Here is a 49,579-nt window from a genome sequence, read left to right as displayed (position 1 = left end):
CTGGCATCACGATATCGGCACCAGGAAAAGCTACTGGGACGCGCGCACCCGCGAATTCGGCCTGGTTGCCGACACGGATGAGGTGATGGCAGATCTGTGGCACACCTATCTTCATCCCGACGACAAGGACGCCACCGAGCGAGCCCACCAGATCGAGCCCGGCTCGAACAGCGTCGTTGCCTCGCAATACCGCATCGTCCTGCGTGACGGCCAGATCCGCCATGTCGAGTCGCTGGTGCGTTTCGTTGCCGGCGTCGGCTCGGCCGGGCAGATCTTGGGCACCGTGCGCGACATCACCGAGGAGAAGATGCGCGCCGAGGGACTTGCCTTTGCCGCGCGCCACGACGCCCTGACCGGTCTGCTCAACCGTTCCGCCTTCGACCGGCTGCTCGCTGAGAACATCGCCATGGTCGAGCGCCTGCCGCTGGCGGTGTTTTACGTCGACCTCGACTACTTCAAGGCGCTCAACGACTATGCCGGTCATGCCGCCGGCGACCTGGCGCTGAAGAGCGTCGCGGCGGGCATCCTCGCCAGCCTGCCCGCGTCGGCGCGTGCGGCGCGCCTCGGCGGCGATGAATTCGCGCTGATGGTGCCGAACTGCAATGACGCTTGCGCCGAGCGCATCGCCCGCGGCGTGCTCGCCGCGGTGCGCGATGCCGATCTCGGCTCGGCGGTCACCTCGCGCAGGCTTGCCGCCAGCATCGGCATTGCCTTCGTGCGCGACCGCAACATGAGCGTGGCCGATGCGCTCGCCTGCGCCGACGATGCCTGCTACGCCGCCAAGGCCGGCGGCCGCGACCGTTTCGCCGTATTCTCGCCCGACACGACGTCCGGCGCCGGCGGGCTCAACGCCGCGCGGCTGGCCGCCGACCTTGTCGACGCGATGGAGGATGGCCGGTTGAAGCTGTTCGGCCAGGAGATCCATCGGCTCGGCCTGCCGTGGGAGGACAGCCCCCATGTCGAGGTGCTGGCCAGGCTCGAGGCCCGCACCGGCACGATGATCCCGCCCGGCGATTTCATGCCCGTCGCCGAACGTTTCGGCCTTGCCGCGCGGCTCGACCGCTGGATCATCCGCACCGCACTGACGCGCCACGGCGAGGCGATGCGCGCGGGCGCCATCGCGCTCGACTTCAACCTGTCGGCGCAGACGCTTTCCGACCCGCAGCTCTGGGCTTTCGTCGACGAGGCCATCGCCGAGAGCGGCGCGCCGCCGTCGGCCATCGGCTTCGAGATCACGGAGACCGCTGCCGTCACCAATTTCGACGCGGCGGCCGAGTTCGTGCGCAAGGCGAGGCTCCGCCATTGTCGCGTCAGCCTCGACGATTTCGGCGCCGGCATGAGCTCGTTCGAATATCTCAGGCGCTTCCCCATCGACGCCATCAAGATCGACGGTTCCTTCGTCGAGCACATCGCCGAAAGCCGCTTCGACCGCGAGATCGTTTCGGCGATCGCCGGCATCGCCCGATCGATGGGCGCCGCCGTGGTGGCCGAAAAAGTCGAGGAGAAAAACGCGCTGGAGATACTCATGGGCATGGGCGTCGCCTATGGCCAGGGTTATTTCCTGCACCGGCCCGAACCGCTGGAGGCGATCGTGGCGCGGGCGACGGGCAGATTGACTTTGCCTGCCAGGCGGCAGATGTAAATAAGCGATGGCTAAAATTCGAATCACCTGTTTAAGCGCGCCGTAATGCGGCCGGGCGGATGATCAGCCATGGACAATGGAGGCTCGCGGGCCGGAAGGAGATATTATGAAGGCTTTTCCCTTGCTGCTGACGGCTTCGGTCTCGCTGCTTGGCATTCTGGCGGCGCAACCGTCGCTCGCAGGCTCCGATCACGGCGCGGCGCCCGTGCAGGACGATCAGGTGACCGCACCGGTGCAGGACGATCAAGAGCAGAGTGCCACAGGCAGCCAGGAAGATGATCAGGCCACCGCTGAAAATGAACAGGGGGACGATGATGGCGTCGACGCCGGCTCGCACCAAGGCGACCAGGGTGACGACGCAGGCGATGATCAGGGCGATCATAACCAGGGCGGCGGCGAAAGTGGCGGCGACAGCGGCAGCCATGACGGGGGCGGGGACAGCGGCGGGCATGACGGCGGCGGCGAGGGTGGCGGTGGCGGTGGCGGCGACGACTGAGGTTCGGCATTGAGCCAAACCGGAGATAGCGCGGTTCATCGTTAAAAGGTGAACCATCGTTCTATCGAACTCTTAGGACAACCGGGTTATTTCCTGTGAAACGCTTCGCTCGGGACATGAGGTCTTGGCTTGACTGTCCGGCGTCCGGTCCATGACGGACGGGCGCGTGCGAGACCCGGCAATGTCCTCGACGCTCAGCACCGCGCTTGTGATCCTGCTGCCGCAGCGCCTGCCGCCAACGGTCAGACCCGCCGCGAGCATCGACGGAGTCTCCGGCCCGGCGGCTTCGCCGGTCATGCAGCCCGCGATCTCGGCATCCACGTTCAGCCTCGACGGCCTCAATATCACGGCAACCAAGGTCCGGCTGATGCAGCAAGCGGGCAAGGAATTCGGCGTCGACCAGACCGACTACGAGTCCGTGTCTTCCTACGGTTCGGCGATCAAGAGCGCCGTCGAGGCGTTGAAACGGCAATCTCCGGCGGCGGTCGCCAAGATCGAAAGGCAGCTTGGCCTGGATCAGCTTGGCGTTTCGCTGGATACGCTCGTCAACGCGATCGTCCGCCCGCAAGGCGGCGAAAGCGACAGGCTGGATGCCGCGTTGAAGCGGCACGCAAGCGGGGAAGGCGACCAGCCGGACGAGCTCGGGCTCTACAGCCTCTGAGGCCGGTTATCCGATCAGCCACCGCAACACGCCCGCCGAGGCCACCCCGATCACAACTGTCGGCAGCATCGACAGCCGCGTCGCGGCAAGCAGGGTGATGGCTAAAGCCGCGAGGTCGGCCGGATTCCCCGAGACGAAATCCGGCGCGATCACCGCGATCAGCACGCAGCCGGGCGCGGCTTCCATCACCGCCGTGGCGCGCGGGCTGAGCGCGCGGTTCCTGAGCACAACATAGCCGCCGATACGGGTGAGATATGTCACGCCGGCCATCGCCAGGATGGCAAGCAAGGTCATCGGGTCGATCATGTCTCGCCTGCCAGGAACCACGCGGCCACCAGGCCGGACAGCGCGCCGGCCGCCACATACCAGGCGCCGGGCACGAGGAGATAAATGAGCGCCGCCGCCCCGAGGCTGACCAGCCAGGGCCGCGCCGCGGCAAAGCCCTTCCACATGCCCCTCAGCAGCACCAGGAAGACGGCCGGGAAGGCCATCGCGAAACCATATGTCTCGACATCGCCGAGCACGGGCCCAAGCGCCGCGCCGCAGGTCGTGAAGGCTACCCAGGCGAGGTAGACGGCCAAGCTGGCGCCGAGATAGAAGGGCAGGCTGAAGGCCGGCCGCATGCCGGCGGCGGCACGGCGTTGCGCGTCCGCAAGCCCAACCGCCCAGCTCTCGTCGCACATCAAAAACAGCGCCGGAAAAACCTGGCGCTTCGGTAGGTGCCTGATGAAAGGCGCAAGCGCTGCGCCCATCAGGAAATGCCGGCTGTTGACCAAAAGCGTGATGGCGGCGATCAGCAGGACATGCGGCGGCGAGGTCCAGAGCTGGATCGCGGCGAATTCGGAGCCGCCGGCAAAATTGAGCCCGGTCATCAGCGGCACCTCGAGCACGCTGAGGCCCCTCTGCGCGGCCTGCGCGCCGAGCACCAGCGCATAGGGGACGACGCCGAGCAGCACAGGCGTCGCGGCAGCGAGCCCGCGCCGGAACTCGGCGCCGCGCCTGTTGGCGGCCTTGCCCTCGGCGAGGGCGATCTCGGAAACGCTCATGGCTTTGCTTTCGGCTGGCCTTGGGGCCATCCGTTCTCCCGTTCGGTGTGGGGTTGTTGTCGGTCCCGGAACCATAGCCGAAACGCGCGGCAATCGGGTTGCGAAAATGCGCTATTCCTGCCAAAATTCGGCATTGGATAGCGCGTTCACCTGAAGAGTTGGAATCTGTAACCATGAAGCTCGATGAGATCGACAGACGTATCCTGCGCGCCCTGCAGCGCGACGGGCGCATGGCAAACAACGATCTTGCCAGGCAAGTCGGTCTCTCGCCGTCGCCCTGCCTGCGGCGCGTGAAACTGCTCGAAGAGGCGGGCGTGATCGACCGCTATGTCGCTGTGCTCAACCCGGCCAAGATCGGCCGCGGCCAGACCTTCTTCACCCGCATCTGGCTCCAGCAGCAGGACGAGGACACGATCGAGCATTTCGCCGCCGAGGTGGCGAAGTTCCCCGAAGTGATGGAGTGCTATCTGATGATGGGCGACTGCGACGCGCTGGTGCGGATCGTGGCGGCCGGCATCGACGACTACCGCCGCTTCCAGTCGGAGCATCTGAGCCGCATCAAGGGCGTGCAGAACGTCAAGACGGACGTGCCCAGCCAGATCATCAAGCAGACTTCGGAGATGCCGCTGTAGGGCTTCTTCCTTCTCCCCTTGTGGGGTCCGAAGGACGGGGCGAGACCCGTGGCTCGCCCCCCGGGTGGTGGATCGGCGCGCAGCGCCGAGACGGATGAGGGGTGTTGGAAGGATCGCTGCGATGAAGAAATGGGCGCTTGAAGCATCCTATTCTTCAGCGCGTCGTTTCTTCCAGCACCCCTCATCCGTCGCCTTCGGCGACACCTTCTCCCACAAGGGGAGAAGGAGGAGGCCGCTCAATGATGCGCGTGGTGCTCCGCATTGCGCTTGCGCGTTGCGGCAGCCTTCTTCGCCGAAGCCGATCTGTCCGCCGCGGAGCGCTCGCCCGAGGCCTTGCCGCCCATCCTGCCGCCCTTATGCGCGGCCGGATGGCCGGTGTGCTTGCCGCGTCCCGATCCGCCTTCCTTCTTGCCGCCGCCATCGTCCTTGTTGACGGTCGCCCAGGCGCGCCGTTCGGCTTCCTTTTCGGAAACGCCGCGCTTCTCGTAGCCTTCGGCGATATGGTCGGCCTTGCGTTCCTGCTTGTCGGTGTATTTCGATTTGTCGCCACGTGGCATTTTTCTTCTCCTTGTTGCGCTGAGTGAATTCGGGAAGGGATTAATCGCCCTTCTTCTTGGCGACGTCGCCAAGGTCGGAGCGTTCCGGGTCCTTGTTGTTCTCGCCGGCGGCGTCGCGGTTCTCGTCGGGATCGTCCTCCGGCGGCAGGTAGCCGCGCGGCTTGTTGGCCTTCGGGCCCTCCCAGCGCGGCCATTGATCGGACGTTCCAGCTCGTCCCTTCTTCGGTGAATTGCTCATCCTTGCCTCGCTTTCCGGAGGGCGTTCAGCCTTCCGCCTTCATGGTTCGTGCGATCTCGAGCAGCTTGGCGCGGTCGTGTCCGTGCTCGCGGATCAACTCGCGCGCCTGCTTCGGCGAAAGGTCGGTGTTCTCGGCCAGGAACCGCACGTCGGGATCGTCGCCGCCCTTGACAGGCAGAGTGCCGCCATGTGGCGCGTTCGCGGCGCCCGGCCGGTGCGGTATGTTGTCGTTTGCCTGCGTCATTGCGCGTCTCCTTTGCTTCGGCGCCGTGTCAGTCCGCCGCCTCCGACTGCTTGCGGCGTGCTTCCTTCTTGCGGCGCAGCACTTCGTCGGTCCCGACGATGTCCTTGGAGCCGCCGGTGATCGCGGTGGAAACCACGGCCGGCGGATCGCTGGCCGGGAAACTGTCCTCGAGGCCAGACTGCAACTGCTCTTCCAGCGTGTCCGGATCCTCCGAGCGGCCTTCCGTGCGGCGCTCGTCGATTGGTTCAAGGTCCTGCTTGGCGTCGGGATGCTCACGCGCGTTGCGGAGCGTCGACACGATGAGCTCGACCGCGAACTCCTTCATGGCCTCGGCATCCAGAGCGGCCACGTCTGTCTCCTCGACCAGGCGCACCAGCGACTGTTCGATCTTGTCCAATTCACGCACGCCCTGGCAGCGCGCCAGTTTTTGCGCCAAGGCATGGATCAGCAGGGGACCGAAGGTCGAATAGGCCTTCATGCGGGTCTCATCGACGCGTTCGGGATGAAGGGAATGCAAGGACATTGGTGCCTCCGTTGAACATCCTGCGGCGACGGCAGCCTGCTACGGCGGCCGCTCCTAAGGTCAACTGGAGGACGGGGAAGATGTTCCATCCCGGGATCGATCGCGCCGGGCAAATGAGATGGCGCCTGCGACCGCGGACGCCATCTTGAATTCAGCGCTGGCCGCCCTTTTGGCCTGCTTCCGAGGCGCGCTGACGGTCTTCGGCGAAGTTGCCGCTGCCGCCTCTGTGCTGGCCCGCGCTCCGCTGACCCATATTGCGGTCCTCGGCCTGCTGCTGTCCACCGCCGCGGCGCTGATCGTCGCGGTTCTTGTGGCTCTGCTGGCCGGCCTTGACGTGCTGTTCGTGGGTTCCGCCTTGATTGGGCATATCCAATTCTCCGTTGGTTCGGATTGTTCTTCAGGGTTGAATCAAGGACGCGTTCGACATCCTTGAGTAGGGGGAACAAGCGCCGGCAACCGATGTTCCGCCCGAAATATTTCGTGACTCCGCCCGACTGAAGTCCGACCCGGCAAGCGCATTGGACTGGCTTGTGCAACCAATGGGCTTTCTGCGAATTGGTGAGCGGCCGACGAGAAAACCCCTTCATCGCCGACCGTACTGGTGCCCGCCGATCGCCCCCCGCGCAAGTCGGCGGGCACCAATGTCCACGAACAAGAAGGCCGCGAAGCCGGCCCCGGAGCGAGACGACGTTTTGACCTATATCTCTGCAAAGCCCAACCGGCAGGCTGTCGAAACCCCGCCTGCCAACGACAATCAACCTGCCGCGCCTTTCGATCTTTCATTCCTCGACGACATCAATGATGAGGCTGAGATAGCCGACATCGCCAGGCGCGCGGAGCGTCTGGGCCATGCCGCGCTTATCGCAATGGCGATCGGCCTTGCGGCGGCGCCGTTGCTTTACCTGATGCTTGCGTGAGCCGTCCCGTCGGGCGCTTGGCGGGCCGGTGCCAACGCCCGCAGGGCTATCTTCCGGAGAAGAATGCGTCGAGCGTGGCTGCCGTTTCGATCGGCGACTCCTCCGGAAAGAAATGACCGCCGGGCAAGGCGCCGCCGCTGACGTCGTCGGCCCAGTTCCGCCACAGCGCCTCCGGGCCGCCTTCCTCGACGTACCACTCGGCCAGCGCTCCATGTTCGCTCCATAGCGCCATCAGCGGGCAAGCGATGTGCCGGCCGGTCCTCCTGTCGGCATGGTCATGCTCGCGGTCGAGGGACGCCGCCGCGCGATATTCTTCGCAAATGGCATGGATGTGCGCCGGGTCGCGCAGCGCGTCGACATAGAGTTGCCGCACCCCGGGCGGAAACGCGTCGGGCGACGATCCCCAGCCGGAAAGCGCATTGTCGACGATGGCATCGGCGGCGGCCGCGAGCATCGTCTCCGGCAGCGGCTCGGGTTGCGCCAGCAACGACCACGGCCAGTAGCCGAGGGCCAGTCTGGCGTCGGCGCGGTCCCACGCATCGGCGGTGGGAATGATGTCGAGCACAGCGAGCTTCTCGACGCGATCCGGATGGTCGAGCGCCAGCCGGTAGGCGACACGCCCGCCGCGATCGTGACCGGCGACCATGAAGCGTCTGAAACCCAATTTCTCCATCAGCGCCACCATGTCGGCGGCCATGGCGCGCTTGGCATAGGGCGCATGGTCGGCGGCCGATGGCGGGCAGGAGCTTTGCCCATAGCCGCGCAAATCGGCGCAGACGACCGTGAAATCCCGCGCCAGGATTGGCGCGACCTCGCGCCACATCGCATGCGTCTGCGGAAAGCCGTGCAGCAGAAGCAGGCCGGGGCCGGCGCCGCCGCGGCGGGCGAAGATCCTGGCCTCACCCGCGTCGATCTCACGGCTGTCGAAATCGTCGAACATGCTTGCCTCCGGTGTCTGGACCGGCGCCGGCCGCCTCAAGTCCAGGCCGAATCCAGCGTCAGCGACGCTTCGAAGATCTGGTCGCGCTTTTCGTCGAGCACCTTGACCGTGATGGTCAGATGCCTGCCGCCCGGCATCTCGTCGCGGGCGACGTCATGCAGGATGCGCAGTGCCTCCATGCCGGCACGCTCGCGGTTGGCGAAGAGCTGTCCCTCGGTATCTTCCTGGCTGTGCTCGGTGTTGTAAAGGTCGAAATAGAAGCGTTGCATCGGTACGTCGGTCCCAATCCGACGGTCAATTCGCGGGCGCGATCATGGTTCCAAACATCTGATCCAGAGGGAGAATCGGCCACCTTAAGGCGCGGAATCCTCGCAACCAGCGTCGGCCTACGGCGTTAGCAGTGGCGAATGGAGGCAGCCGGATGCTGGAATCACTCTATCTCAATCTCGGCCAGCACGACGCGCTCTCGGACGAAGAGAAAGCGTTGCTCACATCGACCCTGTCGATCGAGAAATATTTCGGCGTGGGAGAGGATATCGTTGTCGAAGGAAGCAGGCCGACCTACAGCACCCTGATCATCGACGGGCTGGCTGCCCGCTACAAGGTTCTGGAGGACGGGGGTCGCCAGTTTACCTCGCTGCAGGTCGCGGGCGATTTCGTGGACCTGCATGCATTCCTGCTCAAGACGATGGATCACGGCATCATCGCGCTGTCGCCCTGTCATGTGGCGGCGGCCGAGCACAGCAAGCTCAAGACGATCACCGAGCAGGCGCCGCATCTCACCCGATTGCTCTGGCTGGACACGCTGGTCGATGGTGCCATCCACCGCGAATGGATCGTGGCCATGGGGCGCCGCTCAAAGCTGTCCCATCTCGCGCATCTGATATGCGAGCTGTTCGTCAGGCTTCAGGTGGTGAAGAAGACGCGCGACATGAGCTTCCACCTGCCGCTGTCGCAGGCCCAGCTCGCCGACGTGCTGGGCCTGTCCGTCGTCCATATGAACAGGGTGATCGGAACGCTGCGACGCATGAACGTCATCAGCTGGACCAACCATATGATCACGATCCTCGACTGGGAGCGGCTGGTCACGATCGCCGAATTCGATCCGACCTATCTCAGCATGTCGCGCGAGCCGAGATAGACCGGCCAAGGTAGCCGGCGAGGATGGAGCGGCCTCCTAGCTTGGCGGAACCTTGGAGCGTGACCACAACTCGTCCAGCATGGTGAGCGCGGCGCTCGGCGCGGCCTCCTTCAGCAGCCCCTGCTGCGCGGCGGCCTTCTTGAAGGCGGCAAAGGCGACGGCCGGCCGGCAGGTGCCCGCGATCGCATCGTCCACCAGCCGCGCCGCCTTGAGATAGTCCGGCGCTTCCTTGTTCTTCCATGTCCCGGCGAGCGCCTTCTTGGCCTCGGCCACCGTGGTGACCACCATCGTGCCGCCGCTGACGAAGCGGATGGTGAGGGGGAGGAAACGGCTCATCGGGTCCTCACCATCCGAGCCATTCGCGCGTCCGCCAGGCCAGGCCGGCAAAGGGTGCCACGGTGATCATGGCGGCAGCGAGGATGAGAAGGGGGCTGTTGATAGGCAAGGATTTCATGATGCACCACAAGATTGGGGGATGGGCCTAAACGAGGATGTCGCCGGTCGGTTGCATCCGGCCGGCCAGTCGGCACGACAAGCGCGATGTCACATATTGCTCGCGGGCCTGATCGGCGGCGCCGGCCGGTGCGGCGGCCGCGGACGCGGCCTCAGCGGCACATCGGCGAGCGAAGCGCGGATCACCCTCACGGGGGGGGGCGGCGTGGCGCCGCGCCGGCGCCGCAAAGCGGCCGACAGGCTGCCGATGAAAGTTCGAACGTCCATGGGACTCCTCCTCGAGAGTCCCCCCAATGGCCAAGGGTTAGCACCCTGGATCGGTCAGCCGCATTTAACTTTGATGTATCCGCGGGCTTCTCGACGGGCGACGAACCGGGGCCAACCTTTTGCGCCGACATGCGTTGTCTCCCGAAAGGAGACCATCATGCCAACCAGCAGCCGAACGAAATCAGACGCAGCCCAGAATCAGTCACCGGGCAGAAGCCGGACGCCGCAAAGGCCGCGCGCAGGCAGCGCAGCATCCAGCGTCAGGTCGATGCCACCGATCGCAGCAAGCCGAAGCCGAAAGCCTCGGGCGCGATGCAGGCCGGCGCGCGCCGCTACCCCGTGCCGCCTTTCCCGAAGCAGCATCACCCCAAGCCCGGGGAGGAATGGGCGATCGAGCCGGCGCCGCTCTATGACGCGCCGTTCTGGCAAGGATCCGGCAAGCTCAAGGACAAGGTCGCGCTGGTCACCGGCGGAGATTCCGGCATCGGCCGCGCGGTGGCCGTGCTGTTCGCGCGCGAAGGCGCCGATGTCGCGATCGTCTATCTCAGCGAGGACCGAGACGCCAAGGCGACGAAGCAGGCGGTCGAGGCCGAGGGCAGGCGTTGCATCACCCTGCGCGGCGACGTTGCCAAACGCGCCTTCTGCCGCAAGGCGGTGGCCGAGACCGTCAAGGCCTTCGGCAGGCTCGACGTGCTCGTCAACAACGCGGCCTTCCAGGTTCATTCGGCCGACTTCGCCGATCTCACCGAAAAGCATTTCGACACCACGCTGAAGACCAATCTCTACGGTTATTTCCACATGGCGCAGGAAGCCGTGCCGCAAATGAAGCCGGGCTCGGCGATCATCAACACCGGTTCCGTCACCGGTATCGAAGGCTCGAAGGAGTTGGTCGACTATTCGATGACCAAGGGCGGCATCCACGCCTTCACGCGCGCGCTCTCCGGCAACCTGATCGCCAAGGGCATCCGCGTCAACGCGGTGGCGCCCGGTCCGGTCTGGACGCCGCTCAACCCGTCGGAAAAGCAGGCGGAGGATGTTTCGCAGTTCGGCGCCAAGACGCCGATGAAGCGTCCCGCCCAGCCGGAGGAGATCGCGCCGGCCTATGTGTTCCTGGCCTCGCCGCAATCCTCCAGCTACATCACCGGCGAGATCCTGCCGATCATTGGGGGCTACTGACCATCAGGAGGATCCCATGAAGAAAGCCCTTCTCATCGCGGCCATCGCGCTGATGCCGGCGCTGCCGGCGGCGGCACAGACGGCCAAGCCGGATCAGCAGACGCAGAACTGCCAGGCCAAGCCGGACGCCAACGACCAGCAGCAGAAACAGAAGCAAGAGGCCGATACGGATGAGCTGTCGAAACAGCTCGGCAATTGCGGCGGCGTGCTGAAGCCGCCGCCGACTGGCGACAAGAACGCGACGACCCCGCCGCCGACCGGCAGCGAGATGCCGGTGATCAAACCGGGCGAGGTACCGCCGCAGACGGGGCAATGAGGCCCGGGCCTTCAGTGCTTGCGCTTCTCGCTCTCGGCCGGCTTGAGCACCGGCGCGGCGTGCGCCTCGCGGATCATCTGCAGGGCCTCGTCGCGGGTGAGGCCGCATTTGCGGGCAAAATAGGTGGCTTCGTGGATCTCGGCGCGCGAGGCCTCCACAACGCCGGAAGAGGTCGGTTTGTTTTTCTTCTTGGCCATCGGTTCACCGCGCCATGAATCACTTAGTCAGCTAAATATAGATGCAATGCCTGCTGTTGCAAATCGCCGATTGCGCCCGGGCCGGTTTGATTGGTTTCTGCGGAAAAAGCCCCTTGGAATATTCCGGCTATGTCGCTGTTCACTCTGGAGGAACGGCCATGACGGGCGAGAGGACCAAACGCGACTTTCGATACCGCGACCGCGTGTCGGCGGGCGAGGAGCATGAGGTGCGCTACTGCGCGAAGCACTATCGGGTCCACTCCTGAGCAGGTTCGCAGAGCTGATCAGCGAACACGGCAACGACCGCAAGACCCTCGGGCGTCAGCGAGGAAGCTGCGGGATTGACAGACATTCCCGGTCGGAACCGGCTTGGGCAGGACAGGTCCGGCAAACATTGCCGGCGACCAACCGTGATCGCTCGCCCAATCATATGTTAGGGCGTCACCCCGCCGAAGGTGTAAGTTCGAGCAGTCGCCGCACAGAGCAAAGGCAAGCGCGCGCCGGAAGAGCCCATCACGCTTTCGCCCAACCTATCAAGGGAAGTGCAGCTTCGATGAGCGACGGACGAGGCGGCCATTATGCCGCGAAGGGTGAGTATCTCGATCACCGTCTGGAATGCCCGCACTGCGGAACGATCCGGTTGAACATCCCCAGGAACGCCCAATCCTCAACGCCGATCCATTGCGCCGAGTGCGGGGCCTATCTTGGCACGTGGGACGAAATCCAGACCGACTTCGAGCGACAGGGAGGCACCGACGGCGTGTTTCGCCTGGCAAGCGGCCGCATCAGGCGGCTCGCATAAGCAGGGTCGGCTCCCGGTCAATGCCTGTCTTTCAAAAAGCGGGCTTCGCGGACGAGGGACGTCCAGTCAAAGCCGATCATATGGATTAGCTCCCTCGCTTGCGCCTCGGTTATACCCACTTCCTTGGCCAGCTTCCCGGCCAGCAGTCGGCTATCGACTTTTTCGTCGTGCCCGTCCTTCTGCATGCGCACTCTCCATCGCTCTACAAGTAAGGCGCAAAGCCAGGAGAGGTTTCGTTAGGCCGAGCTCGAAACGGTTTGGTATGAGCAAAAAGCCCGGAGAAGCGCGACGCAAAAAGCCCGCTGGCATGAGCCAGCGGGAGAAGGTGGCTTGAGCTCGGCCCCGCCAGGGGCGAACGCCGACATGGTGCTCATGTGGCACCGGCCGCGCATCCACATTTGTTAACCGTCGAGATCGTTTTCGCGCAATGGACCGCAACATGGCCGATCCATCGGTTGCTTCGAATACACGGCCGCAATGATCGACGCGCACCATCCATAGTTCGCCAACAAAGCAGCGGAGTGTTCATAGACTCAGAACGAAGGTGGTCCGCAGTCTGCGGGGCCGATCAAAAACGCTCGAAGCGTTGCTCCACCTTGCGGGCGAACTTTTCCCGTTCCTCGTTGGAGATGCCTTCCACCGAGTATTTCGCCAGATAGAGGTGCTTCTCCGTGCGTCCGCACATGGATTTCAAGCCGCGCAAAAGCACCTTCCTGCCGGGGTCATGCATGTAGAGCCTGGTGTACCACCAAGGCGAGCCGAAGGTGGTGACGATGCCCATCCGGCGGATGTTCACAAGCGCCGGCTTGATCGTGCCGCCATCCGTCGGCAGGTCGAAGGCGACGCCCGGCCGCCACACGCGGTCGAAATATCCCTTGAGCACAGCAGGCATGCCCGACCACCAGGTCGGGAAGCAGAACACGCAAGCCTCGGCCCATTGCAACGCGTCGATATAGACCCGCAGCTCCGCAGGTGCTGGCGATGGACCGGCGTGCCCCTTCAACTCCTCGACCTGCATCACGGGATCGAATTTCATGGGTAGAGATCGAAGTCGACGACCTCGTCGCCCCTGGCCCTGAGGACCCCCAAGACACGCGTATGAAGCGAGGCCACGTAGCTGTCCTGCGCCGGATGCGCGTAGACGACATTGACCTTCATCGCATGCCCCACGCGGCTCTGATCCGGCTTCGAGGCTAGTTGAATACCGTTGGTTTGCCTAGGCTTCGACGCGAGAAGTGGAGGGGCACGAGGTCAGGGTGGCGAGAGCTTCGCCAGAACCTCCAGGAGGACCCACTCCGATGTCGGCTTCCCGACATTGGTTACCGTCCCCAGGACGGCCCCGCCGAAGAGTTCCGGCCTGTCATAAGCACTCGCCACCGCGAAAGGCACGCCGCGGCTGCGCAAGGCCTCGGCTACGGGCGTGACGAGATGGTCGCCTAAATTCACGTCGAGCAAGGCCACCGTCGGCAGTTCGTCTTCCAGCAGGCGGAGCGCCTGTGCGACTTTGGGGACCGGTCCCAGGACCCGCCATCCCAGGCGCTCGAGCATGACCTTAAGATCCATCGCGATGATGAATTCATCTTCGACGATCAGGATGGTCTTTTGCACCGGCCATCAATCTGGGCGAGCGGCCCTTTCGAGGGGGACGACGATCTCTGCTTCGAAACCTTCGGTTCGATAATTCTGTTCCACCTTGCCACCGAGATTGTATGCGATGGCGAATTGAATGAGCTGGGTTCCGTACCCAGTCGAGGTGGGCTTGCGTACAGGCGGGCCGCCGCTCTCGCGCCAGGACAGGCGCAGCAATGGATGATCGCCTTGCTCGACCTCCCATCGAATTCGAACCGTCCCGGCCGGAGCTGACAAAGCGCCATATTTGAGGGCGTTGGTTGCCAGTTCGTGCAGCAGAAGGCTTAGCGACATTATCTCCTCGACGCCAGGGTCACTGACGGTCCGGGCTCGATGATGATCGTCTCGGGAGCGGTTTGGAAGGGTTTCGTCGCGCGCGCCGCCAGGGCTTCGAGACCATCTTCACCATGATCGCTGAATGCCAGGTCATTTGCATCCACAACGGCCTGCAGCCGGCCGAGGAACGCGGTGCGATATTCCTCTGCCGAAATGCCTTCCGTCCTCGTTTGGTTGGCCAGCGCCCGCACCAGCCCGAGCAGGTTCTTGAGCCGGTGGCGCAATTCTCCAAAGACCGCTTCGAACTCCGCTTCTTTCCGGCTTCTGTCCGTAATGTCGACGATCGACAGCAACATGAGGTGGCTGACATTGTCCGGATTGAACACGGTGCGTGCCGTCAGAAGCATGACTTTCTTCCCGATATGCGGGAAATCATGCTCCACTTTGTAATCGATCACCGCCGAGCTTTTAGGGATCACCTCTCCAAGGAGATGACGCAGCTCGGGAATATCCCATTGACCGTTGCCGAGGTCGTACAGATGCTGTCCGATCGTGTCGTAACGCTCGACCGCGAATGTTCTGAAGAAGGCGCGGTTGGCGCTCTGGACGGTCAGGGCTGAATCCAGCACCAGCATGGGATCGGAAACAGTGTCGACAATGCCTTGGGCCTGCACGTGACCTGTCCGCAGAATCCGGTAGAGGTCTTCCAAATCCATTGCCGAAATACCCGTTGGGCCGACAGGCTATAAGCTTGCCGCCGATCATACAACCGCGCTTGCCCAAAGCGAAGATCGCGCGACGCGGCTTTATGGCATCGGGGCGCTGGGCCGCATTCCTGGAGCCTCCGGTCTTCGGGTGTTCCCGGAACCAGAGCGCCCGCGCCGGGTTGTGATTGGCGGGCCGCGTCAGCCGGACCGGGTGGCAAAGAGAACAGGGCTGGTTTCTCCGGCTTCTCGCCCTGGCCAACGAAATGGCAGTCGAGCTCTTGTCCCACCCGGCCCGCCCAAGGGAGGTCTTGCCGGCAATGGCAGGAAATATGAAGTCCGACAAAGCCGGCGCCGAACCGCGCTCGATCCGTGTCCGAAACAGGTGAGGGGGCGATGCCGCGCTGGGTCGACGAAGGCTGGGTCATACTGAAGGAAAGCGTCAGCGGCTACATCGATGACAATGCGCTGAGCCATGGGGCGGCGATGGCCTTCTACGCCACCACGTCGCTGGCGCCGATCCTGTTGATCGTCGTCGCGGTCGCCGGTTTCGTCATCGGCAACGATGCCGCGCAGCTGGCGCTGTCGGCCGAGATATCGGGCGTGATGGGGCCACAGAGCGCAGACCTGCTGAAGGCCACGTTGGAGACCGCTTCGCATGGCTGGTCGAGCGCGCTTGCCACGCTGATCGGAGTGGTGACGCTTTTGGTCACGGCGTCGGGCGTCTTCGGCGAGATGCAGCAGTCGCTCAACGAAATCTGGAAGGTGAAGCCCAACGGGGCGTCGCTGTCGCGCCTTGTAAGGGCGAGGGCGGCGAGCCTCGGCCTCGTGGCCGCGCTCGGCTTCCTGCTCCTGGTCTCGCTCGCGGCCAGCACGGCGATCGCGGCGCTGGGCGAGATCATCAACCGGAGCCTGCCTTTCGGAGAACTGATCGTCAGCGCCATCAACACGATCGTCTCCTTCGCGCTGATCGCGTTCCTCTTCGCCGCGATCTACAAGGTCCTGCCCGACAGGGAGCTCACCTGGCGCGATGTCGGCGTCGGCGCGCTGGTCACCGCGCTGCTCTTCACCATCGGCAAGTCGCTCATCGGCTGGTACATCGGCACCAGCGCCATCGCCACCTCCTATGGCGCGGCCGGAGCCCTGATGGTGGTGCTGGTCTGGGTCTACTATTCGGCGCAGATCTTCCTCTTCGGCGCCGAGATCACCCGCGCCTATTCGCTGCGCCGCGGCAGCCGGCCGGACCTCGCGCCAGCGGTGGCCGCCGATCCGCCGGCGGCCGCCACCGCCCCGCCGCCGGCGCGCGGCGCCTCCGGCATCGAAGTCGCCGTCTGGATTGTCATCGTCTGCTTGATCACCGCGCTGATGTCGCAAACCGGCGCCAACAGGCCGAACCGCCCGCGATAAAACTGAGTGTCCAGCAATCCGGCCCCCACCCTCGAAAAGGGCGTATGCCTTACCGGTCGTTCAAGCGCTTCTCGATTTGGTAGGATAGCCAGCGGCAGAACATGCCGGCGATCGATGTCGCGGCGCCGCCGAGCAGGCAGGCAACCAGCAACGGACTTTGCGATGCGCTCGACCAGCTTACGATGGCTAGCAATATCACGCTGACCGTCGAGATCAGATAACCTGTGCCCTTCAGGAGGTGGAGCGACGCTTTTGTCATCGCCAGAGTTTCCGCCCTATGGCAACTCCCGGCCGGCGCTGAAGTTCCATGGTCGATGGCGGGGGTTCGGAAGGCAGGCCCCGCAGGCTTGCCTTCCCGTGCCGCGTCGCAGCTTGCTCGAACTCAGGCTGCCTCTGCCGCGACGTTGACCGCGGACTCGGCGAGCTTGGTGAGCGCGACGTCCGTTTCCTTCTCTTCGTTCAGCGTCTGGTCGAACAAGGTGACGGCCTCGGCCAGGCCGAGTTCCTGCGCCCAGGTCCTGAGCGTGCCGTAGCGCGAAATCTCATAATGCTCGACAGCCTGCGCCGCGGCCAGCAGGCCTGCGTCGAGCGAGGGCGAGCCCTTGTACTCTTCCATGATCTCGGCGCCTTCCTCGGTGATGCCCATGATCGCCTGGCAGGTCTTGCCGACCGGCTTCTTGTCGATCACCTCGAACACTTCCTCGAGACGCGCGACATGTTCTTGGGTCTGGCCGCGGTGCTTTTCGAAGGCGGCCTTTAGCGCCTCGTCCTGCGCTGCCTTGGCCATCTTGGGCAGCGTTGCCAGGATCTTCTTCTCTGCGAAATAGATGTCCTTCAGCGTGTCGTGGAAAAGTTCGTTGAGGCCCTTGTTCGAGGCCGCTTTCGTTGTCGGCATGTCTGCATCTCCTGAGTGGGTGGATAACCAACCCCAACACAGTTTTTTCGAACTTGTTCCCAACAGAATTTTCCTGTGAAAGCGCCCGGGAAACTCTCATTTGTTGTTGACCGCCGCCCGAACAAACGAGCCGACCGAAGCGGGCAGACCGACCGTCCTCGGGGCGGCAATTCGCGCGGCTGCATTCTTTGATTCCGCCTGGAACTTTTTGCCAGCACAAGCGCTGTTGAACAGCAGTTGTTTCCAATGAAGGCAGGGAGAAGAAAAATGAATACCAAGATTCTTTGCATGAGCGCACTCGCGCTTTCGCTCGCGACCAGCGCGGCGATGGCCAGTAGCGCCAAAGGCACATCGGCCTTGGACGACCCGCAAAAGATGGCGCCTTTCTTCACCGATGCGGGGATGAAGACGATGAGATCCGGCGATGAGTTCAAGAAGGCATGGCTGGCCATGACCGAGGAAGACCGCACCTCGATCAAGAAGGACTGCGGCGACGAGACCATCGCCAAGCAGCATGACAATTTCTGCAAGATGACCAAGGAACTCGGCGGCGCAAACTGAGGCCGGTCGACAGACAAGGAACGGCGGCTCTTTCGGCCGCCGTTTTTGTTATCGTGGCGCCGGGCCAACACAGGCTCAAGGCAGCGGGGACCGGTTGGCCGCAAAGGAAGATCTTGTTCGACCGGCTGCCGGCTATAGGCTGGACTTATCCATCATAATGACTACGCGTTGCCGGCTGGTGACAAAGAGCTCGTATAATTGCTCGAGGTTTTCGAGGTGTCGGTGAGCCAATGCCGCGCCGTCGCCATCAAGGCGCATGTCGTTGACCTTTGCCCGCTGTAGCACTGCGAGGTCGGCGATCCTGAGGATGTTCTGGTCCACCATATCCAGCCGTTCGGACAATTTCGCGAATTTGTCCTCTTCAGCAATCAGCAGCCTTTGAACCGTCGCTCTGGTGCAATCGTCCGTCTCCGTTTGAAGGCGGTCCACGAAGTGCTTGATGTTCTCCCTGGCGATAAAGCGGTCCATCAGGCTCGCCCTCCGAGCTTTGAAATCATATCCCCGTGGCAGAGAGGAGTCGAGGCGCGCCATGACGACCAGGCTCCTCGGGAATTTGATGGAAATCAAAGCCGGCGCACGATCACGGGCGCAAGTACTATGTTGCGATACCCCTCGCGTTGGGACCAGATGGTTAGCCCCGAAACCGAGCTTCAGATGCTCGATCGTCATATCCGCACGGGAGCGCGTCATATCTCTCGCCAGCGAGAGATCATCGATCGCCTCATCGAGCTGGGCGCGCCAGCCGAGCAGGCAATAGAATTGCTTGATCTATTCCAAGTCACGCAGGCGCTGCACATTGCCCACCGGGAGCGGCTTCTCAATTAAGTGACGCCCGCCGGCGTCACCGGATGCCGAGGAATCCGAGGATGGCAAGGACGATGACGATTGCTCCTACGAGCCAGATGATGTTGTTCATGTCTTCTCTTCTTCTCTCTCAATTCTTGATGACGCGCTGCCTGTGCAGCTTTCGCCTTCGACCAACGGGAGCAAGTGGCTTCCGTTCCCGGTGTGGGCCCACGGTCCCGCGCGGTCTGGACCGAAGTCTTAACCGCGCCTCTGCTGATTGCCCGAACTGCCCTCTCAGCGGTTGTCATCTCCTTTGTGATTGCGACCCTTTCTCCGCCCGAGCCTTTCAAGCAGGGCTCGAAGGCGCTCGGGAAGCTGACCGTCAACTCGGAAAAGTGGCCACGCGCGCAGGTGCCGTCTCAAAACCTCGCTGGAAAACTGCTGTCTCAGCAACCTGGCGAGAGCTTCGTTATGACGTCGATCCTGGGCCATTTTCACGCAGTCCTGATCACTGCGAAACCGGAAGCGCCTGGACTTGTTCCGCTGCGCAATCGTGATTTGTCACCGCTCGCTGGCGGTAGCCCATGAGCGGGTTGTAGCGCGATGGGCTCAGTTGAACTCAGAGAGCATCGCTTCCTGCCGGAACATAAGCGCCGCTCGCCGGTTTGGTCCGCGGCGGCATCCCCGAAGCCCGCCGCCATCGGGTTCCAATCCTCCCGATCGAAGCCCGCCCGCTCATCCTCCGGGCGGGCTTCTCCATTTGAGAGATTGGTTCCAGCACAGGAGAGACGTGATGGCAGGCAAGACAACGCACGACCAGCAGCAACGCATTATCGAGGAGCGCGTCAACACCAGGAACGCCGGAAAGGATTTCAACGCCAGGGAAGAGCTGAAGCGGCCGAGCCAGGAGCGGGCCGCCCGCGCGAAAGGCAGCGGGTTGAAAGCTGGCGAGCGCGATCTGATCGATCCCGACGACAGGCAGATGCTGCGCGGCGAGAATCAGGAGTCTCCGCACCGGAAACGACGCGGCGACTGATGGGCGTCGGCCGGAAAAGGGCAGCGGATTGGGGAAGGGCGCGTTGACGCGGCTTGCGGGTCATCGAGAGATAGGTCGGGTCGACCTTCCGCGATCTGCAATTGCTCTAGGGATTAGGGACTTCGTTGGAAGGTTGTTCCGAGACAATCGGCAGTCCCGAGCGGACCAAACGCTCGGTGCGGCGCAGCAATTCCCGGGAGCGTTTGATCGCGTCCTTGCTGCCTTGGATGAGTTGATCCTGGAAGGGTTCGCGTGCCCGGGGCAACGCAGTTCTGGTTTGGCGCATAGCGCTCTCCCGTATTCAGACGGGAGCGCGTTCGTCGTCTCTCAGCCGCTAATGGTGTCCAGTGGGGGTTACCAGCGATCTGGGCTATCTAGGGCTCATTCGATCTCAGTCAAGTCGCCCATCGTCGGCAATGCCCGGCTTGATTGGTTCCGAATCGCTGCCAACTGCTGGGCGAGGGCCCTGGATTGCTCCACATACGCCCAAGCCAGTTCCCGCATGCGGCTGTTTTCGGCGCGCAGGGCCTTAGCCCGTTCGATGACCAGAGAATTTGCGTCGAAAACATCCATGGCCACAACAAATGCGGACCGCGAATGAAGGTTCCAGCACTGACGGCGGCAAAGTCGAATTTCAGCCCCGGCCGCCGCATGGCGGGATGCGCCTGGCGCCTCGGCCAAGGTGGACGACGCGCAATCGGGCGCCGAAGGGGGGCATGGCGGTTTCAGCGGCGGCGGCGAGAAAGAGATACGCGGCCGCCTCGCGCAATCCTGAACGGCTCAGCAAAAAGGGCGCTGCCGAGCGGCAGCGCCCCGCTTGACGAAGTCGGATGTCACCAGCCTTGGCGGCTGTACCAGTCATCGATGTCGCGGCGCACGCGATCCTTCTCGATGCCGTAGCGTTCCTGGATCTTGCCTTCGAGCTGGTCGCGCTTTCCCGCGATGCGGTCGAGATCGTCGTCGGTGAGCTTGCCCCACTGTTCCTTGACCTTGCCCTTCACCTGCTTCCAATTGCCTTCGACGCGGTTCCAATCCATTTGCCGTACCTCCTGTTGGACACGCAGGGCTAACGGCATCGCGATCGCGAGGTTCCTGCGGACAAGTCTTTTTCTCCGGGCGGGAACATTCGCCCGGCGCCGCTGTTCTGGAAGGCAGGATGGCGCGCAGCCCCGCTCCCCCCGCGAAAGGCGCGCCACCGACCGGGTCCAGACCCGAGCAAGCCCGCCTCGGCCGTCCCTCGCCGAGGCGGGCTCTATTGTGACAAGATAGGAAGGATCATGCTTCACGAAGCAGCAAACATCGCCGAGCAGGCTCATCGCGGGCAGAAGGACAAGACCGGCCGGCCCTATATCGAACATCTGAGGCGCGTTGCCGAGGCCGTCGAGACGCTGGACGAAAAGACCGTCGCCTACCTGCACGACGTTGTCGAGAAAGGCGACGGCTGGACCTTGGAGAGGCTGCAGGGCGCCGGGTTCGGCCAGCCGGTGGTGGCCGCGGTCGATGCGCTGACGCGGCGCATGGACGAGAGCGAGGAAGGCTTCCTCTGCCGCGCCGCCTCGAACGAGCTGGCATTGCCGGTGAAGATAGCCGATCTGCGCGACAATCTCTGGCAGGCGCACCAGGCGGGCGCAGCGCCCGAGAAATACGAAACCGGCCTCGCCATCCTCGGCCAGCTGGAATCCAGGAACTGAATCCGGACTTAATCCCGGGGCGGGGAAGCGATCAACTTGGCCTCGCGGACAAGAGAACTCCAGTCCAGGCCGATAAGGCGGACGAGATCGCGCGCCTGTGCCTCGCTGATGCCCGTCTCCCGCACCAGGCGCTGCACCACGTCGTGAGAGGGTGGATTGTTGTCCCTTTTGGCCATTGCTGCCCCATTCAGGAAACCCGCTCGTTGAATCAGGAAACCAACGCTCTGTCGGATCGACCGTTCCGGCGGAACTGCTTTGGTTTGGTCGGACCGCGGTTTGAAGTATTCTGCCCGGAGCCCTTGTCGCTGAGGAAATTAAGAGCTATATAGGGCAAATCGATCTTGCTGAAAGAACGTTGTTTTCGCGCAAAATGCGCCCCTACGATCTTCCCTCTCAATTTCGAAGAATTCGTCGCTTGGCGGTTGCCGGGCGCGTATCATTTTGCGTCGATTTGTAAGGAGATCGCAATGACTACTGGAACGGTGAAGTTTTTCAATTCCACCAAGGGTTTTGGCTTTATCGAGCAGGGCGGCGGCCAGCCGGACGTGTTCGTGCACATCTCGGCCGTAGAGCGCGCAGGGCTGCGCTCCCTCGTCGAAGGCCAGAAGATCAGCTTCGACGTCGTGAAGAATGCCCGCAGCGGCAAAAGCTCGGCCGAGAATTTGCAAGCCGCCTGATCACGGCGCCTCGCGGTCCTTGACCACGGATGTACTGGCATTGGCCGCAGAGGCGCGTTGGAGAAGGTCGGGCTTTGCCCGGCCTTTTTTGATTAAGGAGATGACGATGAAGTCGCTACCGGATACCGGCCTGTTCAAGCCGGTCCCATCCCGCACGGAAGCCAAGACCGACACGACCTCTCGTGTCGCCCGGCAGATTCAGGACCTGGAAGCCAAGGAAAGGGCGGCCAAGACCGAGCGCTTGCGCGCGGCCAGGCTGGCGCAGGAAGCCGAAGCGCCAGTGGTGCTGCCAAGGAAAGCCGCTCCGAAGCGCGCGAAGAAGGGCTAGTTCCTCAACGCAGTGATGTTGAAACATTGCAGGCTTCAAGGGCAAGGCTATCAACGTCCGCCGGGTAGTCAGCGCAAACGTCGGCGATGAGCTGGAGGCTTCTGAATCTCGTCATTCTAGGGTCGAGCAAGGAGCGAAGCGAAAATCCATTCCGTTACCTGGACCGAAGTGTACAACGGTGCAGAATTCTGGACCATCGCGGCGCTTCCAAGTAACGGCATGGATCCTCGGGTCTGCGCGCGTCGCTTCGCTCCTTGCTCCGCCCGTGGATGACGACCGCGATTAGGCGGTCGATTGAGGTCGGTCAGACGCGACGCGCTTAGCAGCGTTTCATATGCAGCACGTCGATGCTGATCTCACCGCCGGACATGCGCCCATCCAGCACCTTTTCGAGGTCGGTGCGATTGTCGGGCTTAAGGACCTCCGGTAGGTCGAGCGCCGTCAGGGCCTCGTCGTCGAACTCGATCGGCGCCCCGTAGAGCTGTGATACCTCCATCACCAGGCTTTCGATGTCCTCGCGAGCGATGTTCTCGGCCAGATGATCCAGCCTGATTTCTTCGGAAAGCCGGATGATGTTGACGATACCCTTGGTCCGCAAGGCCTTTTGGACCCTGTGGTGGGCGTCATCGCGCAAGCGGATGGAAAATCGTCGGAACATGGACTGCCTCCTTTCCTGGAGGTTATCCCTCGATTTCCAGCATGCGCCCGACGGTCACGGATTGCAAGCAAAAAAGCTGGAAAGACGAAAGAAAATCAATAAGTTAGCATAGAACAACAAATGTGGTTTCGGCGCATCGTTGGTATCGTTAGCTTGTGCCGTCTTTCACAGCTTGGTCATTCTTGACGTCCTATGAGACAGACCCTACTTCTACTCACAATGAGCAAGTTACTCATTCGTAGCATTCTTGTCTGTCAGGGAGGCAGGCATGGCTGAGCTGGAACGGCCGCAAAGATTGCAGATCATGCTGACCGACGAGGAGTTGGCGGCGCTGGAGAACTGGCGTTTCGAAAAGCGCATGCCGAGCCGTTCGGCCGCGGTCCGGGAACTTTTGCGTCGAGGGCTGGCCTCGGATGGGTTCCTCACGGCGAATGCGGGCGTGAAGTCGCAGGAGTTCGGCGTGATATCTGCGGACAGGGCGGCCGGCGATAGTCCCGGCGACCCCAAGCCGTAAGCGGATGCGACCCAGCGGATATGTTGCCTTGATTGCGGGCGGCCCTATTTGATGCGCATGACCAGTCCAGGGGGGATCTTTCGTCCGAACGCCAATGCCGACGCGCGCCTCGCGGCGATCGTCGACTCTTCCTATGACGCCATCATCGGCAAGGACCTCAACAGCGTCATCACCGATTGGAACCACGCGGCCGAGCGGATGTTCGGCTACAGCGCGGAGGAGGTGATCGGCAAGTCGATTCTGATCTTGATCCCCGACCACATGCACAGCGAGGAAACCGAGATCATCGGCCGCATCCGCCGGGGCGAGGGCGTGGGCAGCCTTGAGACGACGCGCAAGCGCAAGGACGGCTCGTTGATCGCGGTGTCGATCACCGTCTCTCCCATCAGGAACAACGCCGGCGAGATCGTCGGCGCCTCGCAGATCGCCCGCGACATCACGTCCGCCAAGGAAAGCGAGCGCCGCATCCGGCTCCTGATGCGCGAGGTCAATCACCGCGTGAAGAACCAGTTCGCGGTGATCCTGTCGATGGTCAGGGAAACCAGCAAGCGCTCGACCGATCCGGCTGAGTTCGAGCAGATGATCCGCGCGCGCATCATGGCGCTGTCGCGCTCGCACGACCTTCTGGTGACCTCGGAATGGGCCGGCGCCAGCCTGTTCGACCTGGTCCAGGAGCATCTGAAGCCCTTCGGCCATGAGGAACGCATCTCGCTGTCCGGGCCGCTGCTGACGCTGCAGTCGAATGCGGTGCAGAATCTCGGCATGGCCTTCCATGAGCTCGGCACCAACTCCTCCAAATATGGCGCCCTTGCCGTCGACGGGGGCCATGTGGAAATCACCTGGAAGGTCGAGATGGGTCCGGACGCGCGGCGGCGGTTTCATCTTCTGTGGCAGGAGACGTCCAGCGCGGCAGGAATTGGGGTCGCTGAGAAGAACGGCAAGGAGAAGGGGGTTGCCGAACGAAAAGGGTTCGGCACGGTGGTGCTGCAGCGGGTGGCTCCGCAGTCGCTGAGCGGTTCTTCCAGCCTCGAACGCTCGGACGGCAGTTTGAAATGGGCGCTCGACGCGCCGCTCGAGGCAATCATCGTTCCGCAGCTCGGCGCCGAGACCGACGGCGACATCGCCGTTTGAGCGTCTATTCGCGGTGGCCGGCGCCGATGTGATTTGCACCTTGCCGTCTGGCGGATGAGATCGGCCCGGGCGAGCCGCGGCCGCTCAGGCCCTCCTTGCAGCGCTGCAAAAGCGTAATTACATCAATCCTGAGCGTGCAATGTCCACGCGGATACAGTTGCTTTGGTCAAGCTCCATGGAGGTTGTCATGGCAATGATGGAAACAAGAAAGAGCCTGGACTGGATCACTCTGGTCCTCGCGATCTGCCTCTTCATCTCACCCTGGGTCATCGGATTCACCGCGGCGATGGTGCCCGCGTGGAACGCCTGGATCGTCGGCGTTCTGCTCGGCGCGCTGGCGCTGGCGACGCTTTCGGTGTTCGCCGAGTGGGAAGAATGGGTCAGCGCCGTCCTCGGGCTCTGGCTGATCGTGTCGCCCTGGCTTCTGGGCTTTGCGGCTGACACGAATGTCATGACCACGCATGTCGTCCTCGGCGTGCTGGTGGTCGTGGCATCGGCCTGGGCCGTCTGGGACTTCCGTCATCCTCACGCGCATGCGTGACCGGTGATCGGTCGGGAGCCCGCCGCGCGAGCGGCGAGCTCCTTGAAGTTGCTCTCTCGGGATGGGCAGGGCGGCTGTTGCGGCGGCTTCACGCAATTGCTGCAACCGGAAACCTTTTCGTGCATTCTTGGGAATGGCCTCGATGCTCCACCCCGATCCCGCCAAATGCTGCTCCTATTGCGGCGGCCGCGACCATGATTTCGAGGAATGCCCGAAGCGCAAGGCCGACGCCGAGAAGGAAGAGGCGGCGCGGGCGGCCGGCTCCAAGCCTCCGGTCCCCAGCGCTCAGGGGATCAGCACTAGGGCTTTGGCCATGGGATTTCATCCGGCAACAACGGCGCTAGGTCGCCCAGGGGCTCTCCATGTCATCGGGTCATTGTCTATGCGGGGGCGTACGCTATGAAATTGCGGGTGAGCTTGCCCAGCCTATAGCTTGCCACTGCACCCAATGCGCGCGCACGAGCGGCAACTTCGCAGCCATGGCGGCCTGCCGTTCGGTGGATCTTCGACTGTTGTCCTCGTCCAGTCTCCGTTGGTACCGCTCGTCAGACAAAGCCCAACGCGGCTTCTGCTCGCGCTGCGGCAGCAACCTGTTCTGGAGGGCGGCTCCAGGCGGTGAAACCTTCGTCGCTGCCGGGACCCTTGACCCACCGACAGGTCTGCGCCTTGGCAAGCATATTTTCGTCGGCTCGAAATCCGATTTTTACGATCTAACCGACGGCCTACCGCAGGAGCAGGAGGGTTAGGATCATTCGCGGGGCGCGATGATGGCAGCCCGTCGCCAATGTAAGTGACCGGCGCCCGTTGCCTGTTGGGGTGGATTTCCCGGCGCCGGCCCGGGGAATCGAAGTTCGCCGCACCATCAAAGTGAGCTGTCTGGGCGGGCTCGGCGACCTCAAATTCTGACAGTGCACAGGCTAATTTTAGCGTTGCTGCATCTTTTTTAAATGACGCTCCGGGCTGCTGGCCAGATCGGCGGGCGGTCTTCAGTGAAGGGTTATCGGTCCCCTTCGACGATCGCCGAACCTTGTCAGCAAGCCGGCTCTCAAATTTTAATGCGGCTGCTATCCCTTCGTCTCACAATGGCACATGTCGAATTACAGGTTCGAGGTCATCCGAAACGGGCAGTGCCTGGGTGATGCCTGGGTCGATCTCGGCAGTTTGAGCGAGATGCGACGAGAAGCGCTCAAGGCTCTGCACGACATCGCCGTCGACGAAATGGCTTCAAGCGACCTGGATGAAACGGTGACCGTGTCCGTCCATGATGAAGTCGGCAGGCCCGTCTATTCCGCTACGCTCAGCGTCTCCCAGACGCTGCCAGCGATCCACCACGCCGGTCGCTAGCCTGCGCCGGGTTGCTTATTTTAGTTGGGACTAACAAAAGTTATCGCCAAGCCTCGCACAACCCGGTCATTGTTCGAGCTCTCCGCTGCCCTGAAGCGGAGGATGGGAGGAGCCAGCCTTTAGCTGGCGGGCAAAAGGCAGGCCACTTGGCCCGTTGCGCGGACCGCAGGCTGCTGCGACGGGCCAAGGTCGTCTGACCCAATAAAGGCGGTCCATGTCGCCTGCTTGTTGGCCTTTCTGACCTACGCATAGCCCTGACTTTTTCTGGGACGATCGAAGACCTGGCGTTGAACCGGTCTATGATCGCGACGGGGGGTGCGCGGGTGGCGGATATCATCTCAATCAGGATAGGTGCGCGGCCTGCCGGTCGGCTGTCGGCGGGACGCCTGCGGATTTGCGCTTTCATGGCGATCGCGGGTTTCATGATCGCCGGTCCGGCCGCGGAGCAGGTCTTCGGGGTGCAATCGCCGTGGCTGCGTTCCTGGACCATGTTCAGCGCGATCGGGTTGGGCGTCATCGACGCTTCCTTCGAAATCCGCGGGCCCGACGGCGCGCTTGTCCCGCTCGACCGGTTCGAGATGCTCGGCGCGCCCCGCAACGGCAGGCTGAAGTGGATCCCGAACCGCGAGGAACTGGCTTCCGTCATCAAGCGGCTCTGCACGGTCGCCGGGCAGGGCGTCGACATCCGTGTCCGCGCCCGGCTGGGCACGCGCGGCGGCTGGCAGACGATCCATACCGATGCCGAAAATGCCTGCGCCGACTGAAGCCATCGCCGACTGGCGTCCGGCGCCGGCCATGGCGGCGCGCTTCGCCGCCTGGGCGGCCGGCACGGAAGGCTCGTCGCGTTCGTCCGCCTTGATCCGCATCGGCCTGGCAATGCTGTTCTGGTCGCGCTGGGCGGGCGAGCTGCTGCTCTATAGGGACCAGTCGCCGGCCGGCCTGTTTCTCGCCGCCAACTTCTTCCTCGCCACGGCGCTGCTCTTCGTCGGCTATCACAGCCGCGCCGCCGCCGTCTGGACCGGCTCGGTCGGACTGGCGATGTATTATTACTTCGGCTTTGAGCTTGGCCGCGAGCCCTGGACCCACCACCATGCCTATCTGCTTGCCGTCGCGGCGCTCCTGATCGCGCTCACCCCTTGCGACCGCTCCTATTCGCTGGACCGCTATTTGGCGGTAGTACGCGCCGAGCGTGCGGGCGTTCTACTGCCGGTGGAGCGCGGCAACCTGTGGGGGCTGCGGCTGATCGTGGTGCAGCTCTCGGTGCTCTATTTCTTCGCCGCCTTCGACAAGTCGAACTATGCCTTTCTCAGCGGCGCGCGGCTCGAGCAGATATTCCTCTGGTTTTACGCCGGTTCGGACTATCCGTCCGGCCTTGCCTGGCTCGCCACCATCGTATCCTTCGGTGTGGTCGCGCTCGAATATTGCCTTGCCTTCGGCCTGCCGTTTCGCGCGACGAGGCGCTATCTGGTCCTGCCGGGCCTTGCCTTCCACGCCATCATCTATGTGACGCTGCCGGTCTACACGTTCAGCGCCACCATGGCGTTGCTCTATCTCGCTTATTTCGATGCCGATGCCGTGGACAAGGTCATCGCGCGTCTCCAGGGGATCGGATCGGCGGCGACCGCCGGAGGAGAAATTTCGTGAAGCGTGGTTCGTTGTTCCCGGGCGCGGTCGTCGTCGCCGCCGGCCTGGCCATGGTCTGCGGCGTGGCTCGTGCCGGCGATGCGAGTGACTATTATCCCAGGCGGACATGGAATTCCTTCGCAGGCGGCCAGATGAACACGTCGTTGCTGGTGTTCCGCGACCTCAACAGGAACGGCGTCTACGATCTGGGCGACCGGCCGATGTCGCGCGTGGCTGTCGAGCTCGACAGGCCGAACGCCGGCACCATCATGCGACTGACCAATGCCGGCGGCTTCGCCAACTTCCGCATGTCGGTCCTGCACCGCGATTTCGAAGTCGTCGATCCCGGGCACTATGCGTTCCGCGTCGTGCCGCCGCCAGCCTATTCGGTCACCACCGGCAACGCCGCGCAGGAAAGCGACTATGTCGTTTCGCCCGGATCGCCGGGCGACATGATCGCAAAGACGACGACCCACCCGGTCGGGCTTGCGGCGGATCTGACGATCAGTGGCACGGTCGCCGCCGGGGCACGCGTTTCGCTGACAGGGCCGGACGGCGTCGGCATCGCCGCCAAGGTCGGTCCGGAAGGGGGCTTCAGCGCAGCCGTGGCGCCCGGCGAATGGCTGGTCGATTTTTCGGCCGCCGGGGCGACCGAGCGGCGGCATGTCGTGGTCGGCGCCGCGCCGGTGGTGCTCTCCACGTTCTCCGACAAGGGCGGACCTGCCGTGGCGCCGCTGCCCATAGAACATGTCGTCGGCTTCGACGACCTGATGACGTCGCCCGGCGTGTTCGAGGTCCCGTCGGGCTATGGCGGGCTCGACTGGTACAACCTCGTTGCCATGCACCAGCGCTTCACCGAAGGCCCGGGCTACGTCAACACCACCATGTCGGGCGAATTCATCGCCTACAACAGCTCGGGCCACCCCGCGCAGGTGCTCAGCGACAAGCCGTTCGATTTCACGGGCGCCTATTTCGGCGCCGGCTGGGACGACGCGGAGGGCGAGACGCTCATCCTCAAGGCATGGCGGGGCGATGAGCCCGCCTATGAGGATCAGCTGACGCTGTCCGCCAACGGTCTGGTCTATTTCGCGGCCGACTATCGGCGCATCACGCGGCTCGAGATCCGCACACAGCATTACTGGCAGGCCGCGATCGACGACTTCGCCTACCGCACCGGCCCATAGGGCGGTTCATCGCGCCGCCGGAGCGGCGAGCCGGAACTGGAAACTGGAAGGACGTTGCTTTCTGCCGCTCCGGCGCGCGGCGCTTCGAGGTCAAGCGGCGTCAGCAAGACACTCGTGAGGAGGCTCCGCAGGAGCGGGGTCCGCCGTCCGAATGGCCGACATTGGAGTCGTGATGGCCGCCGCCATGGCCGCCATTGCTGCCGCCGCTTCCAGTGTTACCACCATTGCCGCCACCGTTTCCGGTGCCGCCGCCATTGCTCCCGCCGTTTCCGGCGCTACCGCCATTGCTCCCGCCGTTTCCGGTGCCGCCGCCATTGCCGCCACCATTTCCGGCGCCACCGCCATTGCTCCCGCCGTTTCCGGTGCCGCCGCCATTGCCGCCACCGTTTCCGCCGCCATTCCCTCCGTTGCCGCCGTCCCCTCCATTGCCACCGTTTCCGCCGTTGCCACCGTTACCGCCGTTCCCCCCATTGCCACCGTTCCCCCCATTGCCACCGTTTCCGACGTTGCCGCCATTCCCACCATTGGCCGCCAGAAGCGCGCGCTTGGCGTCCTGCAGCATGGCTTTCGCATCCGGCTGGTGGAGCCCGTCTCGAGGCTCTGGCAGGACCGACGCGGCACGGCTCGAAATGGCCGCCGGCAGCAGCAAGGTCGATGCCAGAAGCGCCGTGGCCAGCGTATTTCTCGGAAGGGAAAGGCGCGCGAAATCGGCCTTCGAGGCGAATTCGAGAATCCGTAAGCCTCGCGCCGGCCATCGCCGGGCAGCCTGCGCCCTGATCTTCATTGAGATGAAACCCGCCACCGCCGTACCCCCGTCACGACTATAGACAGGTTCGACGCCCGTTCTCGATCATCCCAGAAAAAGTCAGGGCTCGGCGCGCCTCCACGGCCGGCGCGCTCAGGCCATTCGGTGGGCTCGCCTTATCCCCTCAGCGCACGCGCCGCCGCCTCGGCAAAGGAGATGTCGCCCTTGATCTCGCGCATCGCCATCGAGGTCACCGTGCGGCGCACGCCGGGCAGGCGGCTGAGCTCCTCGCGCAGCATCCGGTCGAGCGCCATCATGTCGACGGTGACGATCTGCAGGAGATAGTCGGCTTCACCCGTGGTGGCATAGCAGCGGCGGATCAGCGGGTGCGTCTTCACCGCCGCCTCGAAGGCGTCCGACAGCTCGAAGTCGATCGACACCTGAATGAAGGCCTCGATGCCGAAGCCGATCCTGGCCGGGTCGATACGGGTCGAATATCCGCGGATGACGCCTGCCTCTTCCAGCGCCTTCACGCGCTTCCAGCACGGCGTCTTGCTCAAGCCGACCTCCTCGGCGAGCTCGCCGAAGGAGATCCGCGCATCGCGCTCGAGCGCGGCGACTATTCTGCGGTCCAAGGCATCCAGCACGGTTCGTTCTCCATTGGAACAGGTATGGCCAATGATCGTCCTTCATTTCATGCCATTTGGATAACAGAAAGGAACAATGTTCAAGCCGGAGGCGCTATCCTTGTGGCGCGGTCATGCCCCGAGGAGGATGAGCCATGGACAAGACGGACTATCACGCCCGCATCGAGGCGCCCGAGATGCGGGACTACGGCGTCTATCTGAAATGCGACCAGCTGCTCGCCTGCCAGAAGCCGCTTGCCGAGATGGTCAACGCCGACGAATTGCAGTTCCAGATCGTGCACCAGGTCGAGGAGCTGTGGATGAAGCTCATCGCCTACACGCTGGTCGACCTGCTGGATTATCTGGAGAAACAGGACACGCACCGCATCGTCACGCTGATGGGCCGCGTGCACCGGCTGATGCGTATGATGACGGCGCAGCTCGATCTGCTGGAGACCATGTCGCCCAAGGAATACCAGCAGATCCGCCTGCAGCTCGGCAATGGCAGCGGCCAGGAATCGCCCGGCTTCAAATTCCTGCTGCGCCTGCCGCCGGACCTTTGGCGGGCCTTCAAGCATGCCTACCTCGATGGCCGCGGGCTGACCGTGGCGGATATCTATGACGAGCATTACGACCATGGCGACGCCTATGTCGTGGCCGAGGCGCTGATCGAGTTCGACGAGCTGTTTCAGAAATTCCGCGCCAACCACCTCTATCTGATCCACCGCTCGATCGGCTTGGGCTCGAAGTCGCTGAAGGGCAGGCCGGTGGAGATGCTGGAAGGCGGCGCCCGCCACCGCTTCTTCCCCGAACTGTGGGACATCCGTTGCGACATGACCGACCGCTGGGGCGCCGAATACGGCACCGTGCGGGACTCGATCAGCCATCCGGCGCACCATTCTCCTTCTCCCCTTGTGGGAGAAGGTGGCCGCGAAGCGGCCGGATGAGGGGTGTTCCAGGGAACACCCACCCCTCACTCCGCTGGAACACCCCTCATCCGTCTCGGCGCTAGCGCGCCGATCCACCTTCTCCCACAAGGGGAGAAGGAGAGGCGCCGCGTCTCCGTCGCCAAAAATTCTCCCACCCCCTGTCGGAACCATCGCCCTTCGTCCGTCCTTGGAGCACATCAACCACTTCAACCGGAGGGACACTCGTGGAAACCCAATCGACCTGGCAGACCGTCGCCATTCTCATCGCCCGCCTGATCTTCGCCGCCATGTTCGCGATGGCCGTCGCCTTCAAGTTTATGGATATGGGCGCCACCGCCGGCTACATCGCCGCCGCCGGCTTCCCGTTTCCGCTGTTCCTGGCCTGGTGCGCGGCGATCCTGGAGACGCTGCTGGTGATCGCCTTCCTGACGGGCGCCTTCATGACGCCGCTGGCGCTGATCGGCGCGGTTTATGTCGTTTTCCTCGGCTTTGCCTTCCATGGCCCGTCGCAGTGGGTCGGAAACCAGGCCGAGTTCGGCGCCTTCATGTCGCATTTCCCCTTCGCCGCCGGCCTGCTCTACGCCGCGGCGCACGGCCCGGGCACTGTGCTGGCCCTGCGCCAGGGCTGGCCGGGGATGGCATGACCTTCCCCCTCACATCTGGTCGTTATATGGCTCCTTCATTTGGCCGACCATGCGCGCCAGCTTCGAAAAGGACGGCATGTCCGCCTCGGGCTGGCACTGGTTGGCAAGCTCGAGCAGGCGGATCGGGAAATTGATGGCGTCGCGGTTCGAGGCCGAGATCGCCTCCGAGCGCTCCTCGCCGGTCTCGCCGGCCTCGGCCTTGCGCAGCGCGATGTCGATTTCCTCGACGGTGAGCACACCTTTCTTGACCAGCACGTGGTTGATCGCTGCGACGGCCATCAGCAGGCCTTCGAGTTGGAGATTGGCGACGTTCATGGCGTTCCTCCCATTGACCTCGCCACAAGAACGCATGAGCGGCGTTTCCGATCCGGCGGGAAGGCTTGCGCGGCTCTACGCCTCCATCAGCCGCTCGCCATACTCACTCCAGAGCTGCTTGATCTCACGGTTGCCGAGCGGTGGCGTCTGGCGGTCGCCGTAGAAGATGGCGACGGCGCTGAGGTCGTACTGGCCGTCGGCCTGGGCGATGAAGCGGATCGCCTCGCCGAGTGGTCTCGAATGAAAGAACGGATCGGCCTGGCCTCTGCCAAGGCTGCGAACGCCCGAAATGCTTGCAGGCACATGCCGCATCCGAAAGACGGATGCCATGGCAGGTCTGTCCATGCTGCTCTCCGCGATTCCCCGGGGGATGATCCCATAAGCTCCGGCTAATGACCAGTCCGGGACAACCGGCCACAGCAAAAGGATGGGGACGACACAACCTTGAAATGAAAAGCCCGGCATCTAAAGAGAAAAAGGCCGGGCGCGCCGGCCCGGCCTTCTCTCCGCGCGGCCGCTGCAAGGCAGCCTTCGCTTACCACCGTTGATCGGCCCGGCAGCTCGAGCCGGGCCGGAAATGCCTATCTGCGCCAGCGATGCAGCCAGTCCGGCTCGGGGTCCGGGGTCCGGCTGATCGCCATGCCGGCCAGCAGCCCGACGAGGCCGCCGATCAGCATGGCCGTCGAGAAAGTGCCCGGATTCTGCTGCACGGTTTCCGAAACGCTCTGCGCCTGGCTGCGCAATTGGCTTGCCGCGCGTGACGCGCGGCCGGAGGCGCCGCTGTAGAGGTTCGACGCGCGGTCGGCCGCACCGCTATAGAGGTTCGATGCACGGTCGGCCGCGCTCTGGTACCAGCCTTGCGCAGTCTCGGACGCTTCCTCGGCCTGCTCGGAAAGAGCGCGGTTCAGGCGGTTCACCTCGCGCTTCAACTCCGCGATCTGCTTCTTCATGGCCGCCTCGGATGCCCTGGCGTTGCCGCGCGATGCGGCGCCACTGCGCGACGCGCCGCTGCTGCGCGAAGCGGCGTTACGGGGACGCGCTTCGCTGGCTGGGCTAGTGTTCGAGGTGCCGGCGCCGTTTGCTGCGCCACCGCTGCTGCTTTCATTGTCTGCCATGGGTTTCTCCTTTGTGCCCCTTGCAACGGTCGGAAGGCCGCATGGTTCCGACCGCCCTTGCCGAGCCGGTGAGGCCGGCTCCAACACAAAGGCCGTGGAGTTGCTCCACGGCCTTTGCGAGCGCGAGTTGCTGGCCTACTTGCCGCAATTGTTATCGTTGACGTTCGGCTGCACCGTGCTGGTAGCGGTGTTGTTGGCATCGCCCTGCGCGCCCTGCGGGCTGTTCGGGCAGTTCTTGTCGGCGTTGGAATTCATATCGCCGCCGGTGATGCTGCCGGTCGTGCCGGTGTCGGGCGCCATCTGGTCAGGCGGCGGGGTGGCCGGCGTCCTCGGCTCGACTGTGATGCTTTGGCCGCTGCCGGCCGAGTTATCGGGCGAGTTCGCGGTCTGGGCCATCGCCGCCGTGGCAAGGCCGATTGTCAGGGCCGAAGCCGCGAGAATCTTCCTGAGCATGATTCTTCTCCTCTGTTTCGAGACGGTTCGTCTGTTGCAGGGTCTGTCGCGTTTGCGACTGAGGGTGGAACCCGTCGGACCACGGTTGGTTCCGACAAAAACTCGCGCGGCTTTTGCCTGCGGTTCAATCCCTGGCTGTGGCGCATCGGGTTTTTTGCCAGCAGACCTGGGACAAAGGCTGGTTTCAGGAGGATAGGAAAATATGCCTGCAACCTCTTGCCCCGTGAAGGCAGCTATGCTATTATTTTGTTCATGGTGCTGATTTGCGCCAATGACCCGCCGCGAGGCGGGTTTGTTTTTCGGCCATCCATTTCTTTCGAGCGCTGGCGCGAAGGAGCGTGGCCTCATCATTCTGCCCGAGGCTGCATGCCACGCTACGCCACCATCATCACCGCCGATGACGGCGCCGAGATCGTCAGCGCCATCGGCGCGTTCGAGGGCGCGGACCCGCCGCGCCGCACCGGGCGCCTCGAGCAGGTCGCGCCGGGCGTGCGCATCGGTATGGTGCGCGGCGGACCGGTCGACGCGGTCGCCGGTTTCGGCTTCCCGCGCCCGTGCCTCGATGCCTCGGTGGTCCGTGCCGCGACAGCGAAGCTGAAGGCGATTGCCGCGCCGGCCGTCGATGGCGAGCCGCCGAGGCGCGCCAAGCCGCGCAAGAAGCCGGCGCGCAAGCCGCGCAAGGCAAGACCAGCGAAAGCGACACTGTCCGATGCCCAGGGCTGACACCGGCAAGGCCGCGAGCCGCAAGCCTGCCGGCGCGAAACCGGCGAGGTCCGCAGCTGTTCAAGCCGCCGCCTGCCGCAAGCGCTTGCCAAAGACGCTCGTCGATGACTTCGCCGCCGCCCTTCGCGCCGATTTCCGCGCTCATGGCGCCGGCGTCATCGCCGCGGTCAGGGCCGAAAAGCCCGACCAGTATCTGAAGGTCGTGCTGACGCTGCTGCCCAAGGATTTTGCAGCCAGCTCGGAAAGTTTCGATGCCGATAAAACCAGTCTCGAGCAGCTGAGCGATGAGGAGATCCGCCACCGTATCCGCGGTCTCGAGGCGAGCCTCCGGCCGCTCCTCGACAGCGATGCAGGCCTATCTGGCGCTGCTCGAGGAGTTGGACCGAAGGCGGCGCCGTAATCTTCTTGCTGCCTACACGCCATACGAGCGGCAGGCCGCCTTTCACGCCGCGGGCGCGACCCACCGCGAGCGCCTGTTCATGGCCGGCAACCAGCTCGGCAAGACCAGGGCAGGGGGCGCCGAATGGGCCATGCACCTCACCGGCCGCTATCCAGACTGGTGGGGGGCAAAGTGTTTGATCAGCCGGTGCGGCTCTGGGCAGCCGGCGTCACCGGCGAGGGCACGCGCGACAATCCGCAGCGCGTGCTGGTCGGCCCGCCGCAGCAGCAGGGCGAATGGGGCACGGGCATGATCCCGGCCAATGCCATCGCCGGCACCGTGATGGGCCGCGGCGCGCCCGGAGCGCTGGACAGCGTCGTCGTGCGCTGGGGCGGCGGCGGCGACGTCCAGGCCGGCGAAAGCGTGCTCTCCTTCAAGAGCTACGAAAAAGGCCGCGAGAAATGGCAGGGCGAGACGCTGCACGGCGTCTGGTTCGACGAGGAGCCGCCGCTGGACATCTATTCCGAGGGGCTGACCCGCACCAATGCCACGGATGGCATCACGATCGTGACCTTCACGCCGCTGCTCGGCATGAGCGATGTGGTGCTGAGGTTTTTGAGTGCTGAAGCGGTTCAGAACTTGCGTTCCTCGCCCCCGCAAGGCGGGGGAGAGGTGGCCGCGCAGCGGCCGGAGAGGGGGATTTCGTAGGGCGACAAGCTTGACGAGCAGCTTTCCGTTCTTTGTCAAACGCCGGCACCACCTCTCTCCGTCGCGGCTTCGCCGCGCCACCTCTCCCCACTTGCGTGGGCGATGAACGAGCGCTTCGCGAAACCGCGTCGAAACCATGATTGGCGATGCCGCTTTGGCCGCAACCGGAGGTCGAGTAGCTTCCGGCACGATCCGGAGCCGACATGCGACCCCTACCAGAACTGCTTTTTCTCTGCGCGCTGCTCTCGGCCTGCTCCGGCTCCAGCAGCGACTGGCGCGCCCATGCGATCGCTGCGGCGGAAGCCAGGATGCGCGGCCTGGTCAACAATCCGGAGGCGACCGTCTCGCATGTCGATCTCACCGGCGATAGCGCGACCGGACAGACCTGCGGCGTCGTCACAAGCAAGGTCGGCATCTTCACCAAGCAAGCGCGCTTCATCATCTATATCGACGGCGCCGGCCCCTATGTCGAACCGGGCCTCGGCTCGTCCATGTCGCAGGCCGATTTCGATTGGGCCTGGAAGAACGACTGCGTCAACGAGGGATATAAGGGTTGAGCTTTGTTCCTCGCCCCGCGCGAAGCGGGGGGAGAGGTGGCCGCGCAGCGGCCGGAGAGGGGCCTTCGTAGAGCGATACGTTCGACGAATAGCCTCCCTACTCTTCCATCAAACGTCGGCGCTGCCCCCTCTCCGTCGCGGCTTCGCCGCGCCACCTCTCCCCGCTCTGGCGGGGCGAGGAACTGGAGTTGCCATGTCCCGCCACGTTACCTTCATGACCATCGACGATGCCGGCCACTACAGCCCCGAGCAACGCGCTGAGATCATCGCGGCCTATCCCGAGCATGAGCGCCAGGCGCGCGCGAAGGGCATTCCGGTGCTGGGCTCCGGCCGCATCTTCCCGGTGGCGGAGGAGTTGATCGCCTGCGAGCCGTTCAAGCTGCCGCGCTGGTGGCCTAGGATTGGCGCGCTCGATTTCGGCTGGGACCATCCTTCCGCCGCGGTCGAGCTTGCCTGGGACACCGAGGCCGATGTCGTCTACGTGACCAGCGCGAACCCGTGCGCCTGGCGACGACCGCCAACATCACCCTTTACGGCCTGCAGACCATCGACGGCGTGCTGACGCAAGTCGGCGACCGCGTGCTGGTCAAGGACCAGGCCGACCAGGCCCAGAACGGCATCTACACGGCGAGCGAGGGCCAGTGGTTTCGCGCCGCAGACGCTCGCACCGCGCGCACGGTGCAGTGGGGGACGACTCTCATTGTGCAGGAAGGCTCGGTCAACGCTGGCAAGGTGTTCCGCTTCGAAACCATCGACCCACAAATTGGCGATGATCCGCTCACGATCGTCGACACCTATCAGGACATTGTCGACGAGCTGAACGCAACGCCCAAAGCGATCCCGGTGGATTCCGACCGCGTGTTCGGAGGCGACAGCGCGGCGAGATTCGGCCTGGTCTACGCTACATGGACGCAGATCAAGTCTTTCTTGTTCGCCTCATCTGCGCTCACTGGCATACCGACAGCGCCGACCGCGGCGCCGGGCACTAACACGACCCAGATCGCCACCACCGGGTTCGTAAAGGCCGCGATCGATGTCGTGCTCAGCGGCGTCTCGTCGGCATTCGATACGCTGTCGGAGATCGCGACCGATCTTGGCTTGAAGATGGTCAAGTCGGCCAACCTGTCTGATGTGGCAAGCGTTCCGACGGCTCGCGTCAACTTGGCCGTCTCGCCCTATGTCACCTCAGTTGCGGCTCTCCAAGCTCTTGATACCTCGAAGGATGTGGCCGCTATCTGACGCTGACGGGGCGCCCCTTCCGGTTCAACTGGACTGCAGGCAATTTCTCTTCGCAGATCACTGCGTCTGATCCTCGCTACATCGCAAGTTCCGCCAACCCAACTGGTTCGGCGGGAGCGTGCATCCAGTCGGGGAGCGTGGAAACTGGGCAATTCCTCCAGACACTCGGCGCTGCGGTGCATTACCTCGCCGACCGGGTGTTTGTCGGAAATGCGGTCAACAACAAAGCCAGCCCGGTGGCTTCACAGGCGGACTGGCTCACCACGTTTCTTCTGGCGCGCGGCCGCTCTGTCGGGTTCCTTGAATTCTCACAGATGGGAGTTCTAACGAGTTCAAACTCAAATTCGGCAAATGCTATCACCGCGGCCGCCGAGACTTCAAATCTTGGCGGCCTTGGCAATTCGATCGGCGTTCTGGGCGTCGGCGTCAACAACAACTCATCATTCACCAATGGTGCATTCGGGGCATACTACGAAGCCTACCGCATGTCGGGATCGCTCGGAGGATGCACGGGCATAGAGATAGACCCGATCAACTATGCATCCTTGGTTCCCATCAACCCCTTCGCACAGAATGCCGCTCAGACAATTGGCCTTCAAATTGCCGCAGGAGCCAGCCTCGGGACCGCCGGGCAGTTCGGGGCATCGGCTGGCTTAAACTTTTGGAACAATGATGCCGTCTTCGACAAGGGCATCAATTTCGGCTTCACGGCCATCAACGGGACCAATGGCACTGACGGCAATACCGGCGAAGCAATTGCCATGGCGACCGGCCACGCCATCACCTACTACTACGGCAACAACACGAAATCCTGGACACTTAAGGCCAACATCGGCGTCAACGGCAATTATGTGTTTTCGTCTGCAGGAACCGGCTCGGTCGTGGTCCCGGCGCTTACGACGGGCACGAAGATCTTCTTCCCGTCTGGCGGCATCTTGGACTTCAACGGCGGCGCCTACACGGTCACCCACTCGACCAACCTCCTATTATTCAGCCAGGGTATTTTTGCCACTGGCGGCATCACCAGCGGTGGCAACATCCGAACCCAGAACCCTGGTGCGGGTATCGGTTATAGCGCCGGGGCCGGCGGCACGGTCACCCAGGCGACAAGCAAGTCCACCGGCATGACGCTCAACACGTCTACCGGCCAGATCACCATGAATGCTGCCGCCTTGGCGGCTGGCACTATCGTCAGCTTTGTTTTGACCGATAGCGCCATCGCCGCGACTGATCTTCTTGTGCTGAACCATATCTCCGGCGGCACACCGGTTCCTACTCGCTAAACGCCCGCTGCGCCGCCGGCTCCGCGACGATCGATGTTCGCAACAATACCGCTGGCTCACTCTCGGAAGCGATCGTTATCGCCTATGCGCTCATCAAAGGCGTTACTTCCTGACAGCAGGCGCTTGTCGGAGTCTACCGGACCAGATAATTCCTGTCTGATGGGCATGAAGGGCAAAACAGCAGTCATTCACGCCGGTCTTCCGAAGACCGGCACTTCGACTATCCAGAAGGCTTTTTTCGAAACCGGGCGAGGCTTCTGAAAGAGTTCGGCATTCTTTATCCGGGCTCCGTCCCGAACCATTCCGAACCCGTGTCCGCCTTGTTTGGCCCGACACCAGCTACCATGATCGAACTCATGGGCATGCAAAAGCCGGGCCAGAGCATCGAAGATGTGCAGCGTGAAATTCGCACGCTTTTCGACCATCACTTGGCTCTGCCTGGCTGGCATACCCTTCTGCTCAGCGCCGAGAACCTGTCAAACTACACACGGCTCGAACTAAGCCCATTCAGGCGTTGGCTCTTCGAATATGTAGATCGGGTTCGGATACTGTTCTGGACCCGCAGTCCGGTCGCCTACACAATCAGCAATGTGCAGCAGATGGTGCGGCACGGCTATCTCATCGAGGACATGTCGGCGGAGGGTAGCGATATTGCCACGCCAAACCTTGCTATTAGACTGAGCGAGCATAGTGCAGCCTTTGGCGAGGATGCGATAGAGGTTCGATCGCTGGAAAGCGCGGCTACCGAAAGCGGCGGAATCGTCGCCGCGTTCTGCCGACAAATTGGGCTTCCCGGATACGCCCCTCTGGACTTGGCGGCGACGATACCGGCCAGCGAAAACCAGTCGATGTCGCTCAGGGCAGCGTATGCCATCGATGAGCTGAACTCGATCAGGCCGTTGTTTGTGGATGGCAGGATCAACCCTGAAAGGACGACCGACGACGCGACCAAGATCGTCGAGATGGTGCAGGGTCCGAAGTTTGATCTTCCTGGCCGCATAAAAGAGAGAATTCGAGAGACCGTCCCGCCGGACGTGCAAGCCGTCAACGACAGGTTTGGACTCGATCTCTACCCAGAAGTATTTTCTTCAGTGCCGCTGATCGGGCGCGCGCCGCCGAACGATCTGGTTGCCCTTCGAGACATCGCGCTCAAGGTCTCGGACGAGAACGTGCGGCTCCGTAGTAGCGATCAATAGCAACCTGCCGGCTAACGCTGCCTGACGCAGGCGCATCGACGCCGGCAACTTCCGCTCATCAACAAGCTCAGAGGTTCCCATGGACCGCAACTTCGCGCGTGCCCTTTCGCTCGTCCTGAAATCCGAGGGCTTTGGTCGGACAACCCCGCCGATCCGGGCGGCGCCACCATGAAAGGTGTCACGCTCGCCAATTTCCGCCGCTACGTGAAAGCAGATGCCACCAAGGCTGAACTGCGCAGGATCTCAGATGACCAGGTCGCTATGGTCTACCGCCGCTTCTACTGGGATGCCGTGGCGGGCGCTCTGCTCCCCGATGGCATCGACTACGCCGTCTTCGACTTTGCCGTGAACAGCGGCCCGGGCAGGGCGGCGAAATATCTTCAGGCCGTGCTCGGCGTTGTCCAGGACGGCCGCATCGGCCCGGCCACGTTGGCGGCCGCGGGGGCAAAGCCCGCCGGCGTCGTCATCGACGCGCTTTGCGATGCGCGGCTCGCCTTCCTCGAAAAGCTGTCGACCTGGCCGAGCTTCGGCCGGGGCTGGAGCGCGCGTGTCGCCTCGGTGCGCCGGCAGGCACTGCTGATATCGGCCGCGCCGCTGACGACGACGGTATCCGTGCCGTCGGCGCCAGCATCCGCCGATGCTGTGGCGCCGACCGCGCCGCCCGAATCTGCGTCGCCCGCCAAGGCAGCCGGCATCCTCGCTTTGATCGCGCTGGCGCTCGGCGCGCTCACCGCCTGGGCCGCGCATCTTCCCTGCAATCTCCTCGGAGTGTTCTGCCAATGATTGCCGTCATCATCCGCATCGCCCTGCGCTATGGCGCGGGCGTGCTTGTCGCCCGGGGCCTTCTGGGCGCCGACGATGCCTCGGCGTTTTCTGCCGATCCCGATATCCAGATGGCGCTGGAGACCGGTCTTGGACTTGCCATCGCCGGCGCGGCCGAGTGGTGGCATCTGCTCGCGCGCCGGTTCGGCTGGGAGCACTGACCCATGGAAAATCTGCAAGGTCTGCTCGCCGCCTGCATTGAGGCCACCAGGCCGTATGTGGTCGTGGGCGCCGCCTGCTTCGCCGCCGGCCTTGTCATCGGGGTGCTGCTATGAGCGCTCTGCTGGCATGGCTTCTCACCAATCCGACGATCCTGGCGATCGGCGCCGGCCTTGTCGGCGCGCTCGGCTGGGGCTTTCACCAGCGCCTTGCCGGTGCAAGGGCCGAACGAAACAAACAGGCAGAGGCGGAGGCCGTGGCCCGCAACATCGCCGACCAGGTCGACAAAGACATCGGCGCCTTGCCGGCTGAAGCGGTCAGGAAGGAGCTGAAGTCATGGGCAAGGGATTGATCCTCGCAGCCACCGTCGCCGCGCTTGCCGGCTGCACGACAGCCAGGGGCGGTTTCTGCGCCGCCGCCGCGCCGATGCGCCTCTCCGCCAGGGCCGTCGAAACGCTGTCGGATCAGGAGGCGAGGGCGCTGCTTGCGCACAACCGCAAGGGCGAGAAGCTCTGTGGCTGGAGGCCGTGATGCATAACATTTTCGATCTTCTGGGCATCAAGGGCCAGGTCGTGGCGGCGGGGCTCGCCGGCGGCGTGTTGCGGGCGCTGTCGCGCCATCGCTACAAGCTGCGCGAGATGATCGCCTCGCCCATCTGCGGCGCCTTGGCCGCCGCCTATCTGACCTTGCCTGCCGTCGCCTGGGTCCAGGCAAGCGGCCTGCCGATGCCCGACGCCGCCGACGACACCACCACGCTCGCCGCCGCCTTCCTGATTGGCGTCTCGGCCATGTGGATTTCGGACATCGTCTTCGAGCTGGCAATCCGACCGTTCAGACCGACTTCGAATAGCTGATCGTGCAGGATCGAAATCGCGCCCGGCATGTTCCCCGAGCCGCTGGAAGAATCCGGCCACAACGCCTATCTATGGAGCAATCCAAAGGAGGTTTGACATGGCTTCTTCCACCGAGCGCGCAGTCCTTGCCGGCGGCTGCTTCTGGGGCATGCAGGATCTGATCCGGCGCTTGCCCGGCGTGGTTTCAACCCGGGTCGGCTACAGCGGCGGCGATGTCGCCAACGCGACCTATCGCAATCACGGCACTCACGCCGAGGCAATCGAAATCATCTTCGATCCGGCCAGGACCAGTTTCCGCACGCTGCTCGAATTCTTCTTCCAGATCCACGATCCGACGACGAAGAACCGCCAGGGCAACGACATCGGCATGAGCTATCGCTCGGCGATCTACTACACGAGCGACGAGCAGAAGCGGATCGCCGAGGACACGATCGCCGACGTCGATGCGTCCGGCCTGTGGCCCGGCAAGGTCGTCACCGAGCTTGCTCCGGTGGGCCCCTTCTGGGAAGCCGAGCCCGAGCATCAGGACTATCTGGAACGCTATCCCAACGGCTACACCTGCCACTTCGCGCGGCCGGGGTGGAAGCTTCCGGTCCGCCAGAAGGCTGCCGCATCATAGATTGGCGGCGAGGCTATCGCATTTAGCCTTGCTCATCCAAGCAAAGCCCGCCATGCCGAAGAGGCATGGCGGGCTTTTTTGCGTTCAGGATGCTTCTCTGGGCTTGCGCGGATTCAGCCTTGCGCAAACGCTGAACCGCTCCAGCTAAATCGATCCCGGCAGGTTCCGCATGGAAAACCGCGGCGAGCATCAAATTGCCTTAGGCGGCTCAGCCCTTGGCGCGGCGGCTTTCATGTTCGTGGGTGCCGATCCAGTGGGCGCGGATGCGGTCGCTGGCCTCGAGATAAGCCATGTCGATGAGATAGGTCAGGAGTTTTTCGCCGTCGGCTTCGGCCTTCTGGCGAAGTTCTCGCAATATCCCCTGCGCAAACTGCAGGTTTTCCATTTTGCTAGGCTGGTCCATGGGTGCCCCCCGAATGTCTGCGCGGTAAGTCTGGATCACTATGCTTGTATGAAAGTTGTGACACCGTGCGCGGTGCGGCTGCCCGCGGTTGCACTGACGCCCGGCCAGCGAACCTGTTGGACATTGTGCGGAAATGTCGATATTTTACGCGCCCAATCGGATAGCGACCATGAACGAAGACGAGGGCAGCACTCCTGACAAGTTGCAAGCCATGCTTGACGTGATTGCCAGGAGCGAGCCCTCGTTCGAAAACGGGCAAGTCGATTTCGGCCGCTTGAAAGCCGATGCCGTCCGGGCAGCCGGGGTGCTGATCGAATTTTACGGCGATGCTGCGCTTGAGCGCGCCAAGCTCATCGAGCACCGATCGCCGCAATCGCATTTCGCGCGCATGGTCACGGCTGAGGTCGGCAGACGCGGCAAGCGAAGCTGACCCGCAAACGATCGGCGAAAGCTGCCTCAGGACGATCTTCGCCTCCTCAGCCTTCCGTCAAGCCGTTGCTCGACCTCTTCCTCGACGTTGTCCAGAAGATAGGACAACAGGTCGTGTCCGATCGATCGCGCGATGTCCTTGGCTTGTTCGACGTGATTGTGGATCTCGCGCAGCGACTGTTCCTCGCAGGTGGCATCCTTCGTCAGATCGACGAACCAACCAGGGTAGAGCGCTGCCTCGCCCACACCGTCTACGTAGCATTGGCCGACGGCCAGGATCTTGCGCAGCCCCATCTTTTCCGACCGGACCCTGTAAACTTCCCTGAAGCCAGATTTGCATTCTATCGCCTTGCGGATCGCCAATCGGACCCTGGGCCGGTCATCCACATCGATGCTTTGCATGCAGCGTTCCAGCGAGGCGCCATGCGAGAATTCGTCGAGTGTCAGGCCGAAATAATCTGAAAGGTTGGCGTCGCCATAGACACGGTCACGCTTGACGTCCCAGGTCCAGAACCCGTCAATCGGTGGATACCGCATATGCATGTTTCGGCCGTGTTCAGGCGCCGACGTCATGAAAACCGCCCCGTCCGGTTTCAAGATTCGGCAGCACTATGTAGCAAAAAATGAAAGAAACAAAGGTGGCCTTTTGTACAAGGTCTGAAATCATAAGCCTTACTACCTGTGGCAATTCCGAGCGTCATATTTTGATACAACCAGAAAGCAATGGTCTAAAAAATTTCTTAAGCTTAAAGAATTTTCACTTCGATATTGCAGCTGCAGCTTGGTATTTCACGCGCTGACACAAGCGGCCGGCAGGAAAAGCAAACCAAAAGGTTGTATTGCGAAAGAGGGTGGCTAAAAATTCTTGCGTTCCGCAAAGCGGATAAAACGCCATGAATGTCGCTGCCTGAAACGTGCAGGTGACGACTCACCGTGAATGCTGCCGGCGGCTGATTGACCGACAAACCTACCGGTGGTTGAAACAGACGGAGCTTGGAGAAAAGCTTGGCATCTCAATCGGCAGCCAGTCCTTTCCGTGCGGCGCCGGAGGGTTTCCTGGACGGCAGGTCATTGCCGTTCAGACCTAAGTCCGCTGGCAATCCGACCTAGGCTGACCTTTGCCGCGGCTCCGGGTCGAGCCGGCGGCCGAATCAACTGCGACCCGGTCATGCTCGAACTGATGCGCCTCGGGGAGGGCCTGCAGCCAGGATTCGCGCCGCCCGATCCAGAGCTCATAGTCCGGCACAAGCCCTTCGGTCGGCGCGACGTCAAGGCTGCCGATCGTGACCTCGACTTCCTCTTCGCCAACGAATGGAACTCGGCTTCCGCAGGTGGGGCAAAAACTTCGAGCGCCATAGGTGCTGGTGATCCCGCTGGCTTCGAACGCTTGAAGCGGCCATACGGCATAGGCATGGAAAGCCGATCCGCTTGTCTTGCGGCAATCCTTGCAGTGGCAGAGGCCGACCCGGCGTGGCTCGCCGGCCACGCGGAACTGCACGCCGCCGCACAAGCAACTGCCGGTGCGCGCGATTTCAGGCATTTGCCGTTCCTCCCGCTGTTACACGCAGAACCAAGTCGGGGCCGGCCAGTTCTGCCGCTGGCCCGTACAACCCATATGGGGTTGCTATGGTTCCGCGCGGGACCGCAAGAGGCGGCTATCGGTCGGGAAGGTCGACCGGCTCCTCGCACCGATAGACGCGGCACTCGCCGTCCTTGGCGGGAACGGTTGTTGATATTGGCACTTCCGGCCAGTCGCACTCATTGCCGAATTGCCGCACGAAGCGGCTATAAGCATCCAGACCGGTGGTCAAAACCACCGCATGGTCGCTTTTGATCAGCGCCTGCGTCTGCGCGGAGGTCATGGCGCGCGTGTCCGGCCGGGCGTGGCGCTCGCGGCGCACAGCAGCGTGGCGGCGCTCAACAAGTTGCCGGCGAGGCATGCGGTCGACAGGGTTCTCATGGACAGCGGGCTTCGGGGTTTCGGTGCTGAATATGGCTAAAAGACCGCAAGATATTTGAGCAATGATATGATTCCGATGATGATGACGATGATCTGCGCGATCTGTCGCGCGCGGGCATCGAGTGGCAAGCGCTGCACGAGATAGAGCACCAGGATCACCACCAGGAAGGTGATCAGGATGCCGATGAGTACCGATACGCCCATAAGCGAGCCTCCGTTATCGCCAGGATTGCCCCAACCGGGCTGTCCCCAACGTCGCGCCTCTGAAAAAGGTTCCGCTAGGCGAAGTGGAACGGGAAGTATTGAGCAGCGTTGTTCAGCACCTTTGAATATTCAGGATGCGAACATGAAGGACATCATCAGCACCGCGGCCATCATTGCGTCGATCGCGATTGCGATCGCGCTCATGTTTTTGGTCCCGATCAGACTTGAAGCCAACCCTGCGCCGCCGATCGTGTCGTCCCAATCGGCCAAGGCCGAATAGCATCGGCCCGGAGCCGGGTGGAACATGCGCGCCCCTTGCGAGTTGATTTCGTGATGAAAAGCGCCGGCTTGCGCTCAGAGAGGAAAAGAACATGGGTCTCGGCACAATTCTTATCATTATTCTGATTCTGGCCTTGCTTGGTGGTTTCAGCGGCCTGGGCGGCGGGCCGTTCTACGGCACGGGCTATTATGGCGGCGGCGGTCTCGGGTTGGTTCTTGTCATCGTCATTATTCTGGTCGTGCTCGGACGGATCTAAGAACGGCCGGACAAATCAAGCCAGCGCGTCCCGGAGCTTCGCCTCCAGTTGCTCCAGCGTGAACGGCTTGGCGATGAAGTGCACATCGTGGTCGAGCACGCCATTGTGCACGACGGCGTTGCGCGTGAAGCCGGTCATGAACACCACTTTCAGGGAGGGGGAGTGCTTGCGAGCCCGTTCGGCGAGTTGCCGGCCATTCATGCCCGGCATTACAATATCCGTCAGCATCAGCGCGATGGCGGCGTTCTGACCGAGTTTCTCCAAGGCTTCGTCACCACCCGCGGCTTCGATGACGGTATAGCCGAGCTCCAGCAAGGCGGCGACCGTCGAAGCACGCACGCGAGCATCGTCCTCGACGAGCAGCACGGTTTCGGTTGCCGGAACATCGCTCCTGCCGCCGGTCTTTACCGGCGGCGCCGCTTCCTCCGGACCGGTGAAGCGCGGAAGATAGATCCTGATTGTCGTGCCCTCGCCGGGCTCCGAATAGATCTTGACGTGTCCGCCGGATTGCTTGACGAAGCCGAACACCTGGCTGAGACCGAGCCCGGTTCCCTTGGTCGCGGGCTTCGTGGTGAAGAATGGCTCGAAAGCCTTGGCCATGATGTCCGCCGCCATACCCGCGCCGGTGTCCGTTACCGCGATCATGACATACTGACCGGCCTTCACTTCGGGATGCGCCGCCGCATAGGCCTCGTCGAGATGGCAGTTGGCGGTCTCGATGGTGAGCTTGCCCTCTTCATCCATGGCGTCGCGTGCGTTGACCGCCAGGTTGATGATGGCGTTCTCGACCTGGTTCGGGTCGGCATGAGTTTTCCAAAGTCCGCCCGCCAGCACCGTTTCGATCTCGATCGCATGGCCGAGCGTGCGCCGTAAAAGGTTCGACATGCCGGTGACGAGCCGATTGGCATCGACGATCTGCGGCGCCAGCGGCTGCTGCCTGGAAAAGGCAAGCAGCCTGGCGGTGAGGTTGGCGGCGCGTGCCGCGGCATCGGCCGCCGCCTCAACGAAGCTCTGCACGTCATGCTCGCCGCGAGCGAGCTTGCGCTGCGCGAGGTTCATGGCGCTGGTGATGACAGCCAGCATATTGTTGAAATCATGCGCGATGCCGCCCGTGAGCTGGCCCACCGCCTCCATCTTCTGCACCTGGCGAAGCTGCGACTCCGCCTTCTCACGCGTGTCGATCTCGTTCAGCAGCGCCGCGTTCTTGGCGCTCAATGCGTCCTGCGCGGCAGCCACTTCTCGGAAGCGGCGGCTGGACTGGCGGATCGTATAGATGCCGAGCAGAAAGATGCCCAGCAGCGCCGCGAATGAGCCGATGCGCAGCCAGCCTTCGATCTGTTCCATCCGCTCCGCACGGGCAGCGAGGTTCGCACCGTCGATGCGCCGGATCGCATCGATGTTGGCGCGGATCTGGTCCATGTCCAGCTTGCCCCTGCCGCCGCGCACGATGTCCAGCGCTTTCGCCGTGTTGCCCGTGTCGTAGAGCCTGATCGTCTCAGCGAGTTCCGCTTGCTTGCGGGCAAGCGCGTCCTTGATGCCGGCCACCTGCTGCGCCCGATCGCTGCCGACCGGAAACATCTCATCGACGCGCTTGAGCAGCGCCGGCAGCGCCTCGACCGCATGCTGGTATGGCAGCAGATAGTTTTTCTCGCCGGTCAACAGATAGCCGCGCTGGCCGGTCTCGGCGTCCTGGGCGAGCGAAAGCAGGCTCGAAAGCGTTTGCTGGGCTTCAATCGCTTCACGGCTGGCGTCGCGGTCGGCGATCTGCGCTTCGGCGAGAATGGCGCGCGCGGTTATGATCAGCGCGACAACGGCAAAGCCGGCAAGAAGCGGAAGCGCTTGCCATCGCAGGGCGCGTCGCAGTCGGACGATCATTGCTTTGCGGGGGCCTGAGGAAAATCGTGAAATTCGCCAAGTGGTAGGCGTCGGTGACGCGCAAGGCAATAGCCAAGTCCGGCGGGCTTTGATCACAACAGCCCCGGCGGACCTGCCTATGTCAAACTTTAATGACGGCGGCGTTCGGCCAATGCCAGAGTACAGGATTCCGCCGCGGCGGCGCTGTGGTCGATCGGCGGCTGTCGGGTACCGATAGAGCAATTCCAGGAAAAGTGTGAGAGGTTTTCCGTCCGGAATTGCGTAATAACAAGAGATAGAGCGGTTCGCCGTTTTTCCGTGAAACGGTGAAACGCTCTAGCCGCCGCGCCCGCTGCATTCGAGACAGGCGATGCTGTGTCCTGGGCAGTTAATCCGGTGGGTACCCTCCGGGCAGCAATGGCCGTTGGAGCTTAGCCAGCGCGCGCAAACGAAAACTTTTTTCGCCCCGTGACAGCGGGGGCATTCCTGCGGACGCATCAATTCCTCCCGCGATAGGACGCGATGTTCCGCTTCAACGACCGTGTTCATCCGTTTAGTCCCCCAACGCCTGGATTATCGGTCAGATATGTTAATTCACCGTTCTTTACATTAGGGTTTAGGAATGTGAAAGCCATGAAAGCGCCATCACGCTTTGCTGCGCTTGCACACTTTCCCTTTCCGCCACCCTTGTTAAATGTGAGGCCGAGCCGTCCTCCGGCCGATTCTGGCGGACAGGGCAGGCAACGGGAACCTTCTTGCAATGACATGGACCGGCGCGGGCGCGCTCTTCATCCTCGTGCTTACCTATGCCGGCGTCGCGGTTGGCCGCATTCCTGGGCTGCGGCTTGACCGCGCCGGGATCGCGCTGCTCGGCGGTGCCGCCATGATCACCATCGGTGCGATCAGCATCGAGGATGCCTACAAGGCCATCAATTTCGACACGATCACGCTGCTCCTCGGCATGATGATTGTGGTCGCGCATCTGAAGGTTTCGGGCGCGTTTCGGGCGCTTGGCGGCTTTGCCATCGAACACGCCCATGCGCCCTTCATGCTTCTGGTCATGGTGACGCTGTTGACCGGCGTGCTCTCGGCCTTCCTGGTCAATGACGCGATCTGCCTGGTGATGGCTCCGATCGTCGTTCATGTCACCCGCGTCATCAACCGCAACCCGGTGCCTTACCTCATCGCCACCTGCACCGCCTCGAACTGCGGCAGCGTCGCCACCATCACCGGCAATCCGCAGAACATGGTGATCGGCGCGCTGTCCGGCATTTCCTATCCGGCCTTCACGCTGGCGCTCGCGCCGGTGGCCCTGTTCGGCCTGCTCTGCGTCATCGTCATCATACGCATCGTCTACCGCGCCGAATTCTCCCGCCCCGCCGAACTCAGCCCGGAAGTGTATCGAGGGCGCATGCTGCCCGGACAGGTGCTGAAGGCCACCATCGTCTGCGTGCTGCTGGCGCTCGCCTTCTTCGCCGGCGTTCCCGTCGCCAAGGCGGCGCTGATTGCCGGCGCTTTCCTGCTGGTCACCCGGGCCATCAAGCCTCGGCGCATCTATCGCGAGATCGACGGGCCGCTGCTCTTCATGTTCGCC

Annotated in this window: 80 protein-coding genes and 1 pseudogene (2 of these 81 running past the window's edge); 46 read left to right on the top strand and 35 right to left on the bottom strand. The window is 63.1% G+C overall.

Annotated features, from left to right (window positions below):
* The 3 genes from EJ069_RS11810 to EJ069_RS11800 form a co-directional block, all read left to right on the top strand.
* On the top strand, positions 1-1,642 hold the 3' portion of the coding sequence (locus EJ069_RS11810) for an EAL domain-containing protein (protein WP_126061428.1). Its footprint begins 458 nt before the window's first position; only the last 1,642 of its 2,100 coding nucleotides appear in the window; its start codon lies off the left edge, out of view; the stop codon is at positions 1,640-1,642.
* A gap of 106 nt (positions 1,643-1,748) precedes the next feature.
* Positions 1,749-2,138: a hypothetical protein gene (locus EJ069_RS11805; RefSeq protein ID WP_126061427.1), complete on the top strand. Its 390-nt coding sequence runs from the start codon at positions 1,749-1,751 to the stop codon at positions 2,136-2,138.
* A gap of 151 nt (positions 2,139-2,289) precedes the next feature.
* The gene (locus EJ069_RS11800) at positions 2,290-2,799 is read left to right on the top strand and encodes a hypothetical protein (protein WP_126061426.1); all 510 of its coding nucleotides are present in this window, start codon (positions 2,290-2,292) and stop codon (positions 2,797-2,799) included.
* Between the two features lie 6 nt (positions 2,800-2,805).
* On the opposite strand, the gene EJ069_RS11795 is transcribed toward EJ069_RS11800, so the two are convergent.
* Together EJ069_RS11795 and EJ069_RS11790 are read right to left on the bottom strand one after the other, a co-directional pair.
* Positions 2,806-3,105, bottom strand: coding sequence for an AzlD family protein (locus tag EJ069_RS11795; protein ID WP_126061425.1), 300 nt, complete (start codon positions 3,103-3,105; stop codon positions 2,806-2,808).
* Positions 3,102-3,845, bottom strand: coding sequence for an AzlC family ABC transporter permease (locus EJ069_RS11790; RefSeq protein WP_126061424.1), 744 nt, complete (start codon positions 3,843-3,845; stop codon positions 3,102-3,104). The genes EJ069_RS11795 and EJ069_RS11790 overlap by 4 nt, the downstream gene beginning before the upstream one ends.
* A gap of 173 nt (positions 3,846-4,018) precedes the next feature.
* Between EJ069_RS11790 and EJ069_RS11785 the strand changes: the two genes are divergently transcribed.
* Positions 4,019-4,477, top strand: a complete 459-nt coding sequence (locus tag EJ069_RS11785) for an Lrp/AsnC family transcriptional regulator (RefSeq protein ID WP_126061423.1) — start codon at positions 4,019-4,021, stop codon at positions 4,475-4,477.
* A gap of 236 nt (positions 4,478-4,713) precedes the next feature.
* On the opposite strand, the gene EJ069_RS11780 is transcribed toward EJ069_RS11785, so the two are convergent.
* The 5 genes from EJ069_RS11780 to EJ069_RS32735 form a co-directional block, all read right to left on the bottom strand.
* The gene (locus EJ069_RS11780) at positions 4,714-5,034 is read right to left on the bottom strand and encodes a plasmid stabilization protein (RefSeq protein WP_126061422.1); all 321 of its coding nucleotides are present in this window, start codon (positions 5,032-5,034) and stop codon (positions 4,714-4,716) included.
* Between the two features lie 40 nt (positions 5,035-5,074).
* On the bottom strand, positions 5,075-5,272 hold the full coding sequence (locus EJ069_RS11775; protein ID WP_126061421.1) for a hypothetical protein: 198 nt from the start codon (positions 5,270-5,272) through the stop codon (positions 5,075-5,077).
* Between the two features lie 25 nt (positions 5,273-5,297).
* Complete coding sequence (locus EJ069_RS11770; protein WP_126061420.1) at positions 5,298-5,516, bottom strand: hypothetical protein; 219 nt, start codon at positions 5,514-5,516, stop codon at positions 5,298-5,300.
* 28 nt (positions 5,517-5,544) lie between these two features.
* Positions 5,545-6,039 carry a hypothetical protein gene (locus tag EJ069_RS11765; RefSeq protein ID WP_126061419.1) on the bottom strand — a complete coding sequence of 165 codons (495 nt, stop codon included), beginning with the start codon at positions 6,037-6,039 and terminating at the stop codon, positions 5,545-5,547.
* A gap of 151 nt (positions 6,040-6,190) precedes the next feature.
* On the bottom strand, positions 6,191-6,292 hold the full coding sequence (locus EJ069_RS32735; protein WP_189476466.1) for a KGG domain-containing protein: 102 nt from the start codon (positions 6,290-6,292) through the stop codon (positions 6,191-6,193).
* 388 nt (positions 6,293-6,680) lie between these two features.
* Here EJ069_RS32735 and EJ069_RS11755 point away from each other — a divergent pair, with 388 nt between their 5' ends.
* Entirely contained in the window at positions 6,681-6,956 is a 276-nt protein-coding gene (locus EJ069_RS11755) for a hypothetical protein (protein ID WP_126061417.1), read from the top strand.
* Positions 6,957-7,002: 46 nt separating this feature from the next.
* Here the strand turns inward: EJ069_RS11755 and EJ069_RS11750 are convergent, their stop codons facing one another.
* Positions 7,003-7,896: an alpha/beta hydrolase gene (locus EJ069_RS11750; RefSeq protein WP_126061416.1), complete on the bottom strand. Its 894-nt coding sequence runs from the start codon at positions 7,894-7,896 to the stop codon at positions 7,003-7,005.
* Between the two features lie 35 nt (positions 7,897-7,931).
* The gene (locus EJ069_RS11745) at positions 7,932-8,165 is read right to left on the bottom strand and encodes a hypothetical protein (RefSeq protein WP_042642798.1); all 234 of its coding nucleotides are present in this window, start codon (positions 8,163-8,165) and stop codon (positions 7,932-7,934) included.
* A gap of 152 nt (positions 8,166-8,317) precedes the next feature.
* Here EJ069_RS11745 and EJ069_RS11740 point away from each other — a divergent pair, with 152 nt between their 5' ends.
* Positions 8,318-9,037 (top strand): Crp/Fnr family transcriptional regulator, encoded by a 720-nt coding sequence (locus tag EJ069_RS11740; protein ID WP_126061415.1) that lies wholly within the window; start codon positions 8,318-8,320, stop codon positions 9,035-9,037.
* 36 nt (positions 9,038-9,073) lie between these two features.
* On the opposite strand, the gene EJ069_RS11735 is transcribed toward EJ069_RS11740, so the two are convergent.
* Complete coding sequence (locus EJ069_RS11735; protein WP_042642795.1) at positions 9,074-9,373, bottom strand: DUF982 domain-containing protein; 300 nt, start codon at positions 9,371-9,373, stop codon at positions 9,074-9,076.
* 207 nt (positions 9,374-9,580) lie between these two features.
* Positions 9,581-9,757 carry a hypothetical protein gene (locus tag EJ069_RS32730; RefSeq protein ID WP_189341476.1) on the bottom strand — a complete coding sequence of 59 codons (177 nt, stop codon included), beginning with the start codon at positions 9,755-9,757 and terminating at the stop codon, positions 9,581-9,583.
* A gap of 129 nt (positions 9,758-9,886) precedes the next feature.
* Here EJ069_RS32730 and EJ069_RS11730 point away from each other — a divergent pair, with 129 nt between their 5' ends.
* Both EJ069_RS11730 and EJ069_RS11725 read left to right on the top strand, forming a co-directional pair.
* Positions 9,887-10,933, top strand: coding sequence for an SDR family oxidoreductase (locus EJ069_RS11730; protein ID WP_126061414.1), 1,047 nt, complete (start codon positions 9,887-9,889; stop codon positions 10,931-10,933).
* Positions 10,934-10,949: 16 nt separating this feature from the next.
* Positions 10,950-11,249, top strand: a complete 300-nt coding sequence (locus EJ069_RS11725; protein ID WP_126061413.1) for a hypothetical protein — start codon at positions 10,950-10,952, stop codon at positions 11,247-11,249.
* 11 nt (positions 11,250-11,260) lie between these two features.
* Here the strand turns inward: EJ069_RS11725 and EJ069_RS11720 are convergent, their stop codons facing one another.
* Complete coding sequence (locus tag EJ069_RS11720) at positions 11,261-11,446, bottom strand: hypothetical protein (protein ID WP_126061412.1); 186 nt, start codon at positions 11,444-11,446, stop codon at positions 11,261-11,263.
* A 553-nt stretch (positions 11,447-11,999) separates the two neighbouring features.
* Here EJ069_RS11720 and EJ069_RS11715 point away from each other — a divergent pair.
* A complete protein-coding gene (locus tag EJ069_RS11715; protein WP_126061411.1) occupies positions 12,000-12,248 on the top strand; it encodes a hypothetical protein in 249 nt (82 codons plus the stop codon).
* Between the two features lie 17 nt (positions 12,249-12,265).
* Here the strand turns inward: EJ069_RS11715 and EJ069_RS32725 are convergent, their stop codons facing one another.
* The 6 genes from EJ069_RS32725 to EJ069_RS11700 form a co-directional block, all read right to left on the bottom strand.
* The gene (locus EJ069_RS32725) at positions 12,266-12,433 is read right to left on the bottom strand and encodes a hypothetical protein (protein WP_189342077.1); all 168 of its coding nucleotides are present in this window, start codon (positions 12,431-12,433) and stop codon (positions 12,266-12,268) included.
* A 383-nt stretch (positions 12,434-12,816) separates the two neighbouring features.
* A complete protein-coding gene (locus EJ069_RS11710) occupies positions 12,817-13,284 on the bottom strand; it encodes an NAD(P)H-dependent oxidoreductase (RefSeq protein ID WP_126061410.1) in 468 nt (155 codons plus the stop codon).
* On the bottom strand, positions 13,281-13,418 hold the full coding sequence (locus EJ069_RS32605) for an NAD(P)H-dependent oxidoreductase (RefSeq protein ID WP_145965056.1): 138 nt from the start codon (positions 13,416-13,418) through the stop codon (positions 13,281-13,283). Before EJ069_RS32605 ends, EJ069_RS11710 begins: the two co-directional genes overlap by 4 nt.
* An 81-nt stretch (positions 13,419-13,499) precedes the next feature.
* Entirely contained in the window at positions 13,500-13,856 is a 357-nt protein-coding gene (locus tag EJ069_RS11705) for a response regulator (RefSeq protein WP_126061409.1), read from the bottom strand.
* Positions 13,857-13,862: 6 nt separating this feature from the next.
* Positions 13,863-14,171, bottom strand: coding sequence for a sensor histidine kinase (locus tag EJ069_RS33260; protein ID WP_245456515.1), 309 nt, complete (start codon positions 14,169-14,171; stop codon positions 13,863-13,865).
* Positions 14,171-14,869, bottom strand: coding sequence for an HWE histidine kinase domain-containing protein (locus EJ069_RS11700; protein WP_245456514.1), 699 nt, complete (start codon positions 14,867-14,869; stop codon positions 14,171-14,173). Before EJ069_RS11700 ends, EJ069_RS33260 begins: the two co-directional genes overlap by 1 nt.
* Positions 14,870-15,253: 384 nt before the next feature.
* Here EJ069_RS11700 and EJ069_RS11695 point away from each other — a divergent pair, with 384 nt between their 5' ends.
* Entirely contained in the window at positions 15,254-16,264 is a 1,011-nt protein-coding gene (locus EJ069_RS11695; protein ID WP_126061408.1) for a YihY/virulence factor BrkB family protein, read from the top strand.
* 49 nt (positions 16,265-16,313) lie between these two features.
* Here EJ069_RS11695 and EJ069_RS11690 read toward each other — a convergent pair whose 3' ends face one another.
* Both EJ069_RS11690 and EJ069_RS11685 read right to left on the bottom strand, forming a co-directional pair.
* Positions 16,314-16,523: a hypothetical protein gene (locus EJ069_RS11690; RefSeq protein WP_126061407.1), complete on the bottom strand. Its 210-nt coding sequence runs from the start codon at positions 16,521-16,523 to the stop codon at positions 16,314-16,316.
* A 123-nt stretch (positions 16,524-16,646) separates the two neighbouring features.
* A complete protein-coding gene (locus EJ069_RS11685; RefSeq protein WP_126061406.1) occupies positions 16,647-17,159 on the bottom strand; it encodes a ferritin-like domain-containing protein in 513 nt (170 codons plus the stop codon).
* A 267-nt stretch (positions 17,160-17,426) separates the two neighbouring features.
* Here EJ069_RS11685 and EJ069_RS11680 point away from each other — a divergent pair, with 267 nt between their 5' ends.
* Positions 17,427-17,720, top strand: coding sequence for a hypothetical protein (locus EJ069_RS11680; protein ID WP_126061405.1), 294 nt, complete (start codon positions 17,427-17,429; stop codon positions 17,718-17,720).
* Between the two features lie 132 nt (positions 17,721-17,852).
* Here EJ069_RS11680 and EJ069_RS11675 read toward each other — a convergent pair whose 3' ends face one another.
* Positions 17,853-18,251, bottom strand: coding sequence for a hypothetical protein (locus EJ069_RS11675; protein WP_126061404.1), 399 nt, complete (start codon positions 18,249-18,251; stop codon positions 17,853-17,855).
* A gap of 123 nt (positions 18,252-18,374) precedes the next feature.
* Between EJ069_RS11675 and EJ069_RS32720 the strand changes: the two genes are divergently transcribed.
* Both EJ069_RS32720 and EJ069_RS11670 read left to right on the top strand, forming a co-directional pair.
* A complete protein-coding gene (locus tag EJ069_RS32720; protein ID WP_189476301.1) occupies positions 18,375-18,545 on the top strand; it encodes a hypothetical protein in 171 nt (56 codons plus the stop codon).
* Positions 18,546-19,299: 754 nt separating this feature from the next.
* The gene (locus EJ069_RS11670) at positions 19,300-19,542 is read left to right on the top strand and encodes a hypothetical protein (RefSeq protein WP_126061403.1); all 243 of its coding nucleotides are present in this window, start codon (positions 19,300-19,302) and stop codon (positions 19,540-19,542) included.
* A 381-nt stretch (positions 19,543-19,923) separates the two neighbouring features.
* On the opposite strand, the gene EJ069_RS11665 is transcribed toward EJ069_RS11670, so the two are convergent.
* Together EJ069_RS11665 and EJ069_RS11660 are read right to left on the bottom strand one after the other, a co-directional pair.
* Positions 19,924-20,115 (bottom strand): hypothetical protein, encoded by a 192-nt coding sequence (locus tag EJ069_RS11665; protein ID WP_126061402.1) that lies wholly within the window; start codon positions 20,113-20,115, stop codon positions 19,924-19,926.
* A gap of 260 nt (positions 20,116-20,375) precedes the next feature.
* Positions 20,376-20,579 carry a CsbD family protein gene (locus EJ069_RS11660; RefSeq protein WP_126061401.1) on the bottom strand — a complete coding sequence of 68 codons (204 nt, stop codon included), beginning with the start codon at positions 20,577-20,579 and terminating at the stop codon, positions 20,376-20,378.
* 240 nt (positions 20,580-20,819) lie between these two features.
* On the opposite strand from EJ069_RS11660, the gene EJ069_RS11655 reads away from it, so the two are divergent.
* From EJ069_RS11655 to EJ069_RS11645, 3 genes are all read left to right on the top strand, one after another.
* Positions 20,820-21,233: an HD domain-containing protein gene (locus EJ069_RS11655; RefSeq protein ID WP_126061400.1), complete on the top strand. Its 414-nt coding sequence runs from the start codon at positions 20,820-20,822 to the stop codon at positions 21,231-21,233.
* 467 nt (positions 21,234-21,700) lie between these two features.
* Positions 21,701-21,910 (top strand): cold-shock protein, encoded by a 210-nt coding sequence (locus EJ069_RS11650; RefSeq protein ID WP_126064700.1) that lies wholly within the window; start codon positions 21,701-21,703, stop codon positions 21,908-21,910.
* A gap of 106 nt (positions 21,911-22,016) precedes the next feature.
* Positions 22,017-22,238, top strand: coding sequence for a hypothetical protein (locus EJ069_RS11645; RefSeq protein ID WP_245456513.1), 222 nt, complete (start codon positions 22,017-22,019; stop codon positions 22,236-22,238).
* Positions 22,239-22,557: 319 nt separating this feature from the next.
* On the opposite strand, the gene EJ069_RS11640 is transcribed toward EJ069_RS11645, so the two are convergent.
* Positions 22,558-22,896, bottom strand: coding sequence for a hypothetical protein (locus tag EJ069_RS11640; protein WP_126061399.1), 339 nt, complete (start codon positions 22,894-22,896; stop codon positions 22,558-22,560).
* Positions 22,897-23,164: 268 nt separating this feature from the next.
* Between EJ069_RS11640 and EJ069_RS11635 the strand changes: the two genes are divergently transcribed.
* The 9 genes from EJ069_RS11635 (at position 23,165) to EJ069_RS32715 (ending at position 29,972) form a co-directional block, all read left to right on the top strand.
* Positions 23,165-23,410 carry a hypothetical protein gene (locus EJ069_RS11635; RefSeq protein ID WP_126061398.1) on the top strand — a complete coding sequence of 82 codons (246 nt, stop codon included), beginning with the start codon at positions 23,165-23,167 and terminating at the stop codon, positions 23,408-23,410.
* 51 nt (positions 23,411-23,461) lie between these two features.
* Positions 23,462-24,541: a PAS domain S-box protein gene (locus EJ069_RS11630; RefSeq protein ID WP_245456512.1), complete on the top strand. Its 1,080-nt coding sequence runs from the start codon at positions 23,462-23,464 to the stop codon at positions 24,539-24,541.
* Positions 24,542-24,728: 187 nt separating this feature from the next.
* On the top strand, positions 24,729-25,082 hold the full coding sequence (locus EJ069_RS11625) for an SPW repeat protein (protein ID WP_126061397.1): 354 nt from the start codon (positions 24,729-24,731) through the stop codon (positions 25,080-25,082).
* A 362-nt stretch (positions 25,083-25,444) separates the two neighbouring features.
* Positions 25,445-25,828 (top strand): GFA family protein, encoded by a 384-nt coding sequence (locus EJ069_RS11620; RefSeq protein WP_126061396.1) that lies wholly within the window; start codon positions 25,445-25,447, stop codon positions 25,826-25,828.
* Positions 25,829-26,171: 343 nt separating this feature from the next.
* Entirely contained in the window at positions 26,172-26,426 is a 255-nt protein-coding gene (locus EJ069_RS11615) for a hypothetical protein (protein WP_126061395.1), read from the top strand.
* A gap of 404 nt (positions 26,427-26,830) precedes the next feature.
* A complete protein-coding gene (locus EJ069_RS11610) occupies positions 26,831-27,190 on the top strand; it encodes a hypothetical protein (RefSeq protein ID WP_126061394.1) in 360 nt (119 codons plus the stop codon).
* Positions 27,174-28,070, top strand: a complete 897-nt coding sequence (locus EJ069_RS11605) for an HTTM domain-containing protein (protein ID WP_189476297.1) — start codon at positions 27,174-27,176, stop codon at positions 28,068-28,070. The genes EJ069_RS11610 and EJ069_RS11605 overlap by 17 nt, the downstream gene beginning before the upstream one ends.
* Entirely contained in the window at positions 28,067-29,233 is a 1,167-nt protein-coding gene (locus EJ069_RS11600) for a hypothetical protein (RefSeq protein WP_126061392.1), read from the top strand. Before EJ069_RS11605 ends, EJ069_RS11600 begins: the two co-directional genes overlap by 4 nt.
* 172 nt (positions 29,234-29,405) lie before the next feature.
* Positions 29,406-29,972 carry a hypothetical protein gene (locus EJ069_RS32715; RefSeq protein ID WP_189476294.1) on the top strand — a complete coding sequence of 189 codons (567 nt, stop codon included), beginning with the start codon at positions 29,406-29,408 and terminating at the stop codon, positions 29,970-29,972.
* A gap of 182 nt (positions 29,973-30,154) precedes the next feature.
* Here the strand turns inward: EJ069_RS32715 and EJ069_RS11590 are convergent, their stop codons facing one another.
* Complete coding sequence (locus EJ069_RS11590; protein ID WP_126061391.1) at positions 30,155-30,625, bottom strand: Lrp/AsnC family transcriptional regulator; 471 nt, start codon at positions 30,623-30,625, stop codon at positions 30,155-30,157.
* Between the two features lie 134 nt (positions 30,626-30,759).
* Here EJ069_RS11590 and EJ069_RS11585 point away from each other — a divergent pair, with 134 nt between their 5' ends.
* Together EJ069_RS11585 and EJ069_RS11580 are read left to right on the top strand one after the other, a co-directional pair.
* Positions 30,760-31,551 (top strand): tryptophan 2,3-dioxygenase family protein, encoded by a 792-nt coding sequence (locus EJ069_RS11585; RefSeq protein WP_126061390.1) that lies wholly within the window; start codon positions 30,760-30,762, stop codon positions 31,549-31,551.
* A gap of 206 nt (positions 31,552-31,757) precedes the next feature.
* Positions 31,758-32,177: a DoxX family protein gene (locus EJ069_RS11580; protein WP_126061389.1), complete on the top strand. Its 420-nt coding sequence runs from the start codon at positions 31,758-31,760 to the stop codon at positions 32,175-32,177.
* Positions 32,178-32,186: 9 nt separating this feature from the next.
* Here EJ069_RS11580 and EJ069_RS11575 read toward each other — a convergent pair whose 3' ends face one another.
* The 4 genes from EJ069_RS11575 to EJ069_RS11560 all read right to left on the bottom strand — a co-directional run bounded on the left by EJ069_RS11575 (position 32,187) and on the right by EJ069_RS11560 (position 34,060).
* Complete coding sequence (locus EJ069_RS11575; RefSeq protein ID WP_041001284.1) at positions 32,187-32,492, bottom strand: hypothetical protein; 306 nt, start codon at positions 32,490-32,492, stop codon at positions 32,187-32,189.
* Positions 32,493-32,567: 75 nt separating this feature from the next.
* Entirely contained in the window at positions 32,568-32,837 is a 270-nt protein-coding gene (locus EJ069_RS11570) for a hypothetical protein (RefSeq protein ID WP_042639987.1), read from the bottom strand.
* Positions 32,838-33,073: 236 nt separating this feature from the next.
* Positions 33,074-33,607, bottom strand: a complete 534-nt coding sequence (locus EJ069_RS11565) for a hypothetical protein (RefSeq protein ID WP_245456510.1) — start codon at positions 33,605-33,607, stop codon at positions 33,074-33,076.
* Between the two features lie 135 nt (positions 33,608-33,742).
* A complete protein-coding gene (locus EJ069_RS11560) occupies positions 33,743-34,060 on the bottom strand; it encodes a hypothetical protein (protein ID WP_126061388.1) in 318 nt (105 codons plus the stop codon).
* Between the two features lie 366 nt (positions 34,061-34,426).
* Between EJ069_RS11560 and EJ069_RS11555 the strand changes: the two genes are divergently transcribed.
* The 15 genes and pseudogenes from EJ069_RS11555 (at position 34,427) to msrA (ending at position 42,599) form a co-directional block, all read left to right on the top strand.
* The gene (locus tag EJ069_RS11555) at positions 34,427-34,783 is read left to right on the top strand and encodes a hypothetical protein (protein WP_126061387.1); all 357 of its coding nucleotides are present in this window, start codon (positions 34,427-34,429) and stop codon (positions 34,781-34,783) included.
* On the top strand, positions 34,770-35,183 hold the full coding sequence (locus tag EJ069_RS11550; RefSeq protein ID WP_126061386.1) for a hypothetical protein: 414 nt from the start codon (positions 34,770-34,772) through the stop codon (positions 35,181-35,183). Before EJ069_RS11555 ends, EJ069_RS11550 begins: the two co-directional genes overlap by 14 nt.
* Positions 35,131-35,300, top strand: a pseudogene (locus EJ069_RS33900) (terminase); the annotation flags it as partial. The gene EJ069_RS11550 and the pseudogene EJ069_RS33900, both read left to right, overlap by 53 nt.
* A 54-nt stretch (positions 35,301-35,354) precedes the next feature.
* Positions 35,355-35,870 carry a terminase family protein gene (locus EJ069_RS33255; protein WP_245456509.1) on the top strand — a complete coding sequence of 172 codons (516 nt, stop codon included), beginning with the start codon at positions 35,355-35,357 and terminating at the stop codon, positions 35,868-35,870.
* Positions 35,871-36,073: 203 nt separating this feature from the next.
* Positions 36,074-36,427, top strand: coding sequence for a hypothetical protein (locus EJ069_RS11540; protein WP_126061385.1), 354 nt, complete (start codon positions 36,074-36,076; stop codon positions 36,425-36,427).
* Positions 36,428-36,620: 193 nt separating this feature from the next.
* Entirely contained in the window at positions 36,621-36,989 is a 369-nt protein-coding gene (locus tag EJ069_RS11535) for a terminase family protein (RefSeq protein WP_348639366.1), read from the top strand.
* Positions 36,926-37,666, top strand: a complete 741-nt coding sequence (locus EJ069_RS11530) for a hypothetical protein (RefSeq protein WP_126061384.1) — start codon at positions 36,926-36,928, stop codon at positions 37,664-37,666. The genes EJ069_RS11535 and EJ069_RS11530 overlap by 64 nt, the downstream gene beginning before the upstream one ends.
* A gap of 176 nt (positions 37,667-37,842) precedes the next feature.
* On the top strand, positions 37,843-38,949 hold the full coding sequence (locus EJ069_RS32990) for a hypothetical protein (protein ID WP_210211327.1): 1,107 nt from the start codon (positions 37,843-37,845) through the stop codon (positions 38,947-38,949).
* Positions 38,950-39,293: 344 nt separating this feature from the next.
* Positions 39,294-40,145 carry a hypothetical protein gene (locus EJ069_RS11520; protein ID WP_126061383.1) on the top strand — a complete coding sequence of 284 codons (852 nt, stop codon included), beginning with the start codon at positions 39,294-39,296 and terminating at the stop codon, positions 40,143-40,145.
* A gap of 168 nt (positions 40,146-40,313) precedes the next feature.
* A complete protein-coding gene (locus EJ069_RS11515; RefSeq protein WP_348639365.1) occupies positions 40,314-40,928 on the top strand; it encodes a glycosyl hydrolase 108 family protein in 615 nt (204 codons plus the stop codon).
* Positions 40,925-41,128: a hypothetical protein gene (locus EJ069_RS11510; protein ID WP_126061382.1), complete on the top strand. Its 204-nt coding sequence runs from the start codon at positions 40,925-40,927 to the stop codon at positions 41,126-41,128. The genes EJ069_RS11515 and EJ069_RS11510 overlap by 4 nt, the downstream gene beginning before the upstream one ends.
* 110 nt (positions 41,129-41,238) lie before the next feature.
* Complete coding sequence (locus EJ069_RS11505) at positions 41,239-41,478, top strand: ABC transporter permease (RefSeq protein WP_126061381.1); 240 nt, start codon at positions 41,239-41,241, stop codon at positions 41,476-41,478.
* The gene (locus EJ069_RS11500) at positions 41,463-41,657 is read left to right on the top strand and encodes a hypothetical protein (RefSeq protein ID WP_126061380.1); all 195 of its coding nucleotides are present in this window, start codon (positions 41,463-41,465) and stop codon (positions 41,655-41,657) included. The genes EJ069_RS11505 and EJ069_RS11500 overlap by 16 nt, the downstream gene beginning before the upstream one ends.
* On the top strand, positions 41,657-41,980 hold the full coding sequence (locus tag EJ069_RS11495; RefSeq protein WP_126061379.1) for a hypothetical protein: 324 nt from the start codon (positions 41,657-41,659) through the stop codon (positions 41,978-41,980). The genes EJ069_RS11500 and EJ069_RS11495 overlap by 1 nt, the downstream gene beginning before the upstream one ends.
* A 97-nt stretch (positions 41,981-42,077) precedes the next feature.
* Positions 42,078-42,599, top strand: a complete 522-nt coding sequence (gene msrA / locus EJ069_RS11490; protein ID WP_042646552.1) for a peptide-methionine (S)-S-oxide reductase MsrA — start codon at positions 42,078-42,080, stop codon at positions 42,597-42,599.
* Positions 42,600-42,807: 208 nt separating this feature from the next.
* Here the strand turns inward: msrA and EJ069_RS11485 are convergent, their stop codons facing one another.
* Entirely contained in the window at positions 42,808-43,002 is a 195-nt protein-coding gene (locus EJ069_RS11485) for a hypothetical protein (protein WP_126061378.1), read from the bottom strand.
* Positions 43,003-43,171: 169 nt separating this feature from the next.
* On the opposite strand from EJ069_RS11485, the gene EJ069_RS11480 reads away from it, so the two are divergent.
* On the top strand, positions 43,172-43,432 hold the full coding sequence (locus EJ069_RS11480) for a hypothetical protein (protein ID WP_126061377.1): 261 nt from the start codon (positions 43,172-43,174) through the stop codon (positions 43,430-43,432).
* A gap of 26 nt (positions 43,433-43,458) precedes the next feature.
* Here the strand turns inward: EJ069_RS11480 and EJ069_RS11475 are convergent, their stop codons facing one another.
* The 4 genes from EJ069_RS11475 to EJ069_RS11460 form a co-directional block, all read right to left on the bottom strand.
* Positions 43,459-43,968, bottom strand: a complete 510-nt coding sequence (locus tag EJ069_RS11475; RefSeq protein ID WP_126061376.1) for a hypothetical protein — start codon at positions 43,966-43,968, stop codon at positions 43,459-43,461.
* A gap of 547 nt (positions 43,969-44,515) precedes the next feature.
* The gene (locus tag EJ069_RS11470) at positions 44,516-44,971 is read right to left on the bottom strand and encodes a GFA family protein (RefSeq protein ID WP_126061375.1); all 456 of its coding nucleotides are present in this window, start codon (positions 44,969-44,971) and stop codon (positions 44,516-44,518) included.
* A 115-nt stretch (positions 44,972-45,086) separates the two neighbouring features.
* Positions 45,087-45,293 (bottom strand): hypothetical protein, encoded by a 207-nt coding sequence (locus EJ069_RS11465; RefSeq protein WP_245456508.1) that lies wholly within the window; start codon positions 45,291-45,293, stop codon positions 45,087-45,089.
* A gap of 134 nt (positions 45,294-45,427) precedes the next feature.
* A complete protein-coding gene (locus EJ069_RS11460) occupies positions 45,428-45,595 on the bottom strand; it encodes a Thivi_2564 family membrane protein (RefSeq protein WP_116390104.1) in 168 nt (55 codons plus the stop codon).
* 142 nt (positions 45,596-45,737) lie between these two features.
* Between EJ069_RS11460 and EJ069_RS32710 the strand changes: the two genes are divergently transcribed.
* Together EJ069_RS32710 and EJ069_RS11455 are read left to right on the top strand one after the other, a co-directional pair.
* Entirely contained in the window at positions 45,738-45,875 is a 138-nt protein-coding gene (locus tag EJ069_RS32710) for a hypothetical protein (RefSeq protein WP_189476291.1), read from the top strand.
* Between the two features lie 91 nt (positions 45,876-45,966).
* Entirely contained in the window at positions 45,967-46,131 is a 165-nt protein-coding gene (locus tag EJ069_RS11455) for a DUF3309 family protein (RefSeq protein WP_082048942.1), read from the top strand.
* Positions 46,132-46,146: 15 nt separating this feature from the next.
* On the opposite strand, the gene EJ069_RS11450 is transcribed toward EJ069_RS11455, so the two are convergent.
* The gene (locus EJ069_RS11450; protein WP_245456507.1) at positions 46,147-48,006 is read right to left on the bottom strand and encodes a CHASE3 domain-containing protein; all 1,860 of its coding nucleotides are present in this window, start codon (positions 48,004-48,006) and stop codon (positions 46,147-46,149) included.
* Positions 48,007-48,745: 739 nt separating this feature from the next.
* Here EJ069_RS11450 and EJ069_RS11445 point away from each other — a divergent pair.
* Positions 48,746-49,579, top strand: the 5' portion of a protein-coding gene (locus EJ069_RS11445) for an anion transporter (protein ID WP_126061373.1). 390 nt of this gene lie beyond the right edge of the window; only the first 834 of its 1,224 coding nucleotides appear in the window; it begins with the start codon at positions 48,746-48,748; the stop codon falls past the right edge of the window.

The organism is Mesorhizobium sp. M2A.F.Ca.ET.043.05.1.1 (genome assembly GCF_003952445.1).
Classification (GTDB): Bacteria; Pseudomonadota; Alphaproteobacteria; order Rhizobiales; family Rhizobiaceae; genus Mesorhizobium.
Note: the sequence above shows the minus strand (reverse complement) of the source record. Positions and strands in the feature narration are given on the sequence as shown.

Coding starts and splice junctions, on each gene's coding strand:
- EJ069_RS11805 (WP_126061427.1), top strand. CDS start 1,749: ATGAAGGCTTTTCCCTTGCTGCTGACGGCTTCGGTCTCGCTGCTTGGC.
- EJ069_RS11800 (WP_126061426.1), top strand. CDS start 2,290: ATGACGGACGGGCGCGTGCGAGACCCGGCAATGTCCTCGACGCTCAGC.
- EJ069_RS11795 (WP_126061425.1), bottom strand. CDS start 3,105: ATGATCGACCCGATGACCTTGCTTGCCATCCTGGCGATGGCCGGCGTG.
- EJ069_RS11790 (WP_126061424.1), bottom strand. CDS start 3,845: ATGAGCGTTTCCGAGATCGCCCTCGCCGAGGGCAAGGCCGCCAACAGG.
- EJ069_RS11785 (WP_126061423.1), top strand. CDS start 4,019: ATGAAGCTCGATGAGATCGACAGACGTATCCTGCGCGCCCTGCAGCGC.
- EJ069_RS11780 (WP_126061422.1), bottom strand. CDS start 5,034: ATGCCACGTGGCGACAAATCGAAATACACCGACAAGCAGGAACGCAAG.
- EJ069_RS11775 (WP_126061421.1), bottom strand. CDS start 5,272: ATGAGCAATTCACCGAAGAAGGGACGAGCTGGAACGTCCGATCAATGG.
- EJ069_RS11770 (WP_126061420.1), bottom strand. CDS start 5,516: ATGACGCAGGCAAACGACAACATACCGCACCGGCCGGGCGCCGCGAAC.
- EJ069_RS11765 (WP_126061419.1), bottom strand. CDS start 6,039: ATGTCCTTGCATTCCCTTCATCCCGAACGCGTCGATGAGACCCGCATG.
- EJ069_RS32735 (WP_189476466.1), bottom strand. CDS start 6,292: ATGGGTCAGCGGAGCGCGGGCCAGCACAGAGGCGGCAGCGGCAACTTC.
- EJ069_RS11755 (WP_126061417.1), top strand. CDS start 6,681: ATGTCCACGAACAAGAAGGCCGCGAAGCCGGCCCCGGAGCGAGACGAC.
- EJ069_RS11750 (WP_126061416.1), bottom strand. CDS start 7,896: ATGTTCGACGATTTCGACAGCCGTGAGATCGACGCGGGTGAGGCCAGG.
- EJ069_RS11745 (WP_042642798.1), bottom strand. CDS start 8,165: ATGCAACGCTTCTATTTCGACCTTTACAACACCGAGCACAGCCAGGAA.
- EJ069_RS11740 (WP_126061415.1), top strand. CDS start 8,318: ATGCTGGAATCACTCTATCTCAATCTCGGCCAGCACGACGCGCTCTCG.
- EJ069_RS11735 (WP_042642795.1), bottom strand. CDS start 9,373: ATGAGCCGTTTCCTCCCCCTCACCATCCGCTTCGTCAGCGGCGGCACG.
- EJ069_RS32730 (WP_189341476.1), bottom strand. CDS start 9,757: ATGGACGTTCGAACTTTCATCGGCAGCCTGTCGGCCGCTTTGCGGCGC.
- EJ069_RS11730 (WP_126061414.1), top strand. CDS start 9,887: ATGCGTTGTCTCCCGAAAGGAGACCATCATGCCAACCAGCAGCCGAAC.
- EJ069_RS11725 (WP_126061413.1), top strand. CDS start 10,950: ATGAAGAAAGCCCTTCTCATCGCGGCCATCGCGCTGATGCCGGCGCTG.
- EJ069_RS11720 (WP_126061412.1), bottom strand. CDS start 11,446: ATGGCCAAGAAGAAAAACAAACCGACCTCTTCCGGCGTTGTGGAGGCC.
- EJ069_RS11715 (WP_126061411.1), top strand. CDS start 12,000: ATGAGCGACGGACGAGGCGGCCATTATGCCGCGAAGGGTGAGTATCTC.
- EJ069_RS32725 (WP_189342077.1), bottom strand. CDS start 12,433: ATGCAGAAGGACGGGCACGACGAAAAAGTCGATAGCCGACTGCTGGCC.
- EJ069_RS11710 (WP_126061410.1), bottom strand. CDS start 13,284: ATGAAATTCGATCCCGTGATGCAGGTCGAGGAGTTGAAGGGGCACGCC.
- EJ069_RS33260 (WP_245456515.1), bottom strand. CDS start 14,171: ATGTCGCTAAGCCTTCTGCTGCACGAACTGGCAACCAACGCCCTCAAA.
- EJ069_RS11700 (WP_245456514.1), bottom strand. CDS start 14,869: ATGGATTTGGAAGACCTCTACCGGATTCTGCGGACAGGTCACGTGCAG.
- EJ069_RS11695 (WP_126061408.1), top strand. CDS start 15,254: ATGCCGCGCTGGGTCGACGAAGGCTGGGTCATACTGAAGGAAAGCGTC.
- EJ069_RS11690 (WP_126061407.1), bottom strand. CDS start 16,523: ATGACAAAAGCGTCGCTCCACCTCCTGAAGGGCACAGGTTATCTGATC.
- EJ069_RS11685 (WP_126061406.1), bottom strand. CDS start 17,159: ATGCCGACAACGAAAGCGGCCTCGAACAAGGGCCTCAACGAACTTTTC.
- EJ069_RS11680 (WP_126061405.1), top strand. CDS start 17,427: ATGAATACCAAGATTCTTTGCATGAGCGCACTCGCGCTTTCGCTCGCG.
- EJ069_RS11675 (WP_126061404.1), bottom strand. CDS start 18,251: ATGGCGCGCCTCGACTCCTCTCTGCCACGGGGATATGATTTCAAAGCT.
- EJ069_RS32720 (WP_189476301.1), top strand. CDS start 18,375: ATGCTCGATCGTCATATCCGCACGGGAGCGCGTCATATCTCTCGCCAG.
- EJ069_RS11670 (WP_126061403.1), top strand. CDS start 19,300: ATGGCAGGCAAGACAACGCACGACCAGCAGCAACGCATTATCGAGGAG.
- EJ069_RS11665 (WP_126061402.1), bottom strand. CDS start 20,115: ATGGATGTTTTCGACGCAAATTCTCTGGTCATCGAACGGGCTAAGGCC.
- EJ069_RS11660 (WP_126061401.1), bottom strand. CDS start 20,579: ATGGATTGGAACCGCGTCGAAGGCAATTGGAAGCAGGTGAAGGGCAAG.
- EJ069_RS11655 (WP_126061400.1), top strand. CDS start 20,820: ATGCTTCACGAAGCAGCAAACATCGCCGAGCAGGCTCATCGCGGGCAG.
- EJ069_RS11650 (WP_126064700.1), top strand. CDS start 21,701: ATGACTACTGGAACGGTGAAGTTTTTCAATTCCACCAAGGGTTTTGGC.
- EJ069_RS11645 (WP_245456513.1), top strand. CDS start 22,017: ATGAAGTCGCTACCGGATACCGGCCTGTTCAAGCCGGTCCCATCCCGC.
- EJ069_RS11640 (WP_126061399.1), bottom strand. CDS start 22,896: ATGTTCCGACGATTTTCCATCCGCTTGCGCGATGACGCCCACCACAGG.
- EJ069_RS11635 (WP_126061398.1), top strand. CDS start 23,165: ATGGCTGAGCTGGAACGGCCGCAAAGATTGCAGATCATGCTGACCGAC.
- EJ069_RS11630 (WP_245456512.1), top strand. CDS start 23,462: ATGCGCATGACCAGTCCAGGGGGGATCTTTCGTCCGAACGCCAATGCC.
- EJ069_RS11625 (WP_126061397.1), top strand. CDS start 24,729: ATGGCAATGATGGAAACAAGAAAGAGCCTGGACTGGATCACTCTGGTC.
- EJ069_RS11620 (WP_126061396.1), top strand. CDS start 25,445: ATGTCATCGGGTCATTGTCTATGCGGGGGCGTACGCTATGAAATTGCG.
- EJ069_RS11615 (WP_126061395.1), top strand. CDS start 26,172: ATGTCGAATTACAGGTTCGAGGTCATCCGAAACGGGCAGTGCCTGGGT.
- EJ069_RS11610 (WP_126061394.1), top strand. CDS start 26,831: ATGGCGATCGCGGGTTTCATGATCGCCGGTCCGGCCGCGGAGCAGGTC.
- EJ069_RS11605 (WP_189476297.1), top strand. CDS start 27,174: ATGCCTGCGCCGACTGAAGCCATCGCCGACTGGCGTCCGGCGCCGGCC.
- EJ069_RS32715 (WP_189476294.1), top strand. CDS start 29,406: ATGGCCGCCGCCATGGCCGCCATTGCTGCCGCCGCTTCCAGTGTTACC.
- EJ069_RS11585 (WP_126061390.1), top strand. CDS start 30,760: ATGGACAAGACGGACTATCACGCCCGCATCGAGGCGCCCGAGATGCGG.
- EJ069_RS11575 (WP_041001284.1), bottom strand. CDS start 32,492: ATGAACGTCGCCAATCTCCAACTCGAAGGCCTGCTGATGGCCGTCGCA.
- EJ069_RS11570 (WP_042639987.1), bottom strand. CDS start 32,837: ATGGACAGACCTGCCATGGCATCCGTCTTTCGGATGCGGCATGTGCCT.
- EJ069_RS11565 (WP_245456510.1), bottom strand. CDS start 33,607: ATGGCAGACAATGAAAGCAGCAGCGGTGGCGCAGCAAACGGCGCCGGC.
- EJ069_RS11560 (WP_126061388.1), bottom strand. CDS start 34,060: ATGCTCAGGAAGATTCTCGCGGCTTCGGCCCTGACAATCGGCCTTGCC.
- EJ069_RS11555 (WP_126061387.1), top strand. CDS start 34,427: ATGCCACGCTACGCCACCATCATCACCGCCGATGACGGCGCCGAGATC.
- EJ069_RS11550 (WP_126061386.1), top strand. CDS start 34,770: ATGCCCAGGGCTGACACCGGCAAGGCCGCGAGCCGCAAGCCTGCCGGC.
- EJ069_RS11540 (WP_126061385.1), top strand. CDS start 36,074: ATGCGACCCCTACCAGAACTGCTTTTTCTCTGCGCGCTGCTCTCGGCC.
- EJ069_RS11535 (WP_348639366.1), top strand. CDS start 36,621: ATGTCCCGCCACGTTACCTTCATGACCATCGACGATGCCGGCCACTAC.
- EJ069_RS11520 (WP_126061383.1), top strand. CDS start 39,294: ATGATCGAACTCATGGGCATGCAAAAGCCGGGCCAGAGCATCGAAGAT.
- EJ069_RS11515 (WP_348639365.1), top strand. CDS start 40,314: ATGAAAGGTGTCACGCTCGCCAATTTCCGCCGCTACGTGAAAGCAGAT.
- EJ069_RS11510 (WP_126061382.1), top strand. CDS start 40,925: ATGATTGCCGTCATCATCCGCATCGCCCTGCGCTATGGCGCGGGCGTG.
- EJ069_RS11505 (WP_126061381.1), top strand. CDS start 41,239: ATGAGCGCTCTGCTGGCATGGCTTCTCACCAATCCGACGATCCTGGCG.
- EJ069_RS11500 (WP_126061380.1), top strand. CDS start 41,463: ATGGGCAAGGGATTGATCCTCGCAGCCACCGTCGCCGCGCTTGCCGGC.
- EJ069_RS11495 (WP_126061379.1), top strand. CDS start 41,657: ATGCATAACATTTTCGATCTTCTGGGCATCAAGGGCCAGGTCGTGGCG.
- msrA (WP_042646552.1), top strand. CDS start 42,078: ATGGCTTCTTCCACCGAGCGCGCAGTCCTTGCCGGCGGCTGCTTCTGG.
- EJ069_RS11485 (WP_126061378.1), bottom strand. CDS start 43,002: ATGGACCAGCCTAGCAAAATGGAAAACCTGCAGTTTGCGCAGGGGATA.
- EJ069_RS11480 (WP_126061377.1), top strand. CDS start 43,172: ATGAACGAAGACGAGGGCAGCACTCCTGACAAGTTGCAAGCCATGCTT.
- EJ069_RS11475 (WP_126061376.1), bottom strand. CDS start 43,968: ATGCGGTATCCACCGATTGACGGGTTCTGGACCTGGGACGTCAAGCGT.
- EJ069_RS11470 (WP_126061375.1), bottom strand. CDS start 44,971: ATGCCTGAAATCGCGCGCACCGGCAGTTGCTTGTGCGGCGGCGTGCAG.
- EJ069_RS11465 (WP_245456508.1), bottom strand. CDS start 45,293: ATGACCTCCGCGCAGACGCAGGCGCTGATCAAAAGCGACCATGCGGTG.
- EJ069_RS11460 (WP_116390104.1), bottom strand. CDS start 45,595: ATGGGCGTATCGGTACTCATCGGCATCCTGATCACCTTCCTGGTGGTG.
- EJ069_RS32710 (WP_189476291.1), top strand. CDS start 45,738: ATGAAGGACATCATCAGCACCGCGGCCATCATTGCGTCGATCGCGATT.
- EJ069_RS11455 (WP_082048942.1), top strand. CDS start 45,967: ATGGGTCTCGGCACAATTCTTATCATTATTCTGATTCTGGCCTTGCTT.
- EJ069_RS11450 (WP_245456507.1), bottom strand. CDS start 48,006: ATGATCGTCCGACTGCGACGCGCCCTGCGATGGCAAGCGCTTCCGCTT.